Below are 57671 nucleotides of genomic sequence, written 5' to 3'. Positions count from 1 at the left end.
ACGAAGTTTATAAACACCCTTCAAGATTGCTTTTATCGGTCGAGTTTTGTGACGGCGTTACATGGCACTTAATAAATATTCCTAATCGTGTGTGACACCGGCGACTACCTCTCAATCAAACCGGGGAAACAGCCTGCGAACTGGCTTTCAGGCGCGGGAAACTCTTTCTGGAGATAACATGAAATCGTCGATCTATGTAGTTCTCGCGGCCTCGTTCCTGGCTGCTCCCATCGCTTCGTTTGCTCAGCAGAGCGGATCGATCACTCGCGAGCAAGTGCGCGCCGAACTCGTCCAGCTTCAACAGGCCGGCTATGACGCAAACGCCAGCGATACGACCTATCCCGCTAACTTGCAAGCAGCGTTGGCGCGCGTGTCTGCGCAAAACCAGGCACAAGCGCAAATGCAGGCGGCTCCGCAAAACAGCGAATACGGTACGTCGTCCAGCGGTACCTCGGAAGCAGGCCGGGCACAAGTCCCTGTCGATATGCAATCAATTTACAAGGGGCAGTAGGACATCCGGCTGTTATCAGATGTTGGGGCCTGTCCAGCAGCGTGACTATGCGCTGCAGGACATGGAGGATCAAGCCGGCTTGACACGGCTGATCCGTCATATTTGGGCTGGTCCGTTCAGGGTAAAGATGCCGGGGCTTGCCGCAGCTTCACCCTGACCGCCGGCGACAGCACTGCTCGCCGGAGCCCGCGGATTCACAGCGCCGAACTCACGGGACGGTTGCTTGCCCCTTCTTCGACGCACGCTTTTGCGCAAGGGGAAGAATAGCCTTCAGGAAATCCGCTTCCGAGTAGGAGCGTGGCGGGCAATCCCGGCTACTGCATATGACCGGAATGCCTGCCACATAGCCGGCATGCTTGAATAAATCGTTTTGCCTGACCTTCTTCGATATGTACAGCGGACGCCTCGGTTGTCCGGGCGTGCCAAACAGGTTTGCAGTCGGCACGTCCGCACTCGTTCCACTCGTTCATCGACGCCGGCGGCCCCGAGGCAGGGCCGCCGGCATCTCGCGGTGGATCGGTCAGTTTCCCTTCAGGGCCTTCATCTGCTCTTCCAGCTGAGCCAGGGTCAAGCCGCCAAGAGTCGTTTTCTTAGTCGTGAACCATGTGGAGTCAGCAATGGCGTAGGCTTCGTCGACGTACTTCGCGAAGAAGGCCCACGTCATGGTGTAGTAGCTGCCCCACGATATGAGGTGCGCGCCTGAGTTGTCGTATCCGGCCAGCACGACGGCATGGCCGCCGACGATCGCCTGATTGCTGTTCTCCACGTCCCACACCTTTGGCGGCACCGCGGGCGGTGCGGGAACGATGTATTGCGGCACATTGAACCCAATGTAGGCGACACCGCAGTCGACGATGGCGCGCTTCACGTCGTCCACGTTACGCGGATCCACCTCGACGAAAGCGGTGATCTTTTTTGGGGTTTCGCTATTGCCCATTGGCGCCCCGGTCCTGAGCAAATAGGTAAGCAGATGCTGCTCGTTGCCACCCGGGCCCTCGCCACCTTCCTTCGGGTTGTAGCCGCAGCCGAGAACATAGAGTTCTTCGACATCCTTGTCGGGCTCCGTGTCGATCTTCGACGCGGCGTTGAAGCTCCACACTTGCAACGCGTGATAGAACGCAGCGCACGTGCAGTCCCCGAGCGTGTCATTGAGCATCATGCCGAGGTTCGCCGGCATGCCTTTCGTGTAGTCGATTGCCGCCGGTGGTGGCGCAGGTGTCTGCCCGGCGAGCAGCGCGCTCATGTGGGGTATCCGGGGATCGTAGGTGCGATGCTGGCGGCCAAGCTTATAAGCATTCATTTGACTTCTCCTCAGGTTGAAGCGCTCCCATCATTCGCCACGATCAGGCGTTGCTGATGACCGCCCAGGTGGCGATGACGCTCGCGGCGGTCGTCAGGCCGCCGTATTTTGCATAGATCAATGCGGCCTGCTGTGAGGCCGAGTGAATGTTGTTATCAGGGTTGGGAATTTGTGGATCCGACGCGTTGCGGATTGAATACCACGAGATATGCGGCGCTGATTGCAGCGCATCGGCAACCATCGCATCGCCCATGTCACACGCGCGCCCGAGTCCCTGCAACTTGTAGTGGTTCGTCGAGTCGTCAAAAGCAAAAAAGTCGGTAGTGACGACGGCATCCGCGCTTGACGAGAAAATGTCTGGCACAGCTAGCGCGCCCGGGATGCGCGCGGCATTGACGCTCATGAGCGCAGGTGTCATGGCCTTCAGCGCACCCGACGAAACGGCACTGGCTTTGTATTGCCTATTGGCGAAAGGTTTTTCGCGGAATTGCGTCTGGCAGTCGAACCGGACCGTGCCGGCGATCACGACGTCGCCAAGATGCACATCCGCGCCGATACCTCCGCCGGTACCTGTGGTCACGAAAATCCGGGGCGCCACGGCCGTCGCGATCTCGCCCATTAGCCGCTGGACCGGCGTAGCGGGTCCGTCGTAGTCCAGATGAAGCCCGGACTTGAAAAGCAGTACGCGTTTGGTGCCGATGGTGCAGGGGAAGTAGAGGCCGAGACTGTGATAGTAGCGAGCCATGTCCGGCTCGCTACTTTTGAAGGGCGCTTTCGCACCGGTGACGAGCGGAATGTAGGTATCGATTTGATGACGATATTCGTACCACGCCGACACCGGATATCCCGGTGTGAACAGCGCAGCGAGCGCGGACGCTTCAGCCGCGGTCCATGTCACGACGACGGCGTCGTAGCCGTGAAAGCGCGACAGGTCGTCGGTTTCAGCGGGCGCGGCGCCGAGCGGCGCCGGTTTCGGAGCCGTGCCGCTCGGCCATGGAACGGCGCCCGGCAAGGCCGCCTCGGCGGACACGAGTTCAAGCCCGGTGCCGGCCATGCGAAAGCGGCTCTGCACGCGGGCGGGATCGAAGTTTAGGATGACGTCGTCGACGTCGATTGCACCTGTCATGATCGAGTTTCCCTGAGTCCAAAACAACCAACCGGCGGGCGGTTGTGTTGTTTTTAATATCCGGACTCGGAAGTCGCTTAACAGTTGAACGTTTGCGCGTCCGGACGCAAATTTTCCTGCCTGAGTATGCTTCTTCGCAAGAGAAAATCGGTCGCGAAAAGGCATCAACGGCAACTTGAGGATACGTCAGTAATCCAAATGATCGTAAGGCAGAATTAGCCGGAAATGAGGCCGAGCACACATAGTTCTTGAGGGACGGATCTTGCAAAAGCGCTCGCAAATCGAGCCGCGATAAAGTGTGTCAAGCGCATGAAGCCCAACAAATAATCGCGCTTTATTTTGTATACGGATGAACCGGTGTGAGTCGATTTTCCGCTCTATCGTGATAGTGGTTCGACGCCACGTGTTCGTCATTTTTCGCCTTGCTCTTCGCTTTCTGATTCTTGTCGAAACGGCTTGGCAACCCGCTGTCATGAATAGCAAATCGATAGGAACATAAGCGAATTGAAGGCTTTCTGAATGACTGTTTTGCACCGCAAATCACGCTGGTGAATTGCCATGTTCTGCACTAACCTTGGTGTGTGGAAACACCCCTTGCAGCGGGTCGTTGCATGGGTCCCATCATGGCGAGGCCGGGTCGGTCGCAACGCTATTGGAAGTCAAATTGGTCACGTCGCCCAGGCAGTGAGGGGTGCCGTGACGGGCGCGCTTTAAAACCATTGTGCATCGTATTAGGAGGGATCATGGACAACGGCCACAATCCAAAGCTGCGTTTTGGCATGTCCCTTGAGCAGGCAAGGCAGTCGTCGGGCCACTCGGGCATTGCGGACGCACCGGCACTCCCGGTCGTGAACTACGCGCTGGTGGGCAAGCAAGCACCGGGCTTGCTGTCCGCACCAGCGGGCGCATTGCCCAGGGCGTCGGCGGTGGTGATCACGTGGGCTGAAGCAGAATGGGCAGCACTGCAACACGTTTTCTGCGCGGGCGGCACCACCATGCCCTACAGCGACAGGTCGCGGGGCACGTGGGCGGACTGGCAGCAATATTCAAAGAATATGCCTTCAGGCGCGGCTTCGAGCTGGACCTACTGGGGCGAATACAGGCTGGTCGAAGTCAGCGGAAAGAATGTGTTGCTGTTCAAATCGAATACGCATCTGGACTGGCCAGGTGCAGCGTATTTGATAGACCTGATCAAACTGATGATCACGCAGGTGCAGCCGGCCGTCATCTTGTCTATCGGGACGGCGGGAGGCGCGAAGACGGGGGACCACATCGGTACTGTGCGCGCCGTCAGCGCGGGGACGTTATTCGAGGCTGGCCAACCATCGCAGAACTGGCCGGTGTACGAGTGTGCATGGAAGGCGAACGATTCGACCCTTGCCAATGCGAACTTCAAGCAACTTCTGTTTCCGGTGCCGACGAAGACCAGCGATCTCCAGGCATTGGCGTCGCAGTTCAGCCAGCAGTACGGTACCCACTACACGCTCGCGCAGCTCGATCCCAATGGATTGAACCTTGGCGACCCAACGCCGCAAATCGACGATCAAACCGGTGGTAGCGCGTCCTTGCTGACCACATCGACGTTCGTCGTGGGAACAACAGCGGGGACCTATCAAGCCTTTACGTCGATCGAGATGGACGACGCGGTTATCGGCGAGGCATGCAAGGGGACCGCCACGCAGTTCGGGTTTGTCAGGAACGTGTCCGATCCTGTTCAGAACGCTGCGCTGCCTGCGAAGGCCCAGGGCAATTGGGGCAGTGCGGTGTACGACGCGTACGGCTTTTACACGAGCTATAACGGTGCACTGGCAGCATGGGCGATGCTGGCGTGAGCTGGCTCGGCAAAGTGAGTCGCAATGCCGCCGAACCCTGATGGTTGCAAGGAAGTCCGGCGGACATTTTTTGGGTAGCATCCAGAGCAGATCAATCACCCGGAAACTCACTGTTCCACTGGTGTAGAAAAACGCCAAAGAGAAGCTGTGCATCACCATGGCGAATGCTGCTTTCTCACCCATCCCATCCCTTCTAAACCACCCCAAGCAACTCCTTCAATTGCGCGGTTCTCGACCGGCTTACCGGAACCTGCGTATGATCCGCGTCGTCCATCACAAGGTTGACGCTCTCGTCCGACTTGACCAGCTCGAGTGCGTACGGAAGGCTCACGATATGACTGCGGTGCACGCGCAAATAGATGCTGTCGTCGAGTCGCAGCTCCAGATCCGCTAGCGAAAGATTGGAAAGATACCGGTCGTCCCGGGTGACAATGGTCGTGTAGTGGCCGTCGCCCTGAAAGCGGACGATGTCCTTGAGATCGATCAGGATGACGCGGTTCTTCCGGTAGACGGGAATCTTGAACAACCGGCGCGGCAATGCAGCATGTCCGCCGGACTGCTGCCCGGATGGTTCGGTCGTGAGATCGGTGACATCGTAGAAAATCATGCAGGTGCCGCAGGCTCCCTGGGCGCCCGTCATTTTCGACACCTTGATCATCAGGATCCGGTCGGGGATATTGATCATCATCGCCACCGGTGGCGGCGACTTGATCGGGCAGCCGCCCGCGTCCTTCGATTGCAGCAGGAAGCGCAGCTTGTCGCGGCTCTTCTCCGGATGCAACTGCACCACGTCGATGCCGAACAATTTGTCCTGACTGACCCCCAGGGATTGCTCGCCGGCCGGCCCGAGAATCTGCAGCGCGACGTCGTTAAAGGCCGTCACGTGCCCTTGCTCGTCGAGCCAGACCATCCCCGGATTGAACTGCTCCAGCTTGTGCTGGAAGGTCTCGTTTCGACGATGCTCCGACGCCGGCGGCCCAGCGTGTTCAAGCGGTTTCATCCAAGGCCTCCTGCCCTGAAAAAGCGATCATCGCTCTCCGGCGATGGTTCTTTGTTGTATGTCTTTTCCGAAATTCGTGCAAGTTTTCGCGCCGTTCGCGCAGGTAAACCCGCCATTCAGGAAATCCTCCTGAACTGTTGCGCTGCGTCGTGAAATCGTAATTTTTCAGGGCGGATCGGCAAAGCGCCGCACCTGACGGGCTCACCCGGCGCGTTTCGGGTTTCATGCCCGTTTTCCGTTAATTGGCGCAAGCGAACTGCCGTTCGGGAAATCGCGTTGAATGGTGGCGCCCGAATGTGAAATGCTGATTGGAGGTTGATGCAATAACGCTTCAGCTACGCGTTAGTTCGCCGGCGGATGAAACCCGAAGGAGACCACTGTGATCCCCCGTCCATTTGACTATCACGTTCCACGTTCCTTGCCGGAGGCCATCGCGCTGCTGGGCGAGCACGGCGACACCGCGAAGCTGCTTGCAGGCGGCCACAGCCTGTTGCCGATGATGAAGCTGCGCATGGCCGAACCCGGTCATCTGATCGACCTCGGCAAGCTGGCGGAACTCAAGGGTATCCGGGAGGCGGGCAGCGAAATTCGTATCGGCGCGATGACTACCGAGAACGAACTGATCTGGTCCGAACTGCTGCAAACAAAATGCCCGTTGATCGTGGAAGGCGCGCGCCAGATCTCGGATCCGCAGGTCCGCTACCGGGGCACGCTGGGTGGCGATATTTCTCACGGCGATCCCGGCAACGATCACCCCGCGCTGATGCTGGCGCTCGATGCATCGTTCGTGCTGGTGGGCGAAAGCGGCGAACGTGTCGTGGCCGCCGGCGAGTTCTTTCTCGGCACTTATATGACGCTGCTCGAACCCGGCGAGATCCTGACCGAGATTCGCATACCCGTGCCCGCAGCAGGAAGCGGCTATTGCTACGCGAAGCTGAAGCGCAAGACGGGTGATTTCGCGACCGCGGCCGCGGCCGTGACGCTGCGCATGAACGGCGGCGTAGTAGCCGATGTGCGCATTGCTCTGACGAATGTCGCGGACACTGCCTTCCGGGCGAGCGTTGCGGAGCAGTCGCTGCGCGGCAATCCTTTCGATGAACAAACGGTAGCCGAAGCTGCGCGCCAGGTCATGGCCGCCTGCGCGCCGGTTGCGGATCTGCGTGGCGACGTTGAATACAAGACGGCGATGGCGGGCGAAATGACGCGGCGCGCGCTTGCCACCGCGTTTTCGCGCGCGGTTCACTGAGTATGGTTCATTAAGCATGGTTCATTGAGCGGCGGGGTTTCTCGGAGACAAACACATGAACAAGAAAGTCATGGTGTCGTTCACGCTGAACGGCAAGGAGACCGATGTGGTGGTCGAAGCGCGCGAATTGCTGATTCACACGCTGCGCGAAAAGTGCCTGCATACCGGGCCGCATATCGGTTGCGAGACATCGCATTGCGGTGCATGTACGGTCGATTTCGACGGCATGTCGGTCAAGTCATGCACGATGCTGACGGTGCAGGCCGAAGGCGCGCAGGTGTTGACCGTGGAGGGTCTTGCGCCGGGCGGTGAACTGCACGCGTTACAGGAAGGGTTCATGCAGGAGCATGGCCTGCAATGCGGTTTCTGTACGCCGGGCATGCTGATGCGTGCCTATCGCCTGTTGCAGGAGAACCCCGACCCGAGCGAGGAGGAAATCCGTTACTGGATGGCGGGCAACCTGTGCCGATGCACGGGTTATCAGAACATCGTGAAGGCCGTGCAATATGCCGCGCGCAAGCTACGCGGCGAAACGGTCGAGACCTCGCATCCGCTGATGCCGGCGCACGCGCACTGACACCAGGAGAACCGTGATGGGAAATATCGACTCCAATTTCGACCGTCTCGCCGCGCTGGAAGGCATGGGCTGCTCGCGCAAACGCCGCGAGGACCCGCGGTTCATCCAGGGGAAGGGCACGTACGTCGACGACATCAAGATGCCGGGCATGTTATTCGGAATAATGGTTCGTAGTCCCTACGCTCATGCGCGAATCAAGAGCATCGACAAGTCGCGTGCGCTCGCTCATCCAGGCGTGTACGCGGTGCTGACCGCCGACGACCTGAAGCCGCTCAAGCTCCACTGGATGCCGACACTCGCGGGCGACGTGCAGGCCGTGCTCGCCGATGAAAAGGTCTGCTTCCAGAATCAGGAAGTGGCGTTCGTCGTGGCCGACGATCGTTATGTCGCCGCCGACGCGGCGGAACTGGTGGAAGTCGAGTACGAAGAACTGCCGGCGGTGGTCGATCCGTTCGCCGCCCTCGCGCCTGATGCCCCGGTGATCCGCGAGGACATCCGCGACAAGCAGACCGGCGCACACGGTGCGCGCACGCATCCAAATCATATCTTTACGTGGAACATTGGCGACAAGGACAAGACTGATCGTGTGTTCGATAACGCGGACGTCACCGTCGTGCAGGACATGCTGTATCCGCGCGTGCATCCGTGTCCGCTTGAAACCTGCGGTTGCGTGGCTTCCTTCGATAAGGCGCGAGGCGACCTGACGGTCTACATCACGTCTCAGGCGCCGCACGTGGTACGCACGGTGGTGGGCTTGCTGTCGTCCATTCCCGAGTCGAAGATCCGCATCATCTCGCCGGACATTGGCGGCGGTTTTGGTAACAAGGTAGGTGTGTATCCGGGCTATGTCACCGCGATCGTTGCTTCAATCGTGCTTGGGAGGCCCGTCAAGTGGATCGAATCGCGCATCGAGAACCTGAGCTCGACGGCTTTCGCTCGCGACTATCACATGACCGGCGAACTGGCCGCAGATAACGACGGCCGGATCAAGGCGCTGCGGGTACATGTCACGGCGGATCACGGTGCGTTCGACGCCTGCGCCGATCCCACCAAATGGCCCGCGGGCATGTTCCATGTCTGCACGGGGTCCTATGCCATCCCCAATGCATTTGTATCGGTCGATGGGGTATATACGAACAAGTTTCCCGGCGGTGTTGCTTACCGATGTTCGTTCAGGGTGACGGAGGCGGTCTATCTGATCGAGCGGATGGTCGACGTGCTGGCGCAGAAACTCGGCATCGACAAGGCCGAAATACGCTTGCGCAATTTCATCCACAAGGAGCAGTTTCCGTACACCACGCCGCTCGGACTTGAATACGACTCGGGCGACTATGAGCCGGCGCTCAAGAAGGTGCTCGCGGCTGTCGACTACCCGGCGTTGCGCGCCGAGCAGACCGCGCGGCGTGCCGATCCGAACGCCGAGTGGCTGATGGGTATCGGCCTTGTGAACTTCACCGAGATCGTGGGGGCGGGGCCGTCGAAGATGTGCGACATCCTGGGCGTCGGCATGTTCGATTCCTGCGAGATACGGGTGCATCCCGACGGGTCGGCCATTGCGCGCATGGGCACGATCACGCAAGGGCAGGGGCATCAGACGACCTATGCTCAGATCATCGCTTCAGAGGCTGGTATTCCCGCGTCGGTGATCACGGTGGAGGAGGGCGATACCTCCACCGCGCCCTACGGACTCGGCACCTATGGTTCGCGTTCCACCCCAGTAGCGGGCGCCGCAATCGCGCGGGCATCGCGCAAGATTCGCGAGAAGGCCCGGCAGATTGCCGCGCACTTGCTGGAAGCCAGTCCGAACGACGTCGAGTTTGATCTCGACCGTTTCGTACTGAAGGGCTCGCCCGACCAGTTCAAGACCATCAAGGAAGTGGCCTGGGCCGCTTACAACAACGTTCCCAATGGCATGGAGATGGGGCTCGAGGCCGTCGACTATTACGACCCGCCCAACTTCACGTTTCCGTTCGGTGCGTATGTCTGCGTGCTCGACGTGAATCGGTATACAGGGGAAACGCGTGTGCGCCGCTTCTATGCACTCGACGATTGCGGCACGCGGATCAATCCGATGATCATCGAAGGGCAGATCCACGGCGGCTTGACGGAAGGGTTCGCCGTTGCGATGGGCCAGGAAATGCCCTACGACGAAGCGGGGAATCTGCTGGGCGCGACGTTGCTGGATTACTTCATACCGACCTCGGTCGAGACGCCCCACTGGGAAACCGATTTCACCGTCACGCCGTCGCCGCATCATCCGATTGGCGCGAAGGGCGTGGCTGAATCGCCGCACGTTGGATCGATTCCGTGCTTTACGTCGGCCATGGTCGATGCGTTCGCGCACCTGGGCGTGACGCATATGAACATGCCGCACAACGCGTATCGCGTGTGGCAGCAGTGCCACTCGTTGGGGCTGACGAGGCAGTAGCGGCTTGCCCGGGAACGAACCTGAAGACGCCAAGGATGATCGAATGAAAGTCGTACTCGAAAAGGTGTTTCCACTAGCCGCTTCGTCGGATACCGCCTGGCAATTGTTGCAGGATATCGAGGCAGTGGCTGGATGCATGCCCGGCGCGAAGATCACTGAACGCGTGGATGCCACCCACTACAAAGGCACGATTACCGTGCGGCTCGGTCCGGCCACGATGTCGTTCAAAGGCGATATCGAGGTGTTGAACCTCGACGCAACGGCGCGCAGTTTGCACCTTGTGGGCAAGGGCACGGACTCCACGGGCAGCTCGGCCGCATCAATGGATCTGGTCGCGAGCGTGCAGGCCGCCGGCGATGCGTGCGAACTGACGGGCAGGAGCGAGGTGACGATGAGCGGCAAGGCCGCCGCGCTCGGCAGCCGGCTGATGGGTCCGGTGGCGGACCAGATGCTCAAGCAGTTCGTCGCCAACTTTGCGGCACGACTAGAGGCTTCTTCGAGCCCGCAAACGACGCCAATGACACCGGAAGTGTCCACGAGCGCACCCCTAGCCGCTCATGCCCCGTCCTCCGAACTGAACGGCCTTGCGCTGGCGTGGGCCGTCATGCGCGAATGGTTACGCGGGCTTTTCACCCGCAAGCCGGTCTGAGACCGGACAGGGGCAGTCATGGCGACGGACAGGATGAGCGAAGTCGTGAGCCTGCAGCAGAGGCTGGAGGGTCATGGTTTCATTGCCGAGCGCAGCTTTGCGGCAACCCTCCTGCTGACGATGGAAATGCGCCGGCCCTTGTTGCTTGAGGGTGAGGCCGGTGTCGGCAAGACCGAGGTGGCGAAAGCGCTTGCGCGGCTCCTTGATACACGGCTGATCCGGCTGCAATGCTACGAAGGCCTGGACGCGCACTCCGCGCTGTACGAGTGGAACTACCAGCATCAACTGCTCGCGATCAAGTTGCTTGAACAGGACGAGCGATCGGTTCTCGACAAGGAGCAGGATATTTTCTCCGAACGCTATCTGCTCAAGCGGCCGCTGCTCGAAGCGATCACGACGACGCCGGCGCCTGTCTTGCTGATCGACGAGATCGACCGTACTGATGAAGCGTTCGAAGCTTATTTGCTGGAGTTGCTGTCCGACTTTCAGATGTCGATTCCGGAACTCGGTGTGATACGCGCCACCGAAAGGCCTTTCGTCATCCTGACTTCTAATGGAACGCGCGAGATCTCCGATGCGTTGCGCCGCCGATGCTTATATCAGTACATCGACTATCCGGGCTTCGAAAAGGAGCTGCTGATCGTGCGTACGCAGATTCCGGAAGTGCCGGAGAAACTGGCGCGGCAGATGGTCGAATTCGTGCAGTCGGTCAGGCAGATGGATTTGCAGAAGAAACCGGGTCTGGCCGAGACGCTGGACTGGGTGTCCGCGTTGCTACGTCTGGGGGTGAGCGTGATCGATACGGATGGCGTTGAACAGATCATGGATTCGCTGTCCGCGCTCGTGAAAACGCGCGAGGATCAGGCCGGCCTGACACGGCCGGTCGTCGAGAAACTGGTGGCCGCATGTTGAGCGTGAATAGTGGAACCGATGATCGTGCGCTTCCATCGAACGTTGAGGACGTTCTGGTCGCCCGCTACGCCGGGTTTGCCGGGTGGCTGCGCGCGAATGATTTTCGTGTGACGACAAGCGACATCGCGGCAACAATGGAAGTCGCGCAGCTCACGGGCCAGACAAACAGCCAGCTCTTGCGCTGGAGCCTGCGTGCCGTGCTGTGCTCGCGTGCAGAAGAATGGCGACGCTTTGATGACCTGTTCGACGCATACTTCCTGATACCGAATCGGCGGGTGCTGACCGAAACGCATGCCGGTGGCACTGGCCGGATCGAGCGGGACAAGGACCTCGGCCAGCGTGACGACAGCGAAGGCATGCCATTGTCCCTGGCCGGACGCGGCGCGGACCCGATGCATGCAGACGGCAGCGCGGCCGACCAGGGCGCCTCAGGCGAAACCTCCATCTCGCATGCGGACTTCCGCCATCTCAACGAACCGGACGAACTATTTGCAATCGATGACGCCATCCGGCGTTTCGCTCTTCGGCTGCGAGGCATCCAGATTCGCCGTGAACGCCGCGCGAACGCCGGTCGTGTGATCGATATGGCGTGGACGATCCGTCGCAGTGTCTCGCGCGGCGGACTGCCGATCGACCTTGGCTGGCGCAGGAAGCGGCGTCTGCGTCCGCGCATTGTGCTGTTGCTCGACGTCAGCCGTTCCATGAGCCTGTACAGCTTTTTCTATCTGCGGCTGGCGCGGGTTCTGAGCGCGCGAGTAACAGACGTTCACTGCTTTATTTTCCACACGCGGCTCGTGAGTGTCGCGCAAGCGTTGCGTGACCCTGACCCGCGACGTTCGCAGGAGCGGCTGCACATGCTGTCGGCGGGATGGGCGGGAGGCACGCGCATTGGCGAGAGTCTCGATGAATTCATTGAGCAGCACGCAACCCGGCTGCTGCATTCGCGCACTGCTGTCGTAATCGTCAGTGACGGCTACGATGCCGGCGAGCCCGATAGCTTGCAACAAGCGCTCGCCACGATCCGGCGGCGTTGCCGCCGTCTGGTCTGGCTCAATCCGCTCGCGGACCGGGCCGACTTCACACCGTCCAGCGTCGGCATGCAGGCTGCGATGCCTTATATCGATCTGCTGGCAGGCGCACGCGATCTGGCGAGTCTCGAGCGTGTGCTGCCCCAAGTGCTGTCCACACTGCAATGAGCGCCAATATCGATACCCTCCTGCAACTCGAGCAACGGCTGATTGAAGCAGCACAGCCGTTTGCGGTGGTCACCGTGATCAGGGCCGGGCCCCCTACGTCCGCGTGGGTCGGCGCGCAGGCGCTGGTCGACGGCGAGGGCGTGCTGCACGGCTGGATTGGCGGCGGTTGTTCGCGAACCATCGTGATCCAGGCCGCGCTGCAAGCCATTCGTTCGGGAAGTCCCAAGCGCGTTCGCATCAGCAACGAACCGGTCATGTCCGATTCCGACGTTGAACTGCACACCATGCCTTGCGCGAGCAACGGCACGCTCGAACTTTTCATTCAGCCGACGCTGCCTGCGCCGTTGGTACTCGTCCTGGGCTCGACGCCGACAGCGCTCGAAGCGTGCGTGCTGGCGCAACGCGTGGGGCTGCGCGTTTGTGCTGCGGCGAATGTGAGCACGCCGCTTGTTGCGCTCGGCCTTGACCACGTCATTCAAGGTTTCAATATCGACGCATTGAGCCAAGTTAAGCCGCAAATGATTCTGGTCGCGACGCAAGGCGATTGCGACGAGGACGCGCTCGAGGCTGCTTTGCGTACATCGGCGGCGGCCGTGTTGCTTGTGGCAAGCGCGCGCAAGGCGGAGAAATTGCGCGACGCCATGCTCTTGCGCGGCATCGCACCGGAGCGCCTCAAGGCATTGCATGCGCCCGCTGGTCCGCATATTCATGCCCATACGCCGCTGGAGATCGCGCTGGGCGCCGTCGCGGGGCTGGTGACGTTGCGCCGCGAACTCGAACGAGCGGCAGCGGACGCCTGCGCACCGGGTATTGCCGGAGCCGACGTCGGCGCTGGCGACGACGCCGTGCCGAGAGTGCCGCCATGCGAGTCGATGGCATCGGTCGAGCCCGCGGTCGCCCGTTATATCAATCCGGTGTGCGGCATGCCTGTTGATATCGCGTTGGCGAAGTATGTTGTCGACCACGGCGGGCAGCGTGTCTATTTTTGCTGCGATGGATGCAAGATCGAGTTCGAACATTCGCCCGATAAATATCTTGCGATTGCGCAGGGCAGGCGGGAACGGGAGAAGACATGAACGATGTTCATAACACAGCTGCGCCGAAGTTTTCGGCCGTCGTTCTGGCTGCGGGCCTGTCATCGAGGATGGAGGGCTCGCACAAGTTGCTGCTTCCTGTCGATGGGCAGCCGGCAGTCAGGCGCTCTGTGAGCGCACTGACTGCTGCGGAGCCTGAGGAGATCGTGGTGGTGACCGGCTTCAAGGGGCGGGCCGTGATGGAGGCGCTGGACGGCTTGCAGGTCACGTTCCAGGGCAACCCGCGCTATGAGCAAGGGCAGATGACGTCGGTCGCGGCGGGTGTTGCCGCACTCCGCGCGCCGTGCAGCATCGTGCTGGTCTGTCTTGCCGATCAGGTGCTGCTGGAAGCCGCCGACTATCGGGAAGTGGTGAACGCCTTTGCCGCGATGCCGCGCGGGTCGATCCTGATTCCCATGTTCAACGGACAGCGCGGTAACCCCGTGGCTTTTTCCTCCAGCTACGCCGCCGAGGTCATCAGCGGACACGTCAATCCCGGGTGCCGCAAGTTGATCGCCGAGCATCCGGACGAGGTGTTCATCCACGAAGCCGCGCATGATCGTTTCGTCGTCGATATGGACACGCCGCAGGACTACGCACGCATTCTGGCGCGCTTGGGGCACACGCCCGCCACGGTCGCGGACGCCGTGCAAAGATGAAGCCTATGCCGTGGCGTTTTGATTTCCAGCGATGCCACCGGCTCAGGCCCGCTCGCCCGTAATGTAGTACTCGAGCTGCTGGATCGTGAATTCCTGTTCCGCGATGATGTTCTTCACCAGGTCGCCGATCGAGACCATGCCGACCAGCCGATCCCGATCAAGCACCGGCAGATGGCGCATACGGTGATGGGTCATCAGCGCCATGCACTCGTCGCTTGACTGATCAGGCCGCACACAACGCACTGCTTGGGTCATGATGTCACGCACCGGCGTCACCTTCGACGAGCGGTCCATCAGCACCACTTTTCGCGCATAGTCACGCTCCGTGATGATTCCGGCAATGCTGTCGCCGTCGGTGACGACGAGTGCACCGATTTGTTTCACCGCCATGAGCTTGATCGCGTCGTAGACGCTTTCCGACGCCGTGATCGTATAGACGCTCTGGTTCGGTTTCGACTTGAGGATTTGCGCAACGCTTGTCATGGAGTGGCTCCATTTCGCACTGGCAGCCCGATGACAACTCGTGACGCGTTGCCGTGAAGGACCACCGCTTTCAGTATAGGTGGCCTGGATGCGCGGCGAAGGCAGCGTTTTCCCCTTTCCACTTTCCACCTGGGACTCGCACAGCGCCACGATGCGATGCAGGCAGGCCTTGGGAAAACGGCCGATCGTGCTCGATTTCATTGCCTAAAATCAAGTTACGCGCAAACGGTGCCGCTCGCGCGGAGGTATCCCGATACGTTTCAATCGTAGGGAGAATTGTCATGGCGACTTATGTGGTTCTTGCAAACTTCACTGACCAGGGAATTCGTTCCGTCAAAAACACCGCGCAACGCGCAGGTCAGGCGGCGGAATTGGCCAAGGGCTTTGGCTGCGAAATGAAAGAGATCTACTGGACGTTGGGCCACCACGACCTTGTCGTGATTGTCGAGGCGCCCGACGATCAGAGCTTCGCGGCATTTGGCTGCGCGCTCGGCTCTGCCGGCAATGTCCGCACGCAGGCGCTGCGTGCTTTCACGAAGGACGAAATTGGCGCGGTTCTGGGCAGGCTGCCTTAATGCAGGCCACCGCAAGGCAGGCTACCGCAAGGCAGGCGAACGACATGCTAGGGCATGACCGGCGGCACGAACTCGAGCGTGCCCGCCAGCACCGTAAGAAGAATCAGCACTAGCGGCACATGCACGATCAACTGCGTGAACGTGAAGCCGACGACATCGCGGGCCCGCAAACCCAGTACGCCGAGCAGCGGCAACATCCAGAACGGATTGATCAGGTTCGGCAGTGCTTCGGCAGCGTTATAAACCTGCACGGCCCAGCCCAGCCCAGATGCACCCGCAGATCGTTGGCCGCCTGCATCACGTACGGTGCTTCGATGATCCACTTGCCGCCGCCTGACGGGACGAAGAAGCCGAGTAGTGCGGAGTACGCGCCCATCACGGCGGGGAACGATGCATGTGACGAGACCGATACGAAAAAGGCGGCCAGCACATGCGACAACGCTTCGCCGCCGGGCGCCGCCGCCTTCGTCAAGATGAATGCGATACCGGTCGAAAGCAACCGGACTGCCGCGCGACAGCGAACCGGTGAGGGACTTTCTGCGTGCGACGTTGCGCGAGACCTGACGCGCGGTTCAGTGGCAACCGGCGCCGGATGGCTTACGCGCGCCGTTCATCCCGTGCAACTATGCAGCCGCTGGATATTGGAAGCCATCTCCCGAGGAGTTGCGCTCATACACCTGCTCGCCGGCCACGTAGGTCGCCTTGATTGCACGATCATCGCCAAGCGTCATGAGGACGAAAAGCTGTTCGACGATGTCCTTGCAGTATTCCGATCGCAACGACATCAGCGGCGTCGCCTTGCGGTCGAGTATGACGAGATCGGCCTCATACCCTTTCGCGACCGTCCCTATCCTGTCCTGCAGGTAGAGCGCCTCTGCACCGCCGCGCGTTGCCAGATAGAACGCCTGGATTGCGTTGAGCTTCGTCTGGTTCATTTGCGCGACCTTGTAAGCCTCATTGAGCGATTGCAATTGCGAAAAGCTCGTGCCCGCGCCCACGTCTGTTCCCAGTCCGACACGCACCGGGCGCTTTGGATTCTTGACGTCGAACAGGCGGAACAGGCCGCTGCCGAGGAACAGGTTCGACGTCGGACAATGCGCGAGAGCCGCACCCGTCTGGTGGCACGTACAAAGATCTTCCTCGGTCAGGTGAACACCGTGGCCATAGATCGAGCGTGGGCCCACGATACCCGCGTGCGCATAGACGTCCAGATAGCTTTTGCGCTTCGGGAACAGCTCCATCACCCAGGCGATCTCATCCACGTTTTCGCACAGGTGAGTCTGCACGTAAGCATCCGGATTCTCCTTGAGCAACGTACCGCACACATCGAGCTGAGCCTCGGTACTGGTGGGGGCGAAGCGCGGCGTAATGCAATACAGCTGCCTTCCGCGCTTATGCCACTTTGCGATCAAGTCCGAGCTCATGGTGTGCGCGAGTTCGGCGGTATCGAGCAACGCTGCCGGCGCATTGCGGTCCATCAGAACCTTGCCCGCGATCATGCGCGTGTTGAAACGCGCCGACTCCTCGAAGAATGCGTCTACCGATCCCGGATGAACCGTGCAGTACACAGCGGCAGTCGTCGTGCCGCAACGCAACAGCTCGCGTAGGAAGACTTTCGCAATTTTCTGCGCATGCAGCTCATCTGCGAAATTTTGCTCCGCGACGAACGTATAGGTGTTGAGCCACTCGAGGAGTTGCTGGCCGTACGCACCGATCATTTCTGTCTGCGGATAGTGGATGTGCGTATCGATGAAGCCGGCTGAGATGATCGCATCGGGATAGTGCTGGACTTTAACGCCTGGGGGCAGCCGTGCGGCCACTTCCGATGCAGGCCCGACGTCGACAATGTGACCGCCGTCGATGACGACGATTGCGTCGGGAATGTGGACCAGGCATTTCTCGGCGGCTTCGAGAAAGGGGTCGCCGCTAAAGGTAACCACGTCGGCGCGCAAAGCTTTCAAGTGTGTCATGTCAATCTTCCGGATAGTTACGTGTTCTGATGCGCGGCCCCGAGGCCACGATAATCTGAGGAGCGCGAAGAATCAGCGGCGCGCCGGATGCGATTCCTTCATGATGAGAGAGATGGTGAACGCTGCCACCAGCGCGAACATGATGGGCTGTGCCGCATATTCCGCGACCGCCAGCGTATGGTCCGTGAGGCCTGCACCGACTGCGGATACAACTCGCGAGCCGGGCGCGGCGATCATGATCCCGCCAGCAATAAACGCGAGGCCGTTGACGAAAGCGGCTGACGTACCGATCAATTGTGGCGGCACCACATCTGCGGCACTACTGAACGTGAGCATATGCGACGCGTTGGCGAAGCCAAACAGGAAGTTGAGCGCCATCGCAAAGGGAATCGATACGGACGGCAGATAAAGCAATGCGCCCGCGCTCGCGAGCTGGACGGCGATGCCGATCACGATGGGCATCTTGCGCCGTTCGATCTTGTCGGAGAGAGCGGGAATCACGAGGCAGCCCGCCGCAAGACCAAGCCAGAGGAGTGAGGAACTGAATGCTGCCGTAGCGGGGGAAGCCCCTCGGATTTCCATGAGCTTGGGTGTCCAGACCACGCCTGCCGCGAGCATGCTGCCGAACAACGCGGCGCATATCAACGCGGACAACCACACATGCGCAATCTTGATCACTTGCAGCAGCGCGTCCAGCACCGAATGCACGAACGTTCCGACACCGCCTGCACCTGTTGATTCGACCGGTTTCGGATTCTTGAGGAAGAAGAAGGCGAGAATCGACAGCGCGATTCCGGCAACGCCCACCATGTTGAACAGTTCCCTCCATGGGATTGCATTCAGTCCGAGCTGCAGTGCATTGACCGAGAACGCCGAAGATAGCGACGCGCAGAATTGGACGAGTCCGAACATGAAGTTGAAGCGGGACATGCCGAACCATTGGCCGCCTATGTATCCGGCACCGACAAAACCCGTGCATGCGCCGACCGCCATGACGAACTGGGAGGCAAGCAGCGTGCCGTAGCTTTCTGCATTGGCGAACAGGAATACACCGGCTGTCACCAGTACCACCGAAATCGGCAATACCTTGTGTGCGCCCAGGCGGTCGAGCAAAGCACCGCCGAAGAACTGGCAAATGGCAAATACCCACGTATAAACGGCCGCCACGGTGGCGACCTGTTCGACGCTCAGTGACGCACTTTTCTGCACATCGGCATTGACGATTGAATATCCCGTCTGGACGCTGAACAGATAAATGACGAAGGCCACGGAAAGCGCCCAGATCCACCACGCTCGCGGACCACCGAGCTGAAAGGACCGGATTTGGGTTTGCTTCGAAGAAACAGTGTTCATAGGATTTTCTCCAGGCGAGTGCAACCCCGCGATCGAATGATCGCGTTTTAAAATAAGAAATAAAACTTCCCGGAACGTCGGGTCGCCGATGCAATGGATTGAGCGAGATCTATTGCGGGAATATGCGGTATGAATTCAGCTGCAATTCGCACGGCTCTGTTGAGATCGAAATTCGTAAGAACGCTTCACAATGACCGGCTGGCTTGGCTATGTACGGCATGTTGCGCGTATCGAGAATTCCGTCAACTTAACAATTGACATTGATTTCGACAAGTCTTTAATTTGCGGGTTTACCGATTCGTCCGAATAGCATGTTTAATTCGAGAAGACGCAATGGATTTATTAACGCCAGGAGAAATGGACTATCCGACTCGATGATTTATAGAAATATCGGTATAGTCGTTTTGATTTGGTTGAATAATCAGGTTTCGAATTGAGCGAAGCCGGATCAGGAACAAAGTGGCAGGACATTTCAATGATGCTACCCACGCGCCGCGAAAAGCCATATCGGTTCCGACGATGCGTTTCGTGAGTTTAAAGTCCCATGGCCTGGCCGTCGCTACGCGGATCGTGTGCCCCGGACAGCGTGCCATCCGATCCAATTCGAATCACCCCCGGATGACCCGCAAGCGGACTCTGCGCGGCAATAGCGCTTACTTCATGCCCGCGTGCGGCTAAGGCGGCGAGCACGTCGGCGCCGGCGTCTTCCTCCAGCTTGAGCGCGTCGCGGGTATCTGAGAAGGTCTTGCCAAGCAGGAAACGCGGACGAGCCAACGCGCTCAACGGGTCCATCCCGTAGTCGATCAGCCGCGTCAGCACCGCTGCCAGCGTCTGGGGCTGGCCGTCCGCGCCCTGCGTGCCGAACAGCAGATGCGGCTGCCCATCCTTCAGGTACATGCCGGGATTGAGCGTATGAAATGGCCGCTTGCCCGGCTGCACGACATTGTGATGCGCCGGATCAACGCTGAACGACGCGCCGCGGTTGTGCCAGAGAATCCCGGTGTCTCCTGCCACAACACCGCTGCCCCAATCGAAGTAGACGGTTTGCAGCAGACTGACGCTGCGGCCTTGCCCGTCCGATGCACCGATGAACACCGTATCGCCGGGGCGGAATACGTGCGGCCAGGCGCGCGCTTTGTGAAGGTTGATCGAGCGTGCATGGGTATCGAGTGTGTCGGTCGAAAGCATCTCGTCGACGGGCACGCGATTGAACTCCGGGTCCGAGACCAGGCGGTCCCGGTCCACGAACGCGCATTTCACTGCCTCCACGAGCAGGTGATAGTAGTCGGCGCTTCCCTCCGCGATGGACGACAGATCGAATCGTGCGAGCGTACCCATGATCTGCAGCGTGGTGACGCCTTGCGTGGGCGGTTGCAGGCTCACGAGCTCTCCGCCTCGATACGTCACGCGCAGCGATGCCTCATCGCGAGCGCGGGTCTTCGCAAGGTCGGCTTGCGTCAGCGGCGAGCCGGCCTGCTGCAGGCCGCGGGCAATGCGCTCCGCGAGTTCGCCTTCGTAGAATTCGCGCGCGCCGTAGGTGGCGATGCGTTCAAGACTGCGCGCGAGTGCTGGTTGAACGAAGCGCTCGCCAATGGCGGGCGCATGTCCGTTGGGTGAAAATACCGCCGAAAAGCCCGGCATTGCGCGCAATTCGCCGGCACGAAGGTGCTGCCAAAAGTGTTGCGATGGTGTGACCGGGAATCCCTCCGACGCGTAGCCAATCGCGCGATCGAACAGGGACGACCACGTGCGTTGGCCGCCCCAGGACGTCTGGCTGATCGCATACGCCTGATGCCAGGTATCGACCGTTGCTGCGGTAGTCAGCGTCGAGCCGGCGCCGCGCAATGGGATCGCGGCGGAGAAAGCGGGCAATGTCTGCGCTGCTTGTCCGATGCCCGATAACGTCCGCAGCATGCCGGTCCGGTCGCCGATCACCCAGAACGCATCGCCGCCAAGACCGGTGAAATGCGGATACGTCACGCTCAGCGCAGCGCCGATCGCAATGGCCGCTTCAATGGCGTTGCCGCCCGCGCGCAGCACGTCGAGGCCCGCCTCGCTTGCGATAGCGTGGGGGCTGGTGACCATGCCTTCGGTGGACGTGGCGAGGATCGCGTTGTGCATAGAGTCTCCGAAGTCGGTCAGCCGAGCGTGAAGCGCTCGCGGGTGGTGACATAGTCGCTTGCGCCAAACCGTCCGACCGGGAAGTAGTGCTGAAGCCGTACACGCCATGTTTCAGTATCGATCAGTTCGTCGCGTGCATGCAGTCTGTGAACGCAACCAATGAAGATCTGCCGGCTCGTGGTTTCCAGTGTCTCCCACAACGTGCATTCGAACGCGACCGGCGCTTCTGCGATTCGCGGCGGCGCGACCCGCGAGCTTGGCGTCGGCGTCAGTCCGACCTTCTCGAGCTCGCTGACATCGGGCGGCAGACGTTCCCCGCATCGATGCATTTTTTCGGCCATCGCTTCGTCGCAGAGATGCACGACGAACTCGCGGCTGCGCGCAATATTTACGGCGGTGTCCTTGAGCGAGCCATCGTCGAGGCGGTTGATGCTGATCATCACAATGGGCGGTTCTTCACCCAGCATGTTGAACATCGAGAAGGGTGCCGCGTTGATCGTGCCGCTCGCGCTCATGGTTGTCACCAGCGCGATCGGACGCGGCACGATCAGGCTCGCCATGAGTTTGTATCGCTGATATTCGGTGATGGCTTCGAAGTCGATTTCCATGATGGCCTGGATCAGTGGGCTCAGAATTGACGCCCGGAGGTTGGCACCCGGATTCAAGTCATGCCGAGCAATTGCCCGAGGCTTTTCTCGCCCAGCATGCGTGACGTCTCAATGCGTTCTTCCAGCTCGCGAAGGTGCGCTTCCATGCGTGTCACGGCGCCGGCTGCATCCCGTGCTTCTATGCAGTCGACGATCGCCGCATGTTCCTCGTGCTCGCACGGCGCATGGCCCGGCGGCTCGTAGACACCCACGATCAGTGAGCATCGCGACACCAGTTCCGTCAGGTAGCGTTGCAGGATCGAGTTGCCGCCAAGCGCCGCAATGCGCAGGTGAAAGTCGCTTGCAAGCCGCGCCCAGGAGGGCTGGTCGAAGCGGTGCATGGCTTCGTGTTCATCGGCTAGCTGACGGCGCAGTTCCTTGATGTCGCGGGCAGTCACACGTTGTACGGCGAGCTCCACCAGCACGCGCTCCATCGAGCGGCGCGCTTCGAAAATCTCGCGTGTCTCCGCGGGCGTCGGCTCGGCGATCACCGCGCCCTTGTTCGGCCGCAGTGCAACGATGCCGTCATAGGCAAGCCTCTCCAGCACGCGCCGCACGACCGCGCGGCCGACGCCGAACAACTGGCACAACTCTGGCTCTGGAAGTTTGGTGCCGGGCGTCAGGCGATGATCGAGTACACCGTCGAAGATGGCCTGGTAGAGGCGGGCATCGGTGTCCTGCGCTGCATCGTGCGCAGTTTCTCGGCGAGGCTTTGCAGCCGCTTTTAATGCGGGTTTCGGCATCATTTTTCTGCCGGGAGGAGGGCCTGTTGACGCGTACCGGCGAGGCCCGCGCGCTCCATCTCGTCCATATGGCGAGCGATGGCGCCGGGCGTTGTCATCCACACGTCGCCGTTCGCGCGGGCGGCGGCAATGTGCTGCAGTGCGCGACGCAAATGGCGCAAACGGTAGGGCTGTCCGACGAGATACGGATGCAGTGCGATGCCCATCACAAGCGCTTGCGGATGACGGCTGTGGTTCGCCTGTTCGAGCATTTCGTCGAACTGGTCGACGATCATGTCAGCGAAGGCTCGTGCGTCGAGGTGACGGCCGACCATCATCGGCAAGTCGTTGAGTTCTTGCGGGTAGGGAATGGACCACAACGAACCGGCGCGTGTCGCCATGCGCACCGGGCGGTCGTCGTGGCACCAGTTGAGCGTGTAGCCGTAGCCGGTCTCCGCGAGCAGGTCAGGCGTGACGCGGGACTCGGAGATCCATGGCGAAAGCCAGCCCGAAGGCGGCGTGCCGGCATGCGCGGTGATGCGTTCGCGGCAATGCAGCAACAACGCGCGTTCGCTGTTTTCGTCCAGGTCGCTCTGGCGGTGCGCATTCGTATGGCCGTGTGCGATCAGTTCGTCGCCGCGTGCGAGACAGGCGTTGATGACCTCCGGGCAGTGGTCATACAGCGATGTATTGATCAGCGTGCCCGACGGCAGATCGAGCTGATCGAAGAGCTCGATGCAGCGCCATACACCCACGCGGTTGCCGTATTCGCGCCAGCTGTAGTTGAGCACGTCGGGCTGCGGCGAGACCGGGCCGAGGGCCGCGCCCAGTCCTTCGCCAAACGCAAAGTGTTCGATGTTGAAGCCGAGATAGACGGCGAGGCCGGTGTCGCCCGGCCAACGAAACGAGTCGGTGTCGGTGATCGGCCGGTAAGGAAAGCGGCCATGCGTGGCGAGCGGACCGAACGCGGGATCGTGCGACGCGCGAGCGTGGCGGATGGTGTCCATGTGCAAAAGCCCTGAGTGACAAACGCGCTGCGCACCAACGTGCCGCGCGTGAACCTTTTTGGGGGATCGCGCCCCGTGACGAACCCCGGGCGCACCGCGCTTGTGCGGGCTGGTCGGCGATAGTTCGATTTCGGATTGTGTGCAATTTACACGCCGTATCGTCTGCGTTCAATAGGGGTGATGGTGCGCATAAAGGCTTCGATATGTGAGCAAATTGGCATATGTCTTGCATTAAGAGTCTTGCCAGTAGCTTGCCACCGTATTGGTTGCCGCTCGCCGCGCTTTTATCGAGGAAACGCCCTGCATGAGTTCGTGCCCATGAGTCCGTCCACTACCGTGCTTAAAACCGAGCCTGCCGATATCGAACTGGTGCATGTATCGAAGCAATATGGGGATTCGCTCGCTGTCGATTCGATCGACTTGCGGATTCCCGGCGGCCAATACTGTTGCCTGCTTGGGCCGTCGGGCTGTGGCAAGACATCGACGTTGCGGATGATCGCCGGCCATGAGTCGATCAGCGACGGCGACATCCTCATCGGCCAGCGCAACGTCACGCGCGTGCAACCCGCCGCGCGCGGCACAGCGATGGTCTTCCAGAGTTATGCGTTGTTCCCGCATTTGTCGGCGCTCGATAATGTCGCGTTCAGCCTGAAGATGCGCGGCGTCGCCAAGGATGTACGCCGCCGGCGGGCGGGTGAACTGCTGGAACTTGTCGCGATGAGCGCTTACGCCGAACGCAAGCCGTCGCAACTGTCGGGTGGCCAGCAGCAGCGTGTCGCACTCGCCCGCGCGCTGCTCAATGAGCCGCGCTGCCTGCTGCTCGACGAACCCTTGTCCGCGCTCGATCCGTTCCTGCGCGTGCAGATGCGAGCCGAACTCAAGCGTTGGCAGAAGCAACTGGGCATCACGTTCGTGCACGTGACGCACTCGCAGGAAGAGGCACTCGCGCTCGCGGATATGGTCGTTGTCATGAGCCACGGGCGCATTGAGCAAAGCGGCTCGCCGCACGAAGTATTCAACCGGCCGCGCACGGAATTCGTCGCGCGTTTCCTCGGTGGGCATAACGTGCTCGGTACCAGCGGCCGTGCGTTCACAGTACGCGCCGATCATCTGCGGATTGCACCGCATGGGTTCACGCCCGTCCAGTCACCCACCAGCGAAAGCGGCTTCAGCCGGATCGGCGGCATCCCGTGCACGGTTCGCGAAACCGAATATCAGGGTACCCATTTGCGCATGACGCTCGCACCGCTCGACGGTTCACCTGACCTCGTTTCACTACTACCCGATAACGAATACGACCCGCTACGACTGGGACCCGATGCGCGTGTCGTGGTCTGGTGGAACGAGCAGGACGCACATGCATTGGCGGCATAAGAGACCGCTTATCCGTTGTACGTTGCACCGAACGACAATTTCAACCGAGGGAGATTGCAATGACTGAGCGTTACGAACACCCGTCCGATCCCGGCGCGAGCGAGACACCCGCAAGCGCCACGACCGAATCCAGCCTGGGAGCGGGCGAGGGCAAGGGTATGTCACGCCGCACCTTGCTCAAAGGCGCGGTCGCCGCGGCCGGCATTGCAGGGTTTCCGTACGTGCATGCGCAGGAAAAGATCACGCTTCGCTACCTGGGCACGGCCGTGAACCAGAGCTCGGACATTGCGAAGAAATTCCAGGAAGACACCGGCATCCAGATCCAGTACATCCCGGTCACCACCGACGACGTCGCCAAGCGCATCATCACGCAGCCGAATTCATTCGATATTGTCGATACCGAGTACTTCTCGCTGAAGAAGCTGATCCCCGCCGGCACGCTGGCCGGCATGGATGTGAAAAAGATCAAGCTCGCCGACAAGATCACGCCGGTGCTCACCCGCGGTGAGGTCGATGGCAAGAAGATCGGCGACCAGGGCACGGCGCCCAAGAAGGTGATGTTCCTGACGGGCCCGCGCTCGACCGAATTCTCGGCTACGCCCACCGAATGGATGACGCTGATCCCGACCACCTATAACGCCGATACGCTCGGCATCCGTCCCGACCTGATCAAACGCCCGATCAACAGCTGGGCAGAGTTGCTTAACCCTGAATTCAAGGGGCGTGCCGCACTCCTGAACATTCCTGCCATCGGCATCATGGATTCGGCCATGGCGATCGAGGCAATGGGCCATGTCAAGTACGGCGACAAGGGCAACATGACCAAGGCTGAGATCGACCAGACCATCAAGATCCTGATCGAAGCCAAGCGTGCCGGTCAGTTCCGCGCGTTCTGGAAGGACTTCAACGAAAGTGTGAACCTGATGGCGTCCGGCGAGGTCGTGATCCAGTCGATGTGGTCGCCCGCTGTCACGAAGGTCCGCACCATGGGGGTTGCGTGCAAGTTCCAGCCGCTCAAGGAGGGGTATCGTTCGTGGGCGTCGGGCTTCGGGTTGCCGCGTTCGTTGCAGGGCCGCAAGCTCGACGCAGCCTACGAGTTCATCAACTGGTTCCAGGACGGCTGGGCCGGTGCTTACCTGATGCGCCAGGGCTATTACGCGGGTGTGCTCGAGACCGCCAAGACCCATATGCAGCCGTATGAATGGGACTACTGGATCGAAGGCAAGCCGGCCGCGCAAGATATCAAGGCCCCGGACGGCCAGTTGCTCGAAAAGGTGGGCACGGTGCGCGACGGCGGTTCGTACAACCAGCGCATGGGGGCTATAGCCTGTTGGAACGCGGTGATGGACGAGAACATCTACATGGTCCAGAAGTGGAACGAGTTCATCGCGGCTTGATGTGGCTGACCGCGTAGGGCCGGCGTGGTCGCCGGCCACCTTTATTTATCCACCAGGTAATCCGCGATGGCATCGATCGAGCTTCCCATCCAACCGCTGGAGGCGACTGTCAAGCATCGGCGCGCGGCCGCATGGCTACAGGCAACGCCGCTCGCGTTGACCTTCGTCCTGTTCTTTCTCGTGCCGCTTGTCATCACCCTGATCGTGAGTTTCTGGGACTTCAACGAATACCAGATCATCCCCGCATTCACGTTCAAGAACTACGCGGCGATCTTCGACGGCTGTTCTTCGATGACCGATGTCTGCGTGACCTTCAAGACCTACTGGTCGACGATTAAGTTCTGCGCCATCGTCTGGGCGGTGACGCTCGTGCTCGGTTTTACGATCGCGTATTTCCTGTCGTTTCATGTCCGGTCATCAGGTATGCAGACGGTATTATTCCTTGTCTGCACAATTCCGTTCTGGACGTCGAACGTGATCCGGATGATCTCGTGGATACCGCTGCTCGGCCGCAACGGGCTGGTCAACCAGGCTCTGCTTTCATCGCACATGATCGACAAGCCGCTTGAATGGCTGCTCTATTCGAACTTTTCCGTCGTGCTCGCGTTCGTGCATTTGTATACGTTCTTCATGATCGTACCGATCTTCAATGCCATGATGCGCATCGACCGGTCGTTGCTCGAAGCCGCGCGCGATGCTGGCGCGAGCGGCTGGCAGGTGATCCGCGAGGTGGTGTTGCCGCTGTCGAAGACGGGCATTGTGATCGGCTCGATCTTCGTGATCACCATCGTCATGGGCGATTTCCTGACGGTCGGCGTGATGGGTGGGCAGCAGATTGCGTCGGTCGGAAAGATCATCCAGGTGCAGACCGGCTATCTTCAGTTTCCGGCTGCCGCGGCCAACGCGATCATCCTGCTAGCCGTCGTGCTGATGATTGTCTGGGCGCTCACGCGCGTAGTCGATATCCGCAAGGAGCTTTGACATGGCCGCGACCAGTTTGAACCCGAAGCACCGCGAGCGGCGTCCCGCCAGTTTTTACTGGCTCGCGCTGGTGTTCGGGCTATTCGTGCTGTTCCTCTATGGACCGGTCATCACAATCTTCATCCTGTCGTTCCAGGGACCGGAAGGCGGTCTCACATTCCCCATGCGCGGTGTTTCGCTGCACTGGTTCGAGGTGTTGCGCCAAGGCGTGGGGGACATCGACATCTGGGCCGCATTCGGACGGTCAGTGCGTCTTGCCGCTGTCGTCACGGTGTTGACCGTGCTGTTCTCGGTCGCGGCAGGGCTCGCATTTCGCAAGCGCTTTCGCGGCGACACGGCTGTGTTCTATGTGTCCGTCGCGAGCCTGATCATGCCGTCGATCATCGTGTCGCTGGGAATCGGGCTGACGTTCCGGCTGCTGGACAACGGCGTCAAGTATCTGGCCGGTGCGTGGGGACATCAATCATTCGTCGACAACTACACCACGTCGATGGGTCTTTACACTTCGGCACTCGGCGCGCACCTGACGTGGACGCTGCCCTTCGGGTTGCTCGTGATGTTCGCTGTCTTCAACCGCTTCAACCCGGCGTACGAAGAGGCGGCTCGCGACCTGGGCGCGTCGCCCTGGCAGAGCTTTTGCCATGTGGTGTTGCCGATCATCGGGCCGTCGGTGATTGGGGTCGGGATGTTCGGCTTCACGCTGTCGTGGGACGAGATCGCGCGCACGTCGCAGGCGATCGGCGACCAGAACACGTTGCCGCTGGAATTGCAGGGGCTCACGACTTCCGTCACCACGCCCGTGATCTATGCGCTTGGCACGATGACCACGATGCTGTCGTTGACGGTGATGGTGGTGGGGCTGCTGACGGTGCAGTGGCTGAGTCGGCGACGTTCGAAGGCGCTTGCGGGCTGACCGCGAGAAGCTCATGCGCCCTCGCGCTAATCAAGCCGCCGATAACGACCGCTCCAGCGCAGCCACGCCCGCGGGAAGATCCACCGGCACGCCGAGGTCGATCATGGTCCGCCCGAGCGCATGGATGGTCCTGAAGAGATGATGCTCCCGGCATTGCTCGCCCATCTGACCGATCCGTACGATCGGCGCGCCGAATGAGCCTGCAATCTCGACGTGATGATGGCGCGAGATATGGGCGCACACATCCGAACCGCTCATGCCCTGCGGCAACGCGATACCCACGACCGAATTCAACCGGCTCGGCTTCGAAACATAGAGCTTCAGCGAGAGGGCTTCAATGCCCGATTGCAGCGCGTTCGAACACCGCTGATGACGTGCGAACCGGCGCTCGAGCGTCTCCGCGCAAACCAGTCGCAGCGCCTCATGGAGCGCGAGCACGCCCGACACCGGCGCCGTGTAATGGTAGGACGCGTTATGCCAGAAGTTGGTTGCCAGCGAAGCATCGAGGCACCAATGTGTCTGGGGCACAGGTCGCGTCATGATGCGTTGCCAGGCCGTTTCAGAGAACGCGAGCAGCGAGACACCGGGAATTGATGACAGCCCTTTCTGACCCCCGGTAATCACGGCGTCGATACCCCATGCGTCCATCGGCAGCGGCATGGTGCTCAGCGTGCAGACCGCGTCGACGATCACCAGCGCGCCAGCGGCGCGGGCGACAGAGGCGATCGATTCGAGGCTGCGATTCCAGACGGTGTTGGACGTCTCGCCATGCACGATAGTCACGATCTCCGGACGAAACCGGTCGATGGCTTGCGCTACTTGCTGCGTGTCCGCGGCGGTACCGTCGACCACATTCAGCGTTTCCACCTGGGCGCCGGTTCGCCTCGCCATCTCCGCCATGCGTTCGCTGAAGAACCCGTTGCAGATGCAGAGCACGCGCGAGCCTTTCCACGCGAGATTCGTGATCGCCATTTCCATGGCGGCAGACCCCGGCCCGGCCACGCCCATCACCCATTTCGATTCGGTCTGAAACACGTACCGGGCCATTGTCTTGACCTGGCCGATAACCGCGGCCATGGTCGAGCCAAGATGGTTGATCACGACGCCGTTGGCTCGGGCCACGGCGTCGGGAATTGGAACGGGGCCGGCGCCCATCATCAGCAGAGGCTCTTCGGGAAGAATTGAAGAGAGCGGCAGGACCGTCGGACACGCGATGCTGAACGTATCCGGCGTGCCGGATTCTGCGGAGAAGGTATGTCGGTCGTTCATCAGGGCTCGTTTAATAAAGCGATATTGGGTGGCTCAAGCGGGTGGCTAAGCCGCGACCCGCTCACATTGCCCGCGTCCTGCGTTGGCCAAAACGGATCAGCAGCCAGTAGAAAGCGAATCGCCGCGTGGGGGAGAATACCGGTGCCGAGGCCAAAACGAAACGGCTACTTGAGCCGGATGCGCTGATCCAGACCTTCGAACGCGGCGCAAGCTCAAGCGTTTCGCCTTCCCGCAGCCACCAGTCGTCAGATTCGCCTTCAATGGTCAGCCACACCGTACCCCGGCAAACCGTCAGGGTATGTGGCCGATCGATGAGCCAGCAGGCTGGCGCATCATGGGGTTCCTGCTCCAAGGTCCGGATTTCTCGCATGTCCTTCTCCCATCATGGCCGCTCACAGAGAGACGGCCTCTTGACTGCATTATTTATTTAAACTCCAATCTTGGGAATGTACAGTCGCGAACAGTTGCCCCGCACTGTTCAGTGATTTTCCCTGCACACTTCATGAGATCACGCGATGAACCTCGTCATCGATCCCCATAATGGCGTCCCCATGACCGATCAACTCGTGACCGGTATCTCGGGCCTGATCCGCTCGCGGCAGATGCTGGCGGGCGTGAAGCTGCCGTCCATCCGGGAGCTCGCGGCCACCCAGAAGATCAGCCGGTTTCCGGTTATCGAAGCCTATGACCGGCTCTCGTCGCTGGGTTTTATCGTGCCGAAGCATGGTTCCGGTTTCTACGTGGCGCACCACATGGGGAGTGAGAGCAGTGCTTCGGGCGGCTCGGATCCTCGTCTTGCCGAGGAGGAATCGCATCAGATCCTGCAGCAGTTCAACTATCCCGGCGAGTCCCTGAAGCTGAGCAGCGGTTTCGTGCCTGAAGCGTGGCGAGACATCGAGGGCATTGCCCAGACCGTGCGCCAGGTCATGCGGATGGACCCGAGCTGCGTGATCGACTACGCCATGCCGCACGGCGACGCGAACCTGAGGCACCAGATCCAGATGCGCCTCGGGATGGTCGGCATCGAGGCGGACATTTCCAACATCATTGCTACCAGCGGTGCGAGCCAGGCGCTCGATCTGGTCGTCCGGTTCATGCTGAAGCCGGGAGACACCGTGTTCGTGGAAGACCCCGGGTACTACAACCTGTTCGGCTTGCTCAAGTTGCAGGGCGTCAGGATTGTCGGCGTACCGCGTCTGGCGAGCGGACCGGATGTCGATGTTGCCGAGCATTTGCTCAAGACGATCAAGCCGAAACTGTTCTTCATCAACACCGTCTTTCATAACCCGACCGCGACGAATGTCGCGCCGCAGGTCGCGTTCAAGCTGCTGCAACTCGCGCAGCAGCACGACTTCATGATCGTGGAAGATGACATCTATGCAGACTTCCAGGCAACACCGACTCAACGGCTTGCGTCGCTCGATCAGCTCGATCATGTGATCTACGTGGGCGGGTTGTCGAAGACGCTGTCGTCGTCGCTGCGGATTGGTTATCTGGCGGCCAAGCGCGACCTGATCAAGGACCTGGTCGATGTAAAGGTGCTCACCAGCCTGGGCGGCTCGCGCTTTAGCGAATGCGTGGTGGCGGCCTTGCTTGAGCGCGGCACGTACCGCAAATATCTCGAGCGCTTGCGGCGACGCATTCACGACACGCTGTCAACAGCAGTTCAGCGTCTTGAGGAAAACGGCTGGGAAGTCTTCGACGAACCCACCGGCGGCAATTTCATTTGGGCGCGCGTGCCCGGTATAGACGACTCGATGGTCCTGGTCGATCACGCGCTGAAATTTGGCATCACGCTTGCGCCGGGGAGCTACTACCGTCCGAACGGCGAGGTGTCCGCGTGGGTGCGGATCAACACGGCACATACCGACGATGCGCGTGCTATCCGGTTCTTCGAGCATATGGGGCAAGCGGACCCAACTGTGCGGTGATCTGATTTTCCGCGTGTGATCGTCGAAACGGGCTTCCTTGAGGGCGCTATTGCACCTAGCATCGTGTGACGCGTGCTGTCGCACTGCCGGATATGTTTGCAGGTGCGAACCGGGCCGACGATCAAAGCCACGACCCATTTTTCAAATAGCAGGAGAGACGATGTCGGACCTTTTCGTGGAATGCGGCGCTACGCCTGCAGCAGACCTCATCGCGGCCCAGCAAGCCGATGGTCTGACGCGCGCTGATCCGTCCACGGCCGGCGTGGATGCCGATGCCATCGTCGAATTCCTGAACGACGTCGAAGCAGCCGGCCTCGACCTTCACGCCTTCATGCTTCATCGTAACGGCTGCGTGGTAGCCGAGGGCTGGCGCTGGCCATATCGGCCCGACCGGCCGCGCAACCTGCACTCGGTCGTCAAGAGCTTCACCGCATGTGCGATCGGGCTGGCGCTGGAGGAAGGCCTCTTCAAGCTCGACGACAAGGTGGTGTCGTTTTTCCCCGAGGTCGCTGTCGAACCGAATCAGGGCTGGCTGACGGCGATGACCATAGAAGACCTCCTGACAATGCGCGTGGGCCACGCGGGCGAAACATCCGGGGCAGAGTGGCGATCGCTGAACACGAGCTGGATAGCGGAGTTCTTCAAGATCAAAATTGTGCATGAGCCGGGAACGGCCTTCATGTACACGAGCGCTGCCAGCTACATGTTGTCGGCCATACTCAGCCGCGCCGCGGGCGTGACGCTGCATGAATACCTCAAGCCGCGAATCTTCGAGCCGATGGGTATTGTTGGCGAATCCTGGGATATCGGTCCGGACGGCATCAATCCGGGTGGCAACGGCCTCATCGCACGAACTGCGGATTTGTTGAAACTGGGCGTGCTGCATGCGCAAAACGGCGTATGGGAGGGCAAACGCCTGCTTCCCGAAAGCTGGGTCGCCGCCGCAACGAGCGCGCACGGCGAGCCTGTGAAATACGGCTATCACTGGTGGACGCGGCCTGACGGCACGTACAGCGCCATCGGCAAGTTTGTCCAGATGACAACGGTGTTCCCGTTGCACGGCGCAACGCTCGCCGTGACCGGCGCGATCAAGGGCAGCGCGCAGCTGTTGTCGCATATCGACCGGCATTTTCCGGCGGCGTTTCGTGATCAAATTCGTGATCAGATTCGTGATGACATTGAAGACGGCGCCGCCGCCGACGCGCGGCTCAAAGCGAGACTTGCCGACTGGCAAAGTCCTGACGCCCCGGCAGCATGGAAAGAGCCTTTCCAACGGGCCGGCGCAGCCACGGATGGGGCACGTGCACCCGGACAGACGCAGCGCTTCGTGATGCACCCCAACCGCCAGGGTGTGAGCGCATTGCAATTCGAATTCACCGGCGAGACCTGCGTGTTTCGTCTTACCGATGTGCAAGGCGAACATGTCATTGCCGCCGGATTAGGGCGGTGGCTGGAGGGCCGGACCAACATGCCCGGCAGCGATCTTCATCACGGCTACGAGTTCGATAACAGTCCGGTCGTCGCGCGAGCATGCTGGCTGGATAACACGCGCCTGCAAATGACCTGGATCTTCCCTGAGACCGCGTTCCGCGACACGGTGATCTGCGAGTTCTCGGGCAAGACGATAACGTTCAAGCGTGAAGTGAACATCAACGGCGGCGCGTTGCGGCATGATGACCTGACCGGCTCGATTGAGACTTAGAAACGGACCGGGAGGAAGAACAAACACATGGCGCTCTTCACGAACCGGCGCCATGCAGCATGCGTGAATAGGACACGAGCATACTTGCGAGCTCCTGCGCGACCGTAGTCAACGGCGAAGACCGCCGGCTGATCAGACAGACATCGCGAGGATCGAACGCTTCACGGATCGGGATATTGACGATCGAATTCGAGAACAGCTTCAACTCGACCAGCACGCGCGGCTCGATGGTCAGGTAATCGGATTCGCAAACAATGTGCAGCGTCTCCAGCAGCGACTCCGCCGTGATGACAATCTTCGGCTCCCCCAGTCCCTCTGCTCGAAAGAGGCTGGTCAGGCGGTTCTCCGCCCCACCGACAATTCCCGCAGGCCGGATGCTGACCCACTCGCAATCCTTCAGATCGAGAACGGAGGTGGCATGCGCTTGAGGGTGTCCCTTGCGCGCGATCACGCCCGGCACCGACCGGTAGAGGCGTTCTATGTCGAGATCGACGTCGCTGACCTGCGGCGCTAGCGGACACAGGGCGAAGTCGAGCCGGCCATCGCGGATCTTCTCGATCAGCATCTTCGTATAGCCGCTGGACACATGCACGCGCACGCGCGGAAAGCGTGCGATAAAACGCTTGAGTACCGGCAGCAGGGATTCCGCTAACGGCTCGGACGTAACGCCGAGCGTAATCTGTCCTTCGGGTTCTCCCAATGACTGCTGCATCTCCTGCATCGCGCGTTCGCAATCAATAATGATCGCGTTCGCGCGAATGAGGAAGGTCTCGCCCAGGCTGGTCACGCTGATACCCTGATGCGAGCGGTTCAATAGCGTCACGCCGAGTTCGGCCTCAAGGCTCTGGATGGCTTGCGTCAGTGTGCTTTGCCCGATGTCGAGCGCTCGTGCAGCGCCCCGGAAACTGCCTTGCTCCACGACTGCGCAAAACACCCGGAGCTGGATCAACGTCATGAAAAACCCTCTGGAATAAGTGCAACGCTCGCCCGGTCCCATGCCATGCCGGCGGGAGCGATGCGTTCGGCTTGTGCAAGCATAGCCTTCCAGAAGGCCAACGTGTATCAACGAAGCCCAACCGCGATGACTCAGGCAGCCTGAAAGAGGCCTCGTACGCGTTCGTCGCTTTCAGCGGCGCCGGACGATGCCACGAGCGAGTAGAGATCCTTGCAGTTCGACGGCTGCGCGATCAGGTCAATCCGCGTGCCGATCCCCTCGGTGCGCACGAGATCGTTCAGGTAACGCAGCGCCGAAAAGTCTTCCAGCGCGAACCCGACTGAATCGAATACCGTCACCTGTGCGTCTGATTCGCGTCCTTGCACTTCACCCGCCAGCACGCGCCAGAACTCGATCACGGGTGAGTCGGCGGGAAGTTGCTGGATATCGCCTTCCATGCGCGTCTGCGGCTCGAACTCCACCATCACGCGTGCACCGTTCAGCACGTCGGCATGCAACTCGGTCTTGCCAGGACAATCACCGCCCACGGCGTTGATGTGCATCCCCGCTTCAATCATGTCGGGCGTGAGAATGGTCGCGTTGGTTTTATCCGCGGTGACGGTGGTGACAATGTCGGCGCCTTGCACGGCCTCGCGTATCGACGCCGCGCGCGTGAGCGCCAGCCCCTTGACGCCGGAGAGGTTGCGGATGAGTTTGTCAGTGGCGGCGGGGTCCGTGTCGAACACGCGAATATGCTCGATGCCCAGCATATTCTTGAACGCCAGCGCCTGGAACTCGCTTTGCGCGCCGTTGCCGATCAACGCCATTGACTTCGATCCCGGCCGTGCAAGGACGCTTGCGGCGAGCGCGGAGGTAGCAGCCGTACGCAGCGCCGTCATGATGGTGAACTCGCTGAGGAGCAAGGGGACGCCGGTGGCGACGTCGGCGAGAACACCGAATGCCATCACGGTCAGCAGGTTGGCGCGGGTGTTGTTGGGATGCCCGTTGACGTACTTGAAACCGTAGAGCGCATGGTCCGCAACAGGCATCAGCTCAATGACACCTTCGGGTGAATGCGCCGCCGTGCGGGGTGACTTGTCGAACTGAGGCCAGCGGAGGTAATCGGCGCGGATGTAGTCCGCGAGGGTGTGGATGAAGGTTTCCGGGCCGATGGTGCGAAGCAGTTGCCTGATGTCGTTGACGTCGATATATCGAGTCATGGTGCGTTCCTGAACGATGAAATGAACTTGAGGGGCTACATGGGTGTGTTGGTGTGCGTTGCGTTTTACCTGGAGTGGAGTCAGGCGCCGAGCAGCTTGCCGGTGCGTTGAGACGTGGCGCCCGTGACGCGGCCAAGCGGATCGCCGTGCTTAACGTATCGCACGTCGCGGCGCATGTAGAACACGCCGCAGGTTTTGCTGTGAACGGTGGTGGTCACGCCGCTCGTTGTATCGATGACGTCGAAGAGCGGCTGGCCCACTTCGATCACGTCGCCAAGCTGCGCGCGATGCACGAGAATGCCACTTGCGGGCGCGAGAAACTGTTCACTGCCGGCAAGCGGGGTTGCTGGGCCGGCAAGCTCGGGCAACGGCGGCGCAATGCCGTCTATGAAGCCTTGATGCGTGAGGTAGTCGATGATCGCCTGTGCGTCCCGCTGCGCCATGTCATACGACACATCGCGCTGCCCGCGATGCTCGACCGTGACAGACACCGTGCCGGTCGGAATCGGATAGTAGGCGCCAAATTGCTGCTGCAGTTGCCACCATGTGAGGCTCTGCGCTTCGTCGAAGGAGCTTGCGCCGGAGTCGTACGCGAGCAGCGAGGCCACCGCACCAAGATACCGCGCAAGCGGCTCGGCCTTAGCCCAGATCGCCTGGCCGGTGTAGATATGCATGGCAGCTTCGCGCGAGCAATGCAGGTCCAGCACCACGTCCGCATCGTGCGCCAACAGCATGAGCTGGCGTTGCAAGCCGTCGAACAACGTGGCCGGTTGAAGCGCCGTCAGTGCCGCTTTCCATGCTTGACGAATGACGACGAGATTTTCGTTTGCATCTTGCGTGAGCTTGCCTTCGAGCACCGCAGCGATCTTGCCGGCGAGCATGGGGAAGTCGCGGTTGTAGTTGCGGCCACTCGCGAAGTCGAAACGGCCGACGGGTGCGCCGAACAACCATTGGCTCAGTCCAAGCGGATTGGCGTTGCAGACCAGCACGATTTCACTACGAAGCTTGGCCGCGGCTTCAAGGCCGCGCAACTGTTCGAGCAGCGTGAGTGCAACCATCATGCCCGGCGTTTCATCGGCATGCAGGCCGGCCTGGATGTACACCTTCCTGCGAAAGTCGCCCGTGCCGAACGCGTGACTCGTCAGATGGTACGCGGCGCCGGCGGTCGCGTGGGGCAAGGCATGAGAGGTGCTGTTCATGAGGAGAAAAGGGGCTCGTAGTAGCGGCAAGGTCATGTTACGGGGAGTTCATGCGGCGCAGAAGGCGGCCTGACCGATCGGGATCAGCCTGGCAGATCGCCTGCCGCACGAACCTGGAGTCGGGTTTGTATCGCGATCAGGATCCGGCGCTCGCGCCCCGCAGAAGGCGCGAGTAAGACAACAGCATGCTCACCAGCTCATGCGCGACCGTTGTCAACGGCGACGCGCGGCGGCTGATGAGGCAGACGTCACGCGGATCGAACGCTTCTCGAATCGGGATGGTCACGAGCGATGGTGCAAACAGCTTGAACTGCGCGAGTACCGCCGGCTCGATGGTCAGGCAGTCGGTTTCGGACACAATGTGCAGGGTCTCCAGCAATGACTCGGCCGTGAAGACGATGCGTGGCGCTTCAAGCGCTTGCGCCTTGAAGAGACTGATCAGCCGGTTCTCCGCGCCACCGGCGATGCCCGCGGGCCGGATGCTGACCCAGTCGCACTCCACCAGTTCACGCACGGACGTGACATGCGCTTGCGGGTGACCCTTGCGCGCGATCACGCCCGCGTCCGACCGGTACATCCGCTCGATGTTGAGATCGACATCGCTTACGTGGGGTGCGAGCGGACACAGCGCGAAGTCGAGAGCGCCATCGCGAATCTTTTCGATCAGCATCTTCGCGTAGCCGCTCGACACATGCACCCGCACGCGCGGAAACCGTTCGATGAAACGCTTGAGTACCGGCAGCAGGAATTCCGCGAGCGGCTCGGAAGTGACGCCGAGGGCGATGCGTCCTTCGGGTTCCTCCTTTAAATGCCTCATGTCCTGCGTGGCACGCTCACAGTCGCGGATGATCGCATTGGCGCGGACCAGGAACTTTTCACCCAGGGCGGTCAGGCTGATGCCTTGATGCGACCGATTCAGCAGAACGACACCCAGCTCCGCCTCGAGGCTTTGGATCGCCTGGGTCAGCGTGCTTTGAGCAATGTCGAGCGCTCTTGCTGCCGCGCGAAAGCTGCCTTGCTCGACGACCGAACAAAACGCCCGGAGCTGGATGAGTGTCATGACGAATGGACTGCTTCAAGCGCGATGCGGTGATCCACAAAAGCTGGCGCGGACGTGAGCGTACGCGCGGCCACGTCGACCAGCACAGGCATGTCGCGCCCGGCCAGCTCGGCGTTGAAATACTTGCGGGACGGATCGATGTCGTCAGGCACGGCGCGCGTGATGACCTTGAAGCCGTCATCGCGATTTCCTCGCAGCTCGGGCACGGCTTGCAGGAGTCTGCGCGTGTAGGGATGGCTCGGGTTATCGAAGACGGCGTCGCGCGTTCCCTCTTCAACAATATGGCCTCGGAACATCACCAGCACGCGGTCGGCAATCTGCTCGACCACGCCGAGATCATGCGAGATCAGCAGGCACGCAAACCGGTAGCGCTGCTGCAGCGAAACGAGCATGTCGAGGATCTGCTTCTGCACGGTGACATCGAGTGCGGACACCGGCTCGTCCGCGATGATCACAGCGGGTCTGCTTGCCAACGCGCGTGCAATCGCCACACGCTGGCGCTGGCCGCCGGAGAGCTGGTGGACGAGGCGACCGGCAAAGGCACTCAGGCCCACGTCATCCAGCGCGTCTGCGACCCGCTGGGCGCGTTGCGCGCGGCTCAGGGTCTTGTCGAGCCTCAACCCCTCGCCAATGAGCGCGTCGACCCGCATGCGTGGGTCGAGTGACGAGTAGGGGTCCTGGAACACCATCTGGACCGAGCGGCGCGCGGCTTGCATGGCGTCATGCCCGGCGTTGAGAAAAGGCCGTCCGTTGAGCAGGATCTGCCCTTGCGCGGTGGGCGCCAGTCCGAGTATCGCCTTGGCGATACTTGTTTTCCCGCTGCCCGATTCGCCGACGATCGCCACTGTCTCACCCGCCTGCACGCTGAACGATGTCGGATGCACGGCCCGCGCGAGAATCTTCCTGAACCACAAACCCGGCACCCGGTAATCGATTGCCACATCCTTGACTTCAATGACCGGCTGGACTGATGAACTCGGCGAGCCCACTGCGTCATCGTTCTCGGCACGCCGTGGCAGTGCTTCGAGCAGGTTCAGCGTGTATTCATGCGAGGGACGTGCCAGTACCGTCCCTACCGCGCCGGTTTCCACGACCAGGCCGCGCCGCATCACGAGTACCTGTTCCGTATAAGCCGTTACTAGCGCAAGATTGTGGCTGATGAAGATCAGCGCGGTGCCTTCCTCGCGCGTGAGTTCGATCATCAGGTCGAGCACTTCCTTCTGCACCACGCAATCAAGGGCGGTTGTCGGCTCGTCCGCGATTAGCAGTTTCGGGCGCAGCAACATTACCGCGGCAAGCAGGATGCGTTGCCGCATGCCGCCGGAAAACTCGTGCGGATAGCGCTTCATGCAGCCGAGCGGGTCGCGTACACGGACCCGTTCGAGCATTGCTATAGCCTGCAGACGCGCAGCATCGCGCGCAACGGAACGCCGCCGCATGAGCGCCTCCGTCAACTGGTCGCCAATGCGGATAGCCGGGTTGAGCGAGACCATCGGCTCCTGGAACACCATGCCGATGCCCGTGCCGCGCGTAGCCAGCCATTGCGCCGGCGTATTGCCAAGGACGTCACGACCCTCGAAGCCGATAGTCCCCGAGACGATCTGCGCACGCTCAGGCAACAAGCCGAGCAATGCGCGGCCGACCATGGTCTTGCCGCTGCCGGACTCGCCCACGATTGCAAGCGACTCACCTGCCTTCAACGTGAAGTTCACGTCGTGCGTGACCTGCTTGATCGTGCCTGTCTTGTCGGGGAAGCCTATGGTCAGGTTGCTGACCTTCAGCAAGGGATGTTGCACAGGAGCGTTCATCACATTCCCCCCTTCATGCGCGGGTCGAGCAGATCGCGCACCCCATCGCCGAACAGATTGATGCCGAACAACGCAAGCGAGATAGCCGCACCCGGGAACAGCACGACCCAGATCGCCTGATCGATTGCTGTGCGACCGTCGGCAAGCATGCCACCCCAGGTAGGCTCGGGTGCGGGCACGCCGAGTCCGAGAAAACTGAGCGCGCTTTCGGCAAGCAGCGCCGAGCCGAACAGCGAAGTGGAAAACACCAGCAGCGGCGCTACGCAATGCGGCAAGACGTGACGAAGAAGCGTCCACGCCCCGCTATTGCCCATGGTTTGCGACGCGACCACGAAGTCACGCTGGCGCAGCGACAGTGCCGCGCCGCGCGCAATGCGGCTGACTGACGGCGTATAAGCCAGGCCGAGCGCGACCACCACGCCCCATTTCGACGGCCCGACCACGGTCATGATGCCAAGTGCGAGCAGCAAGCCGGGGAACGCCATCAGCGCATCGATCAGCATGGCCGCGAGCCGGTCGAACCAGCCGCCCGCGTAACCGCAGACGGCGCCTATCGACGTTCCGGCGAGCAAGGCAAACAGTACGGAGCAGACGCTGACGGTAGTACTCACACCGGCGCCCGACATGATTCGGGACAGGATGTCCCGGCCGAATTCGTCGGTGCCGAACCAGTGATGCAGCGATGGCGGTGCATAACGCGCATGAATATTCACGTCGAGGGGACTGTAGGGCGTATAGACAAGATTGACCACCGCGATGAGCAGCAGGAGGCCGACGAGCACGGCTCCGATCACGAGGTTGGCGCGCCGGGCGTGCTTGGGAGAGGAGGGCATGGGCGAGTCAGAGCTTGAGGCGTGGATCGAAGATCGGGTACAGCAGGTCGACAACCAGATTGGTCAGCACATACAGCAGCGCGATTACAAGAAGGCATCCCTGCACGACGGGGTAATCGCGCGAATAGATGCTTTCCACGAGCAGGCGGCCCATGCCCGGCAGCGTAAATACGGTCTCGATCACGGCACCTCCCGCGAGCAGGTGACCGAGCACGAGACCGATCACGGTGAGCGTAGGACCGAACGCATTGGGCAGCGTATGGCGCAGCAGCACGCGCCGTTCCGACAAACCTTTGGCGCGGGCGTGAGCGATATATTCCAGCCGCAAGACCTCGATGCTGCTCGCCCGCATCATGCGTGTCACGACGGCGATTTCTCCCAGCGTGACGGCTATGACCGGCAGAACCAGGTATTTGAACGATGCCCAGCCTGCTTGCGAAAACGGCTGGTAGCCGAAGGTCGGCAGCAGGTGCAGCTTCACGCCGAACAACCAGATGAGCAGGATGCCGACCCAGAAACTCGGTATGGAGACCAGCATGATGCTGCCCATGACGACGGCTAGATCGCCACGGCGGTTTTGCATCCAGGCAGCAAACAAGCCTGCGGGAATGGCGATCAGGCACGCGAGGAAAGTCGCCGCGAGCACGATCTCGGCGGTCACGGGAAAGGTCTCGCGGATCAGTTCCAGCACTGGCTGATGCCGCACGATCGACATGCCGAAGTCACCCGAGAGCAGATGCGATACCCAGATCGCGAATTGCGCGGGGATGGACTGATCGAGACCAAACGAGTGACGCATTTGCTGCAGCAGCACCGGGTCGTTGAGGTCGCCGAGCATGAGCGATGCCGGGTCGCCGGGAATGGCGCGGATCATGCCGAATACGAGCAGGGTCACGATGAAGACTGTCGGGACCGCCATCGAAATACGCTTGATGATGTAGCTGAGCATCGGCTTGCCTAGTTCTTCGTCACGTTGGAAAAACGCTTCAGGCGCAGGGGCCAGGTCGTCACGCCCTGCAACCGGTTGCTCGCAAGCGTCAGGTCGGGTGAGTCGTACAGCACGATCATGGGCACGTCGTCCATCATCATCTGGTGCAACTGTTCGAAGACCTGTTTTCGAGCGGCGGGGTCGGTCACGCCGTCGATGCTGCGCAGCAGCGCGCGCGCCTTGGGGTTCTCCCACTGCACCATGGGATTTTTGGACTTGTCACCGAGTACGTCGCCATACATCAGCGCGGGCTCGATGCGCGTCGAATAACCAAACGACATCAGCTGGAAATGTCCTGAGCGGTAGTCGTTCACCTGAGTGCCCCATTCGACCACCTGCAATTTCGCGTTGATACCCGCCTGCGAAAGCAGCGATTGCATGTACACCGCGGTCGAGTACATGTGCGGATAACGGCGGTTGGTTTCGAGCGTGAGTGGCTGGCCGGCATAACCGGCGGCAGCGAGCAGACGCTTGACCTCGGGCAGGTCCTGCTTGTATCCCACTGCATCGCCCGGGGTATAGAACGCCTCGGCATCTGCCGTCAGCGACGAGTTGTAGCGCGCCAGGCCGCCGCTGACCGCGTTCACCACGCCCGGCAGATCCACCGCAAGCGCGATCGCGCGCCGGATGCGAACGTCGGCGAGTAACGGGTCGTGTGTTTGCATCAGCACGGCGGCGGGATCGGCCCCGGGTCCTGCGATCACATGCCAGTGAGGATCGGCGGGTGGCAGGTTGTTCTCCGATATGTTCATCTCGTCTATCTGTCCTGACATGAGCGCGGAGACCTGCGCCGCTTCGTCCGGAATGGCGACGAAGCGCACGTTCGCCCGTGGATGCTTCGCGCCTGCGAGTCCGCTCGGCGGCTCGGTGCGTGATTGATATTGGGCGAAGGGTTTCAGCAGCACGTATTGCCCTTGTTTCCACTCGCTGAATACGAACGGACCGGTTCCCACCGGCTTCAGCCACGCACCGTTCTTGTCGAGGCTTGCAGGACTGAGGACGGCGAGCGGGCACCGTGGTTCCGTCATGTGAGTGAGAAAGAGTGCGGACGGCCGGTCCAGTTCGAACACCACGGTATAGGGATCGGGTGTGGTCACAGCAAGCACCTTCGGACCCCGGTGTCCGTCATAGTTGCCGCGGCAGACGTAGCCGGACTGCGGCTTCATGAAGTAGTCGTAGCTCCATTTGACATCGGCGGAGGTGAACGGCGTGCCGTTGTGGAACAGCACGCCGTGACGCAAGTGAAACGTATATTGCTTTCCGTCCGGCGAGATGTCCCAACTGTCTGCGAGCATGGGCGCGACCGACAAGTCGCTCTTGAGCGCCACCAGCGACTCAACTACGTTAGCGAGGATCTCGTCGGTAAACGTGTTGCGTAACACGTTGCCCGGCATGGACGTGGTCGTGTCGGTGTTGATGGCAAAACGGATCTCGGGCAACGCCGGGGCAACGGCGCTTGGCTGTGCCCATCCGCTGGCAGGCAGCGCCGCCGTGACCGCCAGCACCCCTTTGATTGCTATGCGCTTCATGGCCGGAGCGCAGCGGTTTCCCACGCAGCGCGCTGCAAGCCGGCGAGGGGTGGGAGACACGGGAATTGCCATCAAACGTCCTTCGGGAGGGGATTGCACAACGCTTAACCATGCGATGAATGGATAGGAAGCGATCGTAGAAGCTCATATTGGCGTTGGGAAGAGCAGTCCTGCCGATCGGCGGCCGATATTCGGATCACCTGGGAAAACAGCACTAGACAGTGGCTTATTGATGTGGTTTTCGTCTGCGCGAAAGGAGTTATGCTGTAAGGGAAAGCAGGGTATCGGGCATGTAGATCATGATCGTCAGAAGTGTTCCCCATCAAATGACATGCTCAGCCAGGAAGCATATTGAATGGAAAGTTAGGAAATCGAAATAAAATGATTTTGTTAGTCTTCAACTGTCACCTGAAATCTGGATAGTCCGTGAAAAGAAGACCTATTGCGTTGGGCGTATTCCGCTGTGGCTGTGTGATGCTTTGGCGGCGCGCCCCGGTGATCAGGCCGCGGGTGCCACCGATGCCCCTCCAATCTTGTGCCGCTGCAACGAGTCCGCAACGAAGCCTGACGCTTTCATCTCTTCCACGAAACGCCGGAGATACGCAGTCGCAGCATCCCCACGGCTCTTCGGCAACCCCATTGCTTGCTGGATCACCATGAAGCGCTCGCCGAGCAATCTGAGGCCTATAGTTTTCGCGGCGTCTTTTTCGAGCTGTTGTTTTACGCCCGCGGCGACTTCGAGCCCCTGTTCAAGAAACGTCTGTACCACGGCAGGCGATGATGGCGCGCGAACGATCTGTGCGTGCTTGAGTTCCCGCGATAGAAACAGATCATAAGCGCTGCCTTTACCGACCGCGACCCGCGTGTTGGCGCTATCGACCTCGCTGTTGTGCTGCATCGGAGAATCGTTGCGGACCATATAAAAGCCTTCGATCAGCACATATGGCGCAGTGAACGCAATGCTCGCTCCGCGCGCCGGATCGATTGCGAAGAAGCCGACATCCGCGCGTTCGTCGCTGACCGCTTCGACGGATTTTCCGGCGGTATCGAAGACCACGAGATCGACGGATAGATCCAGACGCTGGCCGAGTTCCCTCGCGAGGTCGATAGAAACCCCGACCGGCTCGCCGGTGACGGCGTCCGTGTTGGCGAGAATTGGATTGCCCAGGTTGATGGACGCGCGCAGCGTGCCGGTGGGCGCGAAAGCGGAGAGCACGGAAGAGTCGGTCGTCATGGCGTATTGAGCAATGGAAGGTCGGTAAAAACCGAACCTAAGATTTGAGAATGTTGCCGATGCGCGAGAGTGCGTCTAGCGTATGTTGAAGATGTTCGCGCAGCGCCTTGGAGGCTTCTTCGTTACGTTCCTTCTCAAGCAACGCCAGGATGTGCAGATGCTGCTTGCAATGTTTCTTGTACCGTTCGCGATGCTGCATCGATCTGTAGGAAAGCAGGCGGCGAACGCGGTTCACACGCTTGATCGTGTCGATGAAAAACGCGTTGCCGGACGCCTCGACGAGTGACTCGTGAAAACGGACGCCGCGGTCGTGCAATTGATCTGCCGTATCTGTTTCGATGCCGCCGTCGAGCAAATGCCGTTCCGCTGCACGGCAGCGCTCGATCACCTTGGGCTCCAGCCGGTAACCAGGTTCAAGAAGCGCCGCCGGTTCAAGCGCCAGACGAAGGCGGTATGATTGCATCAAGCTGTCGGGCGTCGTCAGCATGGCCGAGAATTGCCACCCGTAGCCAGGTTTGCGCTCGGCCCAGCCTTCCTGAGCTATGCGCGTCAGAACGGCTGAGAGTTGCGTCGCCGTGAGTTCATAGCGGGTCTTCAGCATTTGCTCCGACACTTCGTCGGGCAATGCACTTTTCAGCCGATCATCGGCGATGCGGAAATACGCGCTCGTGACCACGTCCGGGCCGCTCAATCCGACCGAATCCGCAGCTTTCGTCACCCATTCAATCGAAGGGTCCGCCACGAAAAATCCGCGATTACGCTCGCGGCTTAGCACACCCTTTTCATGCAGCAACGAGAGGGCTTCGTTGACCGGCGAGCGGGATAGCCGAAGATGGTCGGCTATCTTTTGCGCGGGCAGATGACTGCCTACCTCCATCTCTTCGGTCCTGATCCACTCGACTATTTGGGCGGCTATCGATCTATCGTTCATGCTTCTCTTTCGTGCCTTGAGCGGCCAGGGTCTTCTGCAAAATAAGCGGAATAACGCCGCCACAGCGCAGCAACGCGACTTCGAGTTGTGTTTCGACCGCTGCCGTCACCTCGTATGATTCGACGCTTGCATCCGCCCGTACGATCTTTACATCGATCCTGCAACGAGGCGCGAGCGTATCGGGCGGCGCGTTCACTTCCACCTTATCACCCGGGCGAATGTTCAGCGTGGCGGGGCTGATACCTGCCGGCCATCGAAGCGGCAAGATACCCATGCCGATCAGGTTCGACCGGTGAATCCGTTCAAAGCTGACTGCCAGCACGGCGCGAATGCCAAGCAGGCGCTGGCCCTTTGCCGCCCAGTCGCGGGAAGAACCCGTGCCATAGCGTTCGCCTGCGACGAGCACGACAGCATCGCCTGTCGCGCGATACCGCGCGGCTACTTCGTGAATCGGCAAGATGTCCCCGCTCGGAACGTGCAGCGTATGAGCGACCGGTGCGCCGGGTTGCAGGAGGTTGACCAGCGACTTGTTATAGAACGCCGCGCGGATCATGACCTCCCAGTTGCCGCGACGCGATGCAAAAACGTTCAGGTCATCGCGATCATCGCCTCGGGCCACGAGAAAGTCCGCGACGAAGCTGTCCTTCGGTATGGCGCTGGCGGGCGAGATATGGTCGGTCGTGATGTCGTCGCCGAGGACGAGCAATGGGTAGGCGCTGTACGTTCCCAACTGCGTGCCTTCGGTCACGGCAGCGAATGGCGGACGCCTTAGCGCGTTCGACCGCGGGTCCCACGGGAACTGTGCGGTGGCGGGTGCATCGATGCCATGCCACGCGGGGTTGTCGCTGGCGATGGCAAATGCACGCGGATAGTCGGCCGGGTCCACCGCCTGTTCAAGCAGCGTGGCGACCTCTTCTCGCGTGGGCCATAGATCGCTCAGGAAGACCGGTGTGCCGTCCGGCGCGATCTGCACGGGGTCGAGGCTGAGATCGGCTTGCGCATCGCCTGACAACGCAAATGCGACCACCAGCGGCGGCGACATGATGAAACCGAGATCAAGGTCGGGATGAATGCGGCCGGGGAAATTCCGGTTCCCGGACAACATCGCGACTGGATAGATTGCCTTGGCTGCCATTGCGGTTTTTACGGGTTCGGTGAGCTGGCCTGAGTTGCCGATGCACGTGGTGCAGCCGTAACCCACGATATCGAAGCCGAGTGCCGACAGATCGTCGATGAGCCCTGCCCGTTCCAGGTACAACGCCGCTGCGGGCGAGCCGGGCCCAAGCGAGGTCTTGATCCAGTACGGTACCGTCAAGCCCAGCTTGCGCGCTTTGCGGGCCACGAGCCCGGCGGCGATGAGCAAGGCAGGGTCCGATGTGTTCGTGCAACTCGTGATGGCGGCGATAGCGACAGGGTGCTTCGGCATGCCGGGCGCGGTGGCTTGCGGCGTGAATGCGAGCGTGTCGAGTGCCGTGGATGTAGCCGAGTAATCAAGCAGATCCTGAGGGCGCCGTGGACCGGCGACATGCATGCCGATCGCGTTCAGGTCGATCTCGATGGTGCGCGTGAAAACCGGCTCGGCGGAAGGATCGAACCACAGGCCCGCGCGCTTGGTGAACACTTCGACCAGCGTAATCGCAGCCGCGTTGCGGTTGGTCGCGCGCAAGTAATCGAGCGTGGTGTGATCGACGGGGAAAAAGCCCGTAGAGGCGCCGTATTCCGGGGCCATGTTCGCCACGACCGAACGTTCGCCGGCAGTCAGCGTGCTAACACCCGGGCCAAAGAACTCGACGAATTCACCGGCAACACCGATCTCCCGCAGCCGTTGCGTCACCGTCAATGCCAGGTCCGTGGCAAGCACCCCAGGCTTGAGCGCACCCGTCAGCCGCACACCGACCACGTCGGGGATACGCTGCATGACAGGCATGCAGAACATCACGGTCTGCGCTTCCAGGCCACCTACACCCCAACCAAGCACGCCAATGCCGTTAATCATGGGCGTGTGGCTGTCCGTGCCAATCAGCGTGTCTGGTGCAGCCCAACGCTCACCATCGCGTTCCCGGACCGATACGACGGTCGCCAGTTGCTCGAGGTTGATGGTATGCATGATCCCGGTGCCGGGAGGATGAATACGCACGCCGGTCAACGCGCGCGACGCCCAGCGCAGGAAGCGGTAGCGCTCCGCGTTACGGCGGAGTTCCTGCTGCAGGTTCATTGGCGCGGCGTCAGGCCGGGCGAAATACTCGACTGCCAGGGAATGATCGACCGATGCGTCGACTGGCAGAACGGGGTTGAGCGCGCCCGGGTCCGCCCCGGCTTCGGCCAGCGCGTCGCGCATGGCGGCGATGTCGACCAGCGCCGGCGTACTGGTCGTGTCGTGCATCAGCACGCGGTCAGGTTGAAAAGCGATTTCGACTTCGCTGGTGCCATGTTCCAGCCATTCGACGATGCCTTCGACCGCAAGCCGGCGCTCATCGCCGTGCGTATTTCGAATCACGTTTTCAAGCAACAGGCGAAGTACGACGGGCAGACGGTAGAGCGTTTCGCCAAACATGCCCGGCAGGTCCACAAAACGAAGTGACGCATCCCCGGCCGTCAGCCGCGCTTCGGAATTGAAATCACGAGTATTTTCCATTCGACGCATTTTGCATTTTTATATTAAAAAATGCAATTTTCGCCGAGAGCCGCTTATAACGCGGCATCCGTTTCCCATTGCGCGGTCATTCCGGCTATGTCGGCGAGCCAGAGCCTGAACAGCTTCACCTTCTCGAGGTTGCGTTCGTTCGTCCGGTACGACAGGAAGTGCGTCTCGCGCATGAAGGGTTTGAAGCGCCCTTCACCGAACTCGATCAGTTCGCCGCGCGCGAATTCGCGTTCGGCGAGCCGCGTGGTTTCCAGTGCGATACCCATGCCGTCGACCGCGGCGGATATCGCTAATGCGCCGCGATCAAACGAAGGGCGCGGCTTGTTCGGAAACTCCAGTCTATTGAGCGTGAACCAGTCTCGCCATGTCACGCGGCTGAGCTGCGAATCGATCAGCGTGAAGTCGGCGATCTGCTGCTCAAGCGCTATCCCTTCACGCAACATGCCGGGCGAACACATCGGCACGATCCGCTCCGCGCCCAGCGCATACACATGTAGTCCGGGCCGCTCGACCGCCATGCCGTAAGAAATGGCGATATCGACTTCATGCATGCGCGTCAGGTCGATCGGCTCCGCGCCCGATGAGAGCCGGATCGTGATGTCGGGATGTGCCTGCATGAATTTAGGCAGGCGCGGACCCAGCCATTTCACCGCGAGACTCGGTGAGCAATGAACGGCCAGCACCTGCGCCTGGGGCCATAAGGCCACTTCACTGCACGCGGCCTCGATCACGTCGAATACGCGCCCCAGGCTGTCGAAAAGCCTTCTTCCTTCAGCCGTGGTTTCAACGCGCCGGTTGCGTCGATGAAATAAAGGCAAGCCGAAATAAGCTTCAAGTTCCTTGACCTGGTGACTGATCGCGGATTGCGACAGATGCAATTCCTCCGCCGCCAGCGTGAAGCTTTCAAGTCGCGCAGCCGCTTCGAAAGCGCGCAGCAGCACGAAATTCGGTATTCGTCGCATGCGCGTGCCGTCTCCGTTTTGAATGTTTTTTGCCGATGCATGAATCCTGTTCATCTTTCTATGAACAGTCATCGTTTGTCAATGAGGGTTGCGTGGATGACCATTAAGCCCTGAAAACAATCCCGCTTGTTCTACAGGAGATAAGCAAATGGTGGCTGTCATGCAAGCGCATTCCGATGCACCCGAAAAGCTGGTGAAGGACGGCAAGGTATCGATTTATCAGCCGGAGCAGGAAGGGCTGATCTTCCCGGAATTGCCGACATTCGCGAGCCCCGCAGCGCAGCGGCAGCACTTGAAGGAACGCCTGGTCGGAGCGTGCAGGGCGTTCGCACAACAGAGTTACGACTACGGTTTCGCCGGTCACCTGACCGTGCGCGATCCGGAGAATCCCGGCTTGTACTGGACGAATCCAATGGCGATTCATTTCTCGCAAGTGAAGGTGTCGAACCTGATTTGCGCGGATCACGAGGGCCGCGTGGTCGAAGGCAATCATGCGATCAATCGAGCCGGTTTCGTGTTGCATGCAGCCGTCCACGAAATGCATCAGGACATTGTGGCGATGTGCCATGCGCACACGATATACGGCACGGCGTTCGCCGCGCTTGGCAAAAAGCTTGAACCGATCACGCAGGATGCCGCTGCGTTTTTCGAAGACCATGTGGTGATCGGCGATGAAGCCGGCCAGGTCGCCGTTGAAGTCAAGGCGGGCCATAAAGTCGCGCATGCGTTCACGGGCGTGAAAGCCGCCATTCATCAGAATCACGGTTTGCTCACCGCAAGCCGTCACAGCATAGAGGCCGCCGCATTCTGGTTTATCGCGCTGGAACGTTGCTGCCAACAGCAATTGCTGATCGACGCAACCGGTATCACGCCGAAGCTCGTCACACCGGACCGGGCCCGCTATAGCCGCGAGCACGTGGGTAGCGAATATATCGGCTGGCTGCATTTCCAGACGATCTGGGATGACCTCGTTGCCAAGCAGCCTGACATGTTCGACTGATCTCGTCATGCGCTGAACGCTGTTCGCGCAGCACGCATTTCGCTCCATGCAGGGACGATACAGCCACCATCAAGAGAGGGCCGGCGTCCCGCTTTCATCCGACCCCAGGAGACAAGACATGAACCCCGCTAGTCCGGCCTCATTGAGCAAACGCGACGAAGCGTCCACGTTTTCCAGGATCACGTGGCGACTATTGCCGTTCCTGTTCCTATGTTATTTGTGCGCTTATCTGGACCGCATCAACGTGGCGTTTGCCAAGCTGCAAATGCTTAAGGACCTCAATTTCAGCGATGCCGTTTATGGCGCCGGCGCGGGCGTGTTCTTCGTCGGCTACCTGTTGTTCGAAGTGCCCAGCAATTTGCTGTTGTTGAAGGTCGGCGCCCGGCGCTGGATCGCGCGGATCATGATCACGTGGGGCATCATCTCCACCGGCATGATGTTTGTCACCACGCCAACCAGTTTCTACATCATGCGCTTCCTGCTCGGCGTGGCGGAAGCGGGTTTCATCCCGGCAATCCTCTTCTATCTCACCTACTGGTTTCCTTCGTCGCGACGCAGCAAGGTGACGGCATTGTTCATGACGGGCATTCCCATGTCAGGTGTAATCGGTGGGCCGCTGTCGGGCTGGATCATGAACCATATGGGCGGCGCGCATGGGCTGGCGGGGTGGCAATGGTTGTTCGTGCTCGAAGGCATTCCGACCGCAATCCTCGGGCTGATCGCGCTGGTCTATCTCGACGACAAAGTCAGCGACGCCAAATGGCTCTCCGCACCACAGCGAGCTTTTCTCGAAACGGCGTTGGTTGAGGAACGTTCAGCGCACGTGCTGCATTCCGTGAGGGACGGCCTGCTGCATCCGAAGATCCTGCTGCTCAGCCTGATCTATTTCTTCTTCACGATGGGCCTCTACGGCGTGAGCTTCTGGCTGCCTACGCTGATCAAGGCGAGCGGCGTATCCGATCCGCTGGACATTGGATTGCTGAGCGCAATTCCCTATGCTGCGGCGGCCGTCACCATGGTGCTCGTCAGCCACAGTTCGGACGCTAGCGGAGAGCGGCGCTGGCACCTCGCGTTGCCGGGCATTGCCGGTGCCGTGGGTTTGTACTTCAGCGTTTCGTATGCACATTCCACGCCGATTGCAATGATTGCGCTGACCCTCGGCACAATGGGCGTGATGACCACGATCTCGCAGTTCTGGGTCCTGCCCCCGGCCATTCTGAGCGGTGCGGCCGCGGCGGCCGGGCTGGCCGTTGCGAACTCGGTCGGCAGCATCTCGGGTGTGGTGAGCCCCTATGTGATCGGATTGATCCAGACCGCGACGGGATCGACAGGAAACGGCGTGCTCGGGCTTGCAGTGAGCTTGATCATTGGCAGTGTGCTCGTGTTCACGGTGCCGGCGAAACTCGTGAATAGCCGCAAGCGCGAAGCGGCGAAAGACGCTGAGCGGGTGATGGAAGGCGGCGTGCAGACGCGTGCTTGAAAACGAACCCCGAGCCTAATGCACCTATTGCGCCGCGTCTTCGACTTCTTCCCCCAGCACTTCACCCAGCCGCCGCACCAGGTTCTCGCGGGCGCGGCTGGTGTGGAGGTCGGTGAGTTCTGCGGCACGGCGCGCGTCGCCTGCGGCGATGGCCTCGGCAATTGCCGCGTGCTCGTCCCAGATGGATTTGCGTTGAGCCGACGATTGCAGCACGGCGCCCATCACGCGGCGCAGATGAACCCAGTGAAGATGCGCGGTTTCCGCAATCAACGGATTGCCCGATGCAAGGTAAATGGCGGAGTGGAAAGCCCAGTCTGTGTCGATCATCGCTTTGACGTCGTCACCCTTCGACGCGCGGCGGCCCTGCGTGATCAGCGCTTTATCGAGCTTCGCGCCGCGTTGCGCCGCGAGACTCGCGGCGAGGGAATCGAGCGCGCCGCGGATCTCGTACAGATGGGCGATCCAGGTGGGATCGAGTGGGGTGACAAGAAGTCCGCGTCCCGGCGCGTCTTGCACCAGTCCGTCCTTCTTGAGTAGTCGCAGCGCCTGCAGGACGGGTGAGCGGGACACGGCAAGCTGGTCGGCAATTTCTTCCTGCGTGATGCGGGTTCCAGGTGCGAGGGATCCTTCGCTGATGGCGTCGAGCAGCACTTTGTAGACTTCATCGACGTAGTCGGTACGTGCCTGAAGCTTTAGAAGTTTGGCGACCATGATGGTTCTCGATAAGTTTGGATACTGAGTTCAACAGCTGAGTTAGACAGATTACAGGTTGGTGCCGGAAAGCGTCAAACGGATTGACCGGATAGCGTGGAAGGGAGGCACCAAGCGTTTACCTGTAGAGACAGGGCGGCATTCCGAATCGTATCTTTGTATACAGAGTTCGGAGTTCAGAATCTAAAGAATGAAGACAAGCGAGTCGGATGACAGGACGACAATCCGGCTCGGCACGATGGATAAACCCAGCAGAGGATCCCCATGAATATCAAGTCAGACAAAGCAGAAGCCCAGAAAAGCGCCGGTGGTGGCGCGGTGCAGAAGAAGCTGGTGCCGTTCGGCGGTTATTACACCAGCAAGGTTCCGGGACACGATCCGGAGTTGACCGAAACCGGCCCCGGCACGCCGATGGGTGAATACATGCGGGCGTTCTGGCACCCTGTCTGCATGTCGATTGAACTCACCGATACCCCGCGCTTCCTGAAGATCCTGTGCGAAGAGCTGGTCGCGTTTCGCGACGGCAGCGGGCGCGTGGGCGTGCTGCACGCGCATTGCGTGCATCGTGGAGCATCGCTTGAATATGGCGCGATCCAGGAGCACGGTATCAAGTGCTGCTATCACGGCATGGTCTTCGACGTGGACGGCACCTGCCTTCACGTGCCGTTTCCGAACGGCGAAGAAAAGGAAGCCGAGAAATATGCGTGCTCGATCCAGCAGGGCGCGTACAAGGCTGTCGAGCGCAATGGCCTGGTGTTTGCGTACATGGGACCGCCCGACAAGGAGCCGCCGTTCCCCGAATGGGAGGGTGACTTCACGGTTGCGCCCGGCGATGAACTCGTGGCCTACAGCAATTTCCAGCATTGCAACTGGCTGCAAGTTCAGGACAACGCCGCGGATAACTACCATCCGACCGCGCTTCACGCAGGCAAGAACGTGGTGAACGGCAAATTCCAGGGCACGACGTTCGACGAGGTCGGCGCGAAGTCCATGGAAGTTGCACCCGACATGCATTTCGTGCCGGTGCAGCAAGGTCGCAGTCTTGCCTGCGCGGGAGCACGCCGGGTCGATAAAGACAGGCTCTTCGTGCGCGTCCAGCATCAGGTCTTGCCTAATCTGAGCTTGCACGCCTACACGTCCGAAGATGGTTCGCAGAAGAAGCTGTTCAGCCGCTTCCACATCATTCGCTGGACGGTTCCTGTCGACGATGAAAACAGCAAGATGATCGGCTGGCGCGTGATGGGGCCGGGCATCGATACGCGCGGTATTTGCGATAAATCGCTGGTCGGCTACGAGTCGATCGACTTCCTTGAAGGGCAAGTCGCCATGCGTCGTCCTGAGCGCTTCGGTCAATACAAGCTGGAGGACTTGCCGCCCATCCCGACGAATCATCGCGAACGCGAGAACTACAAGGACGCTCAGTACGCGCCGGGTGATTACGAAGCCATCATCAGCCAGCGGCCGATCGCGGTGCATGCGCTGGAGAATCCGACGAAGTTCGACGCCGGCTTGTTCCTGTTCCGCAAGATGCTGCGTGACGCGGTACGGGGTACGAACCCGGCCGCGTCGGCGGATAACTTTGCTGAATGGTTTCGTGCCAATGCGGGCGCACCGAATAGTTATTGCTCGGGCAATGTGTTCGATATCCCGGAAGGCGAGACTGTCGAACAGGAGGTGGCGAATCGCCGTAATGTGACGAAGCGCATTGTCGCGATCCTGACGGAAAGCGAGACGCTGAAGGGCGACGAGCGGGCCGCTTTTGTGCGAGAAAAATTTGATGCGCTCGAGGCGTCGGTCAAGGGCTGAATGGATCATCGTAGGGGGAACGGCAACGCGAGTCGCTTGACCCTTATAAAGACCTGCGGGCAGGGTCGTGCAAGGAAATGCAATGTCAGGTTCAGACAAACCAGCGGACACTCGCACCCTTGAGCTGATGGTGCGACAGATCCGCTTTGAAGGCAGGGGCATCAACTCATACGAGTTCGTCGATCCGTCGGGCGAAGTGTTGCCCGCGTTCACTGCGGGCGCGCACATCGATGTCCATTTGAACGGCGGATTCGTCCGGCAGTACTCACTAAGCAATTCGCCGAACGAACATCATCGCTATGTGATTGCGGTTTTGCGCGACGAAGCGGGACGGGGCGGCTCGAAAGCGTTGCACGACGGATTGCGCGTGCAGGACAAGGTGCGCGTCAGTTATCCGCGCAATAACTTCGAACTCGCCGCCGATGCCGGCAAGATCATTCTGTTAGCCGGCGGTATTGGCGTGACGCCGTTGAAAGCGATGGCGCATCGGCTTGAAGAAGGGGGCATCGACTATGAGATGCACTACTGCGCGAAGGATGAAAGCTGCACGGCGTTCGCGGCCGAACTTGCGCCGCTGCATGCAAGCGGCAAGCTGCAATTTCATTTCGATAACGGCGATCCGTCGAAGGGGCTGGATCTAAAGCGCTTGTTGAGCGAGACCGCACCCGGCGTGCACGTCTATTACTGCGGCCCGGGCGGGTTCATGAAAGCGTGCGCTGCGGCGACTGAGCACTGGAGCTCCGGAACGGTTCACTTTGAACATTTCAAGGCGCCGGAGCGAGCGGTAAGCGAGACCGTTGCGGCGGCCGTGGGCGAGTTCATAGTGAAGATTGCCAGCACGGGACAGCAGATACCGGTGTCAGGCGAACAGAGCATTGCCGACGCGTTGGAGGAGGCAGGCGTGGCGATTGAAACCTCGTGCCGGGCCGGATTATGCGGGACTTGCAAGGTGAGGTATTTATCGGGCGAAGTCGAACACAACGACTGCATTCTCGGCGACGACGAGAAGCAGGAGTATCTGACTTGTTGTGTATCGCGGGCGTCGAGTCGGGAGCTGGTGCTTGATCTTTAGTTCGGGAGGCACGCACAACGGCGCCTATCCCGACCGCGAACCCGAAACCCCATCCGCCGGCGCGAGCGAAAACCAGCCGGTCATGTGCGATTCAAACACGACATAGAATAAAAATCTAAGGTATCGACTATTCCTTTGATTTGCTTCTACCGCTCGCGAAAATCAAAGAAATCTTTGGGAAATTATTTCCATGTCTTCACTTTAAAATTGGCGCTCCTCTAAAACTTGAATAACGATGAGCGCTGACCTCCATTACTTCGACTACGCGGCCACCACGCCAGCGGATCCACGTGTCATCACTTCAATGGTCAATTGCCTGGGAATAGACGGGGTGTTCGGCAATCCGGCGTCCAACTCGCACGCGGCAGGTATCAAGGCACGAGGCTTGGTAGAGAAAGCGCGTGAGCAAGTTGCGTTGCTGATTGGCGCGCGCGCTGACGAGATCATATGGACTTCGGGGGCGACGGAGTCGAACAACCTCGCGCTTAAGGGCTTTGTCGAAGCAAGCGAGACTGTGCCTCATATTGTCACTAGCTGCATGGAGCACAAGGCTATTCTGGATACGGCCGCCAGCCTCGAACAGCGTGGCTTCTTGGTTACTTATGTCGCGCCCGATCAAAGCGGCGCCATCACGGCCGCTGCCGTCCGCGCGGCACTGAGGCCGGACACGGGCATAGTCTCGCTCATGCTGGTCAATAACGAAATCGGGACGATCACTGACATCGCGGCGATCGCGCCCATCGTCCATGCCGCGGGCGCATTGTTGCACGTGGACGCGGCTCAGGCGCTTGGCAAGGCGCCAATCGATGTCAAGGCACTGGGTATTGATTTCATGTCGATGTCCGCTCACAAGGTCTATGGGCCGAAGGGCATCGGGGCACTGTACGTCGCTCGTGAAGCGGCTACCCGGCTTGCACCTCAAATGCACGGGGGCGGGCATGAAAGAGGTCTGCGCTCAGGGACCCTGGCTACTCATCAGATCGTGGGCATGGGCACGGCATGCGCAATCGCCATGGCGGAAATGGAGGCCGATACAGCGAGAATCACCGTACTCAGCGAGCGACTGCTCGACGGTGTCCTCTCGATCGACGGTGTGGAGAAAAACGTACGCGACGGCGTGCACCTTCCGCATACGCTTAGCTTGAGAGTTGACCGCGCGGGTTTTTTCCCCTTCATGCTCGCCGCGGATCTCGCCATCTCTTCCACGTCTGCTTGTAGTTCAGCGTCAGGCGCGGCGTCCCACGTATTGAGTGCTATCGGGCTTGATGAGCAAGCGGCGGCACGGACAATACGCATAAGCCTGGGGCGCTTTACCACGGAGCGGGACGTGGATAGAGCCATTACCTGTATCCGGCAAGTAGTGGATCAATGCCTCGTGGTGCAGTAACACTTGAATCGTCGGAGCAAGGCGTCAGCTTACTTGTAGCCGGTCAAGCGCTCCTTCGATCAGGGCGCGCGAACTGGCATGGACGACTTTTCGGTGCTTTTTTAAAGCCGCGCGAACTAAAGAATCGAAACGGGAAGCCCACAGCTGGATTGTTAACCGCATGAAGATCATATAATTCGCATTTAATATGATAAGTAAAGCGAAGTAATTTATATAATTCGACAAGATCTTTAAGAGCACTGCGATCTGCAATTTCTGAATAGTAAATGGTCATCGATTGGCCCGGTTCTTTCGGCCATTTGATAGACATGTCGAAACTGCTGAACATCCACCAACTGGTGACCAAAAAAACGCGGTGTGACACAATGCATGTGCGCTCGAGCTCGGGCTGGCAAAAACTCTGCATGATCCCAGTGTCAACCGGCAATCCATCTATGCATCGCAGGCGTTTCCTAATCGCCGCTATCAGTGCGACGGGTATGGCGCTCAACGCGCGTGCCGCGCAGACGAAGCATTTCGACATCGTTTACCCGCAAATTCGGCCCGGTGGGGACGTGCACGCCGCCTTTGCGCTCGCGGTCCTTGATCTCGCGATGAAGTCTGCCAATGCCGACTATACGATTCGGCAAGCGGAAGTTGTGATGGAGCGGGGCCGGGCGCTTGCCGAGCTTGCAAACGATGACACGATCAACCTGCACTGGACGAGTATGGACGCACAGTCCGAGCAAGGGTTGAATGTCGTCCACATTCCGATTCACCGAGGCCTGATTGGCTATCGGGTGTTCATCATAAGAAAGGACCGGCAACCGGATTTCGATAGGATCCGCAGCCTGGATGACTTGAAAGCGCTGACCGCCGGGCAGGGACTTGGATGGATCGATACCGAAATCATGAGAAGCGCCGGGCTGAACGTGCAAACGTCAACCTACGAAACGCTATTCACAATGACTCAGGGCGGGCGGGTTGACTACTTCCCTCGCGGCGTTATCGAAGCGTTCACTGAACTTGACGCGCGCGAGCATGTGGTGCCGGACCTTGTGGTCGAGAACAGGCTGTTGCTGCTATACCGATCGGACTTTCTGTTCTATGTTGCCCGGGGCCAGAAAGAACTCGCCGCGACAATTGAGAAAGGGTTCACCGCGGCGTACCGCAACGGCTCATACATGAAGTTGTTCAACTCCCATCCGTATATCCAGAATCCGCTGGCGCGAGCGAACCTGGCCGGCAGGAAGATTATCCGCCTGGACAACCCGTATCTTTCCGAAGCGGACCGCAGGATTCCAGACGAATATTGGATGCACTGGTAGCAGCAAGTATGGTCGGCAGGTGGGTCTTGGCTTCACCTCACCTCGATTCCACCCCTCTGAGCGCGTTGCCTTGCGTCCGTCAGATCACTGCGTGCCGCTGACCCAGCGCGGCGAGCAGTTGCGGCCACTCGTCAACGTGGGCGTTGTCGTGAAGCTCTTCGAGCTCTGTCAACAGTTCGACAATTTGGTCATTGCAGACATCGACATTGGACGCATACAGCGCTCGCAGAAGCGCACCGTCACGTGCATGCCGATAATATGCGATGCCCGCCCCCTCGATATTGAAGCAGTAGAGGTCATCGTGAATCAGCGACCCGATTGCGCACTTGCGTCCGTTGCCGCCGCGCAGCCGGCACGATCCGTTCTCGTCTTCGGAAACGGCGCGCTGGGCTAGCAAATGGGCGCTCACGCGTTCATAAATTTCTTTGGCGCTTAGCATGGACATGATTCATGCCGCATGTTCGAGACGATCAGCGCAAAGGCCGAACTGGCGTGCAACCGATGCCAGACCATCGCGCCATTCCCGCTTGTCGAGGACATCGAGGACGTCCTGAAGGTAACTGAGCAACTCGATAGTCGTCGGGTTGTACACGTTAATTTGCGAGCGCAGCA

General features: G+C 60.3%; 52 protein-coding genes and 2 pseudogenes (1 of these 54 only partly in view). 23 read left to right on the top strand and 31 right to left on the bottom strand.

Annotation, left to right across the window (positions count from 1 at the left end):
* Positions 1-178: 178 nt before the first annotated feature.
* The gene (locus tag FH08_RS0112310; protein ID WP_031358611.1) at positions 179-511 is read left to right on the top strand and encodes a DUF4148 domain-containing protein; all 333 of its coding nucleotides are present in this window, start codon (positions 179-181) and stop codon (positions 509-511) included.
* Positions 512-719: 208 nt separating this feature from the next.
* Here the strand turns inward: FH08_RS0112310 and FH08_RS51835 are convergent, their stop codons facing one another.
* The 3 genes from FH08_RS51835 to FH08_RS0112300 form a co-directional block, all read right to left on the bottom strand.
* On the bottom strand, positions 720-956 hold the full coding sequence (locus FH08_RS51835) for a hypothetical protein (protein ID WP_152602807.1): 237 nt from the start codon (positions 954-956) through the stop codon (positions 720-722).
* A 75-nt stretch (positions 957-1031) separates the two neighbouring features.
* On the bottom strand, positions 1032-1811 hold the full coding sequence (locus FH08_RS0112305; RefSeq protein ID WP_031358610.1) for a hypothetical protein: 780 nt from the start codon (positions 1809-1811) through the stop codon (positions 1032-1034).
* A 43-nt stretch (positions 1812-1854) separates the two neighbouring features.
* A complete protein-coding gene (locus FH08_RS0112300) occupies positions 1855-2937 on the bottom strand; it encodes a hypothetical protein (protein ID WP_031358609.1) in 1083 nt (360 codons plus the stop codon).
* Between the two features lie 743 nt (positions 2938-3680).
* On the opposite strand from FH08_RS0112300, the gene FH08_RS0112295 reads away from it, so the two are divergent.
* Positions 3681-4769: a hypothetical protein gene (locus FH08_RS0112295; protein WP_031358608.1), complete on the top strand. Its 1089-nt coding sequence runs from the start codon at positions 3681-3683 to the stop codon at positions 4767-4769.
* Positions 4770-4962: 193 nt separating this feature from the next.
* Here the strand turns inward: FH08_RS0112295 and FH08_RS0112290 are convergent, their stop codons facing one another.
* Together FH08_RS0112290 and FH08_RS0112285 are read right to left on the bottom strand one after the other, a co-directional pair.
* Positions 4963-5769 carry a LytTR family transcriptional regulator DNA-binding domain-containing protein gene (locus FH08_RS0112290; protein ID WP_031358607.1) on the bottom strand — a complete coding sequence of 269 codons (807 nt, stop codon included), beginning with the start codon at positions 5767-5769 and terminating at the stop codon, positions 4963-4965.
* Positions 5756-5995 (bottom strand): hypothetical protein, encoded by a 240-nt coding sequence (locus tag FH08_RS0112285; protein WP_031358606.1) that lies wholly within the window; start codon positions 5993-5995, stop codon positions 5756-5758. The genes FH08_RS0112290 and FH08_RS0112285 overlap by 14 nt, the downstream gene beginning before the upstream one ends.
* A gap of 153 nt (positions 5996-6148) precedes the next feature.
* Here FH08_RS0112285 and FH08_RS0112280 point away from each other — a divergent pair, with 153 nt between their 5' ends.
* From FH08_RS0112280 to FH08_RS0112245, 8 genes are read left to right on the top strand one after another with little or no spacing between them, the layout of a single operon-like run.
* On the top strand, positions 6149-7015 hold the full coding sequence (locus FH08_RS0112280; protein WP_031358605.1) for an FAD binding domain-containing protein: 867 nt from the start codon (positions 6149-6151) through the stop codon (positions 7013-7015).
* A gap of 55 nt (positions 7016-7070) precedes the next feature.
* Positions 7071-7592: a (2Fe-2S)-binding protein gene (locus FH08_RS0112275; RefSeq protein ID WP_031358604.1), complete on the top strand. Its 522-nt coding sequence runs from the start codon at positions 7071-7073 to the stop codon at positions 7590-7592.
* Positions 7593-7608: 16 nt separating this feature from the next.
* Positions 7609-10020, top strand: coding sequence for an aerobic carbon-monoxide dehydrogenase large subunit (locus FH08_RS0112270; protein ID WP_031358603.1), 2412 nt, complete (start codon positions 7609-7611; stop codon positions 10018-10020).
* Positions 10021-10063: 43 nt separating this feature from the next.
* The gene (locus tag FH08_RS0112265) at positions 10064-10669 is read left to right on the top strand and encodes an SRPBCC family protein (RefSeq protein ID WP_031358602.1); all 606 of its coding nucleotides are present in this window, start codon (positions 10064-10066) and stop codon (positions 10667-10669) included.
* An 18-nt stretch (positions 10670-10687) separates the two neighbouring features.
* Positions 10688-11581, top strand: a complete 894-nt coding sequence (locus FH08_RS0112260; protein WP_031358601.1) for an AAA family ATPase — start codon at positions 10688-10690, stop codon at positions 11579-11581.
* The gene (locus tag FH08_RS0112255; protein WP_051888191.1) at positions 11575-12777 is read left to right on the top strand and encodes a vWA domain-containing protein; all 1203 of its coding nucleotides are present in this window, start codon (positions 11575-11577) and stop codon (positions 12775-12777) included. Before FH08_RS0112260 ends, FH08_RS0112255 begins: the two co-directional genes overlap by 7 nt.
* Positions 12774-13853: an XdhC family protein gene (locus FH08_RS0112250; protein ID WP_031358599.1), complete on the top strand. Its 1080-nt coding sequence runs from the start codon at positions 12774-12776 to the stop codon at positions 13851-13853. The genes FH08_RS0112255 and FH08_RS0112250 overlap by 4 nt, the downstream gene beginning before the upstream one ends.
* Complete coding sequence (locus FH08_RS0112245; RefSeq protein ID WP_031358598.1) at positions 13850-14509, top strand: nucleotidyltransferase family protein; 660 nt, start codon at positions 13850-13852, stop codon at positions 14507-14509. Before FH08_RS0112250 ends, FH08_RS0112245 begins: the two co-directional genes overlap by 4 nt.
* 42 nt (positions 14510-14551) lie before the next feature.
* On the opposite strand, the gene FH08_RS0112240 is transcribed toward FH08_RS0112245, so the two are convergent.
* Positions 14552-14992: a CBS domain-containing protein gene (locus FH08_RS0112240; RefSeq protein ID WP_031358597.1), complete on the bottom strand. Its 441-nt coding sequence runs from the start codon at positions 14990-14992 to the stop codon at positions 14552-14554.
* Positions 14993-15273: 281 nt separating this feature from the next.
* Between FH08_RS0112240 and FH08_RS0112235 the strand changes: the two genes are divergently transcribed.
* A complete protein-coding gene (locus FH08_RS0112235; RefSeq protein ID WP_031358596.1) occupies positions 15274-15567 on the top strand; it encodes a GYD domain-containing protein in 294 nt (97 codons plus the stop codon).
* Positions 15568-15614: 47 nt separating this feature from the next.
* On the opposite strand, the pseudogene FH08_RS50380 reads toward FH08_RS0112235, so the two are convergent.
* From FH08_RS50380 to FH08_RS0112190, 7 genes and pseudogenes are all read right to left on the bottom strand, one after another.
* Positions 15615-16054: pseudogene (locus FH08_RS50380) on the bottom strand (TIGR00366 family protein); the annotation flags it as partial.
* A gap of 136 nt (positions 16055-16190) precedes the next feature.
* Positions 16191-17537 carry a guanine deaminase gene (gene guaD / locus FH08_RS0112220; RefSeq protein WP_031358594.1) on the bottom strand — a complete coding sequence of 449 codons (1347 nt, stop codon included), beginning with the start codon at positions 17535-17537 and terminating at the stop codon, positions 16191-16193.
* Between the two features lie 72 nt (positions 17538-17609).
* Positions 17610-18890: an MFS transporter gene (locus tag FH08_RS0112215; RefSeq protein ID WP_051888189.1), complete on the bottom strand. Its 1281-nt coding sequence runs from the start codon at positions 18888-18890 to the stop codon at positions 17610-17612.
* Between the two features lie 534 nt (positions 18891-19424).
* Entirely contained in the window at positions 19425-21011 is a 1587-nt protein-coding gene (locus FH08_RS0112205) for a gamma-glutamyltransferase family protein (protein WP_031358592.1), read from the bottom strand.
* Between the two features lie 17 nt (positions 21012-21028).
* Complete coding sequence (locus FH08_RS0112200) at positions 21029-21619, bottom strand: flavin reductase family protein (RefSeq protein WP_031358591.1); 591 nt, start codon at positions 21617-21619, stop codon at positions 21029-21031.
* 53 nt (positions 21620-21672) lie between these two features.
* Positions 21673-22404 carry a GntR family transcriptional regulator gene (locus FH08_RS0112195; protein ID WP_031358590.1) on the bottom strand — a complete coding sequence of 244 codons (732 nt, stop codon included), beginning with the start codon at positions 22402-22404 and terminating at the stop codon, positions 21673-21675.
* Complete coding sequence (locus FH08_RS0112190) at positions 22401-23387, bottom strand: polysaccharide deacetylase family protein (RefSeq protein WP_051888187.1); 987 nt, start codon at positions 23385-23387, stop codon at positions 22401-22403. The genes FH08_RS0112195 and FH08_RS0112190 overlap by 4 nt, the downstream gene beginning before the upstream one ends.
* Before the next feature lie 318 nt (positions 23388-23705).
* Between FH08_RS0112190 and FH08_RS0112185 the strand changes: the two genes are divergently transcribed.
* The 4 genes from FH08_RS0112185 to FH08_RS0112170 all read left to right on the top strand — a co-directional run bounded on the left by FH08_RS0112185 (position 23706) and on the right by FH08_RS0112170 (position 28052).
* Complete coding sequence (locus tag FH08_RS0112185; protein ID WP_031358588.1) at positions 23706-24761, top strand: ABC transporter ATP-binding protein; 1056 nt, start codon at positions 23706-23708, stop codon at positions 24759-24761.
* A gap of 59 nt (positions 24762-24820) precedes the next feature.
* Positions 24821-26158, top strand: coding sequence for an ABC transporter substrate-binding protein (locus FH08_RS0112180; RefSeq protein WP_081889453.1), 1338 nt, complete (start codon positions 24821-24823; stop codon positions 26156-26158).
* A 66-nt stretch (positions 26159-26224) separates the two neighbouring features.
* Complete coding sequence (locus FH08_RS0112175) at positions 26225-27139, top strand: ABC transporter permease (RefSeq protein ID WP_031358586.1); 915 nt, start codon at positions 26225-26227, stop codon at positions 27137-27139.
* Between the two features lies 1 nt (position 27140).
* Positions 27141-28052 (top strand): ABC transporter permease, encoded by a 912-nt coding sequence (locus FH08_RS0112170; protein ID WP_031358585.1) that lies wholly within the window; start codon positions 27141-27143, stop codon positions 28050-28052.
* A gap of 30 nt (positions 28053-28082) precedes the next feature.
* Here FH08_RS0112170 and FH08_RS0112165 read toward each other — a convergent pair whose 3' ends face one another.
* Positions 28083-29321, bottom strand: coding sequence for a pyridoxal-phosphate-dependent aminotransferase family protein (locus FH08_RS0112165; RefSeq protein ID WP_051888185.1), 1239 nt, complete (start codon positions 29319-29321; stop codon positions 28083-28085).
* Between the two features lie 61 nt (positions 29322-29382).
* Complete coding sequence (locus FH08_RS48365) at positions 29383-29691, bottom strand: DUF2917 domain-containing protein (protein ID WP_035566026.1); 309 nt, start codon at positions 29689-29691, stop codon at positions 29383-29385.
* Between the two features lie 145 nt (positions 29692-29836).
* Here FH08_RS48365 and FH08_RS0112155 point away from each other — a divergent pair, with 145 nt between their 5' ends.
* Together FH08_RS0112155 and FH08_RS0112150 are read left to right on the top strand one after the other, a co-directional pair.
* Positions 29837-31252, top strand: coding sequence for a PLP-dependent aminotransferase family protein (locus tag FH08_RS0112155; RefSeq protein ID WP_031358582.1), 1416 nt, complete (start codon positions 29837-29839; stop codon positions 31250-31252).
* A gap of 160 nt (positions 31253-31412) precedes the next feature.
* Positions 31413-32954 carry a serine hydrolase domain-containing protein gene (locus FH08_RS0112150; RefSeq protein WP_081889452.1) on the top strand — a complete coding sequence of 514 codons (1542 nt, stop codon included), beginning with the start codon at positions 31413-31415 and terminating at the stop codon, positions 32952-32954.
* Positions 32955-32991: 37 nt separating this feature from the next.
* Here FH08_RS0112150 and FH08_RS0112145 read toward each other — a convergent pair whose 3' ends face one another.
* The 12 genes from FH08_RS0112145 to FH08_RS0112090 form a co-directional block, all read right to left on the bottom strand.
* The gene (locus FH08_RS0112145; protein ID WP_031358580.1) at positions 32992-33909 is read right to left on the bottom strand and encodes a LysR substrate-binding domain-containing protein; all 918 of its coding nucleotides are present in this window, start codon (positions 33907-33909) and stop codon (positions 32992-32994) included.
* A 131-nt stretch (positions 33910-34040) separates the two neighbouring features.
* Positions 34041-35108, bottom strand: a complete 1068-nt coding sequence (locus FH08_RS0112140) for an ornithine cyclodeaminase (protein ID WP_035566023.1) — start codon at positions 35106-35108, stop codon at positions 34041-34043.
* An 80-nt stretch (positions 35109-35188) separates the two neighbouring features.
* A complete protein-coding gene (locus FH08_RS0112135) occupies positions 35189-36307 on the bottom strand; it encodes a succinylglutamate desuccinylase/aspartoacylase family protein (RefSeq protein WP_031358578.1) in 1119 nt (372 codons plus the stop codon).
* Between the two features lie 136 nt (positions 36308-36443).
* Positions 36444-37367, bottom strand: coding sequence for a LysR substrate-binding domain-containing protein (locus FH08_RS0112130; RefSeq protein ID WP_031358577.1), 924 nt, complete (start codon positions 37365-37367; stop codon positions 36444-36446).
* Positions 37364-39175, bottom strand: coding sequence for a dipeptide ABC transporter ATP-binding protein (locus FH08_RS0112125; RefSeq protein WP_063771197.1), 1812 nt, complete (start codon positions 39173-39175; stop codon positions 37364-37366). The genes FH08_RS0112130 and FH08_RS0112125 overlap by 4 nt, the downstream gene beginning before the upstream one ends.
* Positions 39175-40008: an ABC transporter permease gene (locus tag FH08_RS0112120; RefSeq protein WP_035566020.1), complete on the bottom strand. Its 834-nt coding sequence runs from the start codon at positions 40006-40008 to the stop codon at positions 39175-39177. Before FH08_RS0112120 ends, FH08_RS0112125 begins: the two co-directional genes overlap by 1 nt.
* Positions 40009-40015: 7 nt before the next feature.
* A complete protein-coding gene (locus tag FH08_RS0112115) occupies positions 40016-40957 on the bottom strand; it encodes an ABC transporter permease (protein ID WP_031358574.1) in 942 nt (313 codons plus the stop codon).
* An 8-nt stretch (positions 40958-40965) separates the two neighbouring features.
* On the bottom strand, positions 40966-42597 hold the full coding sequence (locus tag FH08_RS0112110; protein ID WP_235210345.1) for an ABC transporter substrate-binding protein: 1632 nt from the start codon (positions 42595-42597) through the stop codon (positions 40966-40968).
* Between the two features lie 427 nt (positions 42598-43024).
* Complete coding sequence (locus tag FH08_RS0112105; RefSeq protein ID WP_031358572.1) at positions 43025-43759, bottom strand: ABC transporter substrate-binding protein; 735 nt, start codon at positions 43757-43759, stop codon at positions 43025-43027.
* A gap of 37 nt (positions 43760-43796) precedes the next feature.
* Positions 43797-44690, bottom strand: coding sequence for a GntR family transcriptional regulator (locus tag FH08_RS0112100; RefSeq protein WP_031358571.1), 894 nt, complete (start codon positions 44688-44690; stop codon positions 43797-43799).
* Positions 44680-47325, bottom strand: coding sequence for an aconitate hydratase AcnA (gene acnA, locus FH08_RS0112095; protein ID WP_031358570.1), 2646 nt, complete (start codon positions 47323-47325; stop codon positions 44680-44682). Before acnA ends, FH08_RS0112100 begins: the two co-directional genes overlap by 11 nt.
* Before the next feature lie 53 nt (positions 47326-47378).
* A complete protein-coding gene (locus FH08_RS0112090) occupies positions 47379-48296 on the bottom strand; it encodes a LysR substrate-binding domain-containing protein (RefSeq protein WP_031358569.1) in 918 nt (305 codons plus the stop codon).
* A gap of 148 nt (positions 48297-48444) precedes the next feature.
* On the opposite strand from FH08_RS0112090, the gene FH08_RS0112085 reads away from it, so the two are divergent.
* Together FH08_RS0112085 and FH08_RS0112080 are read left to right on the top strand one after the other, a co-directional pair.
* A complete protein-coding gene (locus FH08_RS0112085) occupies positions 48445-49296 on the top strand; it encodes a class II aldolase/adducin family protein (protein ID WP_031358568.1) in 852 nt (283 codons plus the stop codon).
* A 118-nt stretch (positions 49297-49414) separates the two neighbouring features.
* Entirely contained in the window at positions 49415-50776 is a 1362-nt protein-coding gene (locus tag FH08_RS0112080; protein WP_051888181.1) for an MFS transporter, read from the top strand.
* A gap of 24 nt (positions 50777-50800) precedes the next feature.
* On the opposite strand, the gene FH08_RS0112075 is transcribed toward FH08_RS0112080, so the two are convergent.
* Entirely contained in the window at positions 50801-51487 is a 687-nt protein-coding gene (locus tag FH08_RS0112075; RefSeq protein WP_031358566.1) for a GntR family transcriptional regulator, read from the bottom strand.
* A gap of 264 nt (positions 51488-51751) precedes the next feature.
* Between FH08_RS0112075 and FH08_RS0112070 the strand changes: the two genes are divergently transcribed.
* The 3 genes and pseudogenes from FH08_RS0112070 to FH08_RS0112060 form a co-directional block, all read left to right on the top strand.
* Positions 51752-53293, top strand: a complete 1542-nt coding sequence (locus FH08_RS0112070; RefSeq protein ID WP_031358565.1) for a Rieske 2Fe-2S domain-containing protein — start codon at positions 51752-51754, stop codon at positions 53291-53293.
* 82 nt (positions 53294-53375) lie between these two features.
* Positions 53376-54365, top strand: coding sequence for a PDR/VanB family oxidoreductase (locus tag FH08_RS0112065; RefSeq protein WP_031358564.1), 990 nt, complete (start codon positions 53376-53378; stop codon positions 54363-54365).
* 229 nt (positions 54366-54594) lie between these two features.
* A pseudogene (locus FH08_RS0112060) lies at positions 54595-55737 on the top strand (cysteine desulfurase family protein); the annotation flags it as partial.
* Between the two features lie 58 nt (positions 55738-55795).
* Here the strand turns inward: FH08_RS0112060 and FH08_RS51830 are convergent.
* A complete protein-coding gene (locus FH08_RS51830; protein WP_152602805.1) occupies positions 55796-56062 on the bottom strand; it encodes a hypothetical protein in 267 nt (88 codons plus the stop codon).
* A gap of 124 nt (positions 56063-56186) precedes the next feature.
* Here FH08_RS51830 and FH08_RS0112055 point away from each other — a divergent pair, with 124 nt between their 5' ends.
* Entirely contained in the window at positions 56187-57059 is an 873-nt protein-coding gene (locus FH08_RS0112055; protein WP_031358562.1) for an ABC transporter substrate-binding protein, read from the top strand.
* A 79-nt stretch (positions 57060-57138) separates the two neighbouring features.
* Here the strand turns inward: FH08_RS0112055 and FH08_RS0112050 are convergent, their stop codons facing one another.
* Positions 57139-57504 (bottom strand): hypothetical protein, encoded by a 366-nt coding sequence (locus FH08_RS0112050; RefSeq protein ID WP_235210344.1) that lies wholly within the window; start codon positions 57502-57504, stop codon positions 57139-57141.
* A gap of 3 nt (positions 57505-57507) precedes the next feature.
* On the bottom strand, positions 57508-57671 hold the 3' end of the coding sequence (locus tag FH08_RS0112045) for a hypothetical protein (RefSeq protein WP_031358560.1). The gene runs 262 nt beyond the window's last position; only the last 164 of its 426 coding nucleotides appear in the window; the start codon falls outside the window, past its right edge — the gene reads right to left on this strand; its stop codon occupies positions 57508-57510.

This window comes from Caballeronia sordidicola, assembly GCF_000729995.1.
In the GTDB taxonomy this organism is placed as follows: domain Bacteria; phylum Pseudomonadota; class Gammaproteobacteria; order Burkholderiales; family Burkholderiaceae; genus Caballeronia; species Caballeronia sordidicola_A.
This window is presented reverse-complemented; position numbering and strand designations above follow the sequence as displayed.

Excerpts from the sequence above, each read along its gene's own strand:
- FH08_RS0112310 (WP_031358611.1), top strand. The coding sequence starts at position 179 with ATGAAATCGTCGATCTATGTAGTTCTCGCGGCCTCGTTCCTGGCTGCT.
- FH08_RS0112305 (WP_031358610.1), bottom strand. The coding sequence starts at position 1,811 with ATGAATGCTTATAAGCTTGGCCGCCAGCATCGCACCTACGATCCCCGG.
- FH08_RS0112300 (WP_031358609.1), bottom strand. The coding sequence starts at position 2,937 with ATGACAGGTGCAATCGACGTCGACGACGTCATCCTAAACTTCGATCCC.
- FH08_RS0112295 (WP_031358608.1), top strand. The coding sequence starts at position 3,681 with ATGGACAACGGCCACAATCCAAAGCTGCGTTTTGGCATGTCCCTTGAG.
- FH08_RS0112290 (WP_031358607.1), bottom strand. The coding sequence starts at position 5,769 with ATGAAACCGCTTGAACACGCTGGGCCGCCGGCGTCGGAGCATCGTCGA.
- FH08_RS0112285 (WP_031358606.1), bottom strand. The coding sequence starts at position 5,995 with ATGAAACCCGAAACGCGCCGGGTGAGCCCGTCAGGTGCGGCGCTTTGC.
- FH08_RS0112275 (WP_031358604.1), top strand. The coding sequence starts at position 7,071 with ATGAACAAGAAAGTCATGGTGTCGTTCACGCTGAACGGCAAGGAGACC.
- FH08_RS0112270 (WP_031358603.1), top strand. The coding sequence starts at position 7,609 with ATGGGAAATATCGACTCCAATTTCGACCGTCTCGCCGCGCTGGAAGGC.
- FH08_RS0112265 (WP_031358602.1), top strand. The coding sequence starts at position 10,064 with ATGAAAGTCGTACTCGAAAAGGTGTTTCCACTAGCCGCTTCGTCGGAT.
- FH08_RS0112260 (WP_031358601.1), top strand. The coding sequence starts at position 10,688 with ATGGCGACGGACAGGATGAGCGAAGTCGTGAGCCTGCAGCAGAGGCTG.
- FH08_RS0112255 (WP_051888191.1), top strand. The coding sequence starts at position 11,575 with ATGTTGAGCGTGAATAGTGGAACCGATGATCGTGCGCTTCCATCGAAC.
- FH08_RS0112250 (WP_031358599.1), top strand. The coding sequence starts at position 12,774 with ATGAGCGCCAATATCGATACCCTCCTGCAACTCGAGCAACGGCTGATT.
- FH08_RS0112245 (WP_031358598.1), top strand. The coding sequence starts at position 13,850 with ATGAACGATGTTCATAACACAGCTGCGCCGAAGTTTTCGGCCGTCGTT.
- FH08_RS0112240 (WP_031358597.1), bottom strand. The coding sequence starts at position 14,992 with ATGACAAGCGTTGCGCAAATCCTCAAGTCGAAACCGAACCAGAGCGTC.
- FH08_RS0112235 (WP_031358596.1), top strand. The coding sequence starts at position 15,274 with ATGGCGACTTATGTGGTTCTTGCAAACTTCACTGACCAGGGAATTCGT.
- guaD (WP_031358594.1), bottom strand. The coding sequence starts at position 17,537 with ATGACACACTTGAAAGCTTTGCGCGCCGACGTGGTTACCTTTAGCGGC.
- FH08_RS0112215 (WP_051888189.1), bottom strand. The coding sequence starts at position 18,890 with ATGAACACTGTTTCTTCGAAGCAAACCCAAATCCGGTCCTTTCAGCTC.
- FH08_RS0112205 (WP_031358592.1), bottom strand. The coding sequence starts at position 21,011 with ATGCACAACGCGATCCTCGCCACGTCCACCGAAGGCATGGTCACCAGC.
- FH08_RS0112200 (WP_031358591.1), bottom strand. The coding sequence starts at position 21,619 with ATGGAAATCGACTTCGAAGCCATCACCGAATATCAGCGATACAAACTC.
- FH08_RS0112195 (WP_031358590.1), bottom strand. The coding sequence starts at position 22,404 with ATGATGCCGAAACCCGCATTAAAAGCGGCTGCAAAGCCTCGCCGAGAA.
- FH08_RS0112190 (WP_051888187.1), bottom strand. The coding sequence starts at position 23,387 with ATGGACACCATCCGCCACGCTCGCGCGTCGCACGATCCCGCGTTCGGT.
- FH08_RS0112185 (WP_031358588.1), top strand. The coding sequence starts at position 23,706 with ATGAGTCCGTCCACTACCGTGCTTAAAACCGAGCCTGCCGATATCGAA.
- FH08_RS0112180 (WP_081889453.1), top strand. The coding sequence starts at position 24,821 with ATGACTGAGCGTTACGAACACCCGTCCGATCCCGGCGCGAGCGAGACA.
- FH08_RS0112175 (WP_031358586.1), top strand. The coding sequence starts at position 26,225 with ATGGCATCGATCGAGCTTCCCATCCAACCGCTGGAGGCGACTGTCAAG.
- FH08_RS0112170 (WP_031358585.1), top strand. The coding sequence starts at position 27,141 with ATGGCCGCGACCAGTTTGAACCCGAAGCACCGCGAGCGGCGTCCCGCC.
- FH08_RS0112165 (WP_051888185.1), bottom strand. The coding sequence starts at position 29,321 with ATGAACGACCGACATACCTTCTCCGCAGAATCCGGCACGCCGGATACG.
- FH08_RS48365 (WP_035566026.1), bottom strand. The coding sequence starts at position 29,691 with ATGCGAGAAATCCGGACCTTGGAGCAGGAACCCCATGATGCGCCAGCC.
- FH08_RS0112155 (WP_031358582.1), top strand. The coding sequence starts at position 29,837 with ATGAACCTCGTCATCGATCCCCATAATGGCGTCCCCATGACCGATCAA.
- FH08_RS0112150 (WP_081889452.1), top strand. The coding sequence starts at position 31,413 with ATGTCGGACCTTTTCGTGGAATGCGGCGCTACGCCTGCAGCAGACCTC.
- FH08_RS0112145 (WP_031358580.1), bottom strand. The coding sequence starts at position 33,909 with ATGACGTTGATCCAGCTCCGGGTGTTTTGCGCAGTCGTGGAGCAAGGC.
- FH08_RS0112140 (WP_035566023.1), bottom strand. The coding sequence starts at position 35,108 with ATGACTCGATATATCGACGTCAACGACATCAGGCAACTGCTTCGCACC.
- FH08_RS0112135 (WP_031358578.1), bottom strand. The coding sequence starts at position 36,307 with ATGAACAGCACCTCTCATGCCTTGCCCCACGCGACCGCCGGCGCCGCG.
- FH08_RS0112130 (WP_031358577.1), bottom strand. The coding sequence starts at position 37,367 with ATGACACTCATCCAGCTCCGGGCGTTTTGTTCGGTCGTCGAGCAAGGC.
- FH08_RS0112125 (WP_063771197.1), bottom strand. The coding sequence starts at position 39,175 with ATGAACGCTCCTGTGCAACATCCCTTGCTGAAGGTCAGCAACCTGACC.
- FH08_RS0112120 (WP_035566020.1), bottom strand. The coding sequence starts at position 40,008 with ATGCCCTCCTCTCCCAAGCACGCCCGGCGCGCCAACCTCGTGATCGGA.
- FH08_RS0112115 (WP_031358574.1), bottom strand. The coding sequence starts at position 40,957 with ATGCTCAGCTACATCATCAAGCGTATTTCGATGGCGGTCCCGACAGTC.
- FH08_RS0112110 (WP_235210345.1), bottom strand. The coding sequence starts at position 42,597 with ATGGCAATTCCCGTGTCTCCCACCCCTCGCCGGCTTGCAGCGCGCTGC.
- FH08_RS0112105 (WP_031358572.1), bottom strand. The coding sequence starts at position 43,759 with ATGACGACCGACTCTTCCGTGCTCTCCGCTTTCGCGCCCACCGGCACG.
- FH08_RS0112100 (WP_031358571.1), bottom strand. The coding sequence starts at position 44,690 with ATGAACGATAGATCGATAGCCGCCCAAATAGTCGAGTGGATCAGGACC.
- acnA (WP_031358570.1), bottom strand. The coding sequence starts at position 47,325 with ATGGAAAATACTCGTGATTTCAATTCCGAAGCGCGGCTGACGGCCGGG.
- FH08_RS0112090 (WP_031358569.1), bottom strand. The coding sequence starts at position 48,296 with ATGCGACGAATACCGAATTTCGTGCTGCTGCGCGCTTTCGAAGCGGCT.
- FH08_RS0112085 (WP_031358568.1), top strand. The coding sequence starts at position 48,445 with ATGGTGGCTGTCATGCAAGCGCATTCCGATGCACCCGAAAAGCTGGTG.
- FH08_RS0112080 (WP_051888181.1), top strand. The coding sequence starts at position 49,415 with ATGAACCCCGCTAGTCCGGCCTCATTGAGCAAACGCGACGAAGCGTCC.
- FH08_RS0112075 (WP_031358566.1), bottom strand. The coding sequence starts at position 51,487 with ATGGTCGCCAAACTTCTAAAGCTTCAGGCACGTACCGACTACGTCGAT.
- FH08_RS0112070 (WP_031358565.1), top strand. The coding sequence starts at position 51,752 with ATGAATATCAAGTCAGACAAAGCAGAAGCCCAGAAAAGCGCCGGTGGT.
- FH08_RS0112065 (WP_031358564.1), top strand. The coding sequence starts at position 53,376 with ATGTCAGGTTCAGACAAACCAGCGGACACTCGCACCCTTGAGCTGATG.
- FH08_RS51830 (WP_152602805.1), bottom strand. The coding sequence starts at position 56,062 with ATGTCTATCAAATGGCCGAAAGAACCGGGCCAATCGATGACCATTTAC.
- FH08_RS0112055 (WP_031358562.1), top strand. The coding sequence starts at position 56,187 with ATGCATCGCAGGCGTTTCCTAATCGCCGCTATCAGTGCGACGGGTATG.
- FH08_RS0112050 (WP_235210344.1), bottom strand. The coding sequence starts at position 57,504 with ATGTCCATGCTAAGCGCCAAAGAAATTTATGAACGCGTGAGCGCCCAT.